The organism is Microvirga medicaginis (assembly GCF_052658925.1).
Genome location: NZ_JBQWEL010000008.1, coordinates 110,785 through 168,455, shown reverse-complemented (window position 1 = coordinate 168,455; position 57,671 = coordinate 110,785). Strand labels below are relative to the sequence as shown.

The following is a 57,671-nucleotide window of genomic DNA, read 5'->3' as shown; positions in this document are numbered from 1 at the left end:
TCGAAAGCGACCGGGCCGGGCGGGTCAAGGTCGGCCCCGATCTGACCGTACCAAGCCGGCCGGAGATCTTCGCCATCGGAGACACCGCGGCGGTGATTGATGCTGACGGAAAGATAGCGCCCGGCATTGCGCCTGCCGCCAAGCAGATGGGACGCTATGTGGCCGAGGTGATTGCAGCGCGGACCTCGGATAGGACTCCGCCCGGTGCGTTCCGCTATCGGCATCAGGGGGACCTCGCCACGATCGGGCGCAAGGCGGCGGTGGTGCGGCTCGATCACGTTCACCTCAAAGGCTTCCCCGGTTGGCTGTTCTGGGGCTTTGCACATATTTATTTCCTGATCGGACTGCGCAACCGGGCCGTGGTCGCGTTCAGCTGGTTCTGGAACTATCTGACCTACCAGCGCGGGGCGCGCCTCATCGTCGACAGCCCTGAGGCGCAGGAAGCCGCACAGGCGGAAAAGGTGCGGCCCCAGGCCTCTTCGATCGAAGTGAGCCGCGAATCTCGGCGTGACCAGGCAACTCCGTCAGGTGCGGACTGGCGCTAGGCGATCCCCGCCCAGTTGGAGGGTAGCCTGCTCCCTTCATTCATAATCCGTGCGGTAATCTCCGCGATGGAGCGCATCGAAGCCTTGATCGGTCAGCTCGATTGTCCCGGCGTCGGGTGTGGTCACGTATCCACTATGCTTCAACTCGGAAACAGCCACAGCGACAGCCGGATCCGTTCCGAAATGTGCATCCAAGGTTGCCATGGTCATGCGGGCACCGGGCTTCCGATGCGTCTCACGAAGGAAGTCAAGAATCTCGCAGGCCGTCTCGCTGAGCTGCATCCCTCGCCTCCTTTGACCTGTGCGTCATCAATCAATTGGTGTTCAGTCAGTCCAAAGACGAGGGGCAACCTCGCGATGGCGTGAATCCGCCATCGCCGACCTGTCACTGCGGCCTGATATAAGTGAGCGGCATCACCGATAGACCAATGGGCGCCGGCTTGAGGCTTAGAGCCACTGTTTCTGACGGAAGCGCCAGTACAGCCACCCGCACACGATCGCGATCATCAGCAGTACGAACGGATAACCGTATTTCCAGTGCAGCTCGGGCAGGATGTCGAAATTCATGCCATAGATTCCGGCGACTGCCGTCGGCACCGCCAGAATCGCCGCCCACGCCGCCAGCTTGCGGGTGATCTCGGTCTGCTGCGCCTGCCCTGTCATCAGGCTGGTCTCGAACGCAAACGCCAGCACCTCGCGCAAGGACTCGATCTCCTCCTGCACCCGTCGGATGTGGTCGGAGACATCACGGAAGTGCGGGTACATCGAAGCATCCACCCCCGGCAGACCCGGCTGTTCGAGGCGGCGGCAGACCTCCACCAGCGGGACGGCGGCGTTGCGCAGGCGCAGCAGATCGCGGCGGAGCTGGTAGATCCGGTTCATCTGATCCCGGGTTGGATTGGCGCTCAGAACGCTGTCTTCAATATCCTCCACTTCCGCCTGGATCGTCTCTATCACGGGCATGTAGTTGTCGACGATGAAGTCGAGAACGGCATAGAGGATGAAATCCTCGCCCTCTGAGAGCGCCTTGGGCGCCGCCTCACAGCGTTCGCGCACGGGAGTATAAGTCGTCGAGGCGCCGTGGCGGACGGAAACCACATAACCATGTCCAACGAACAGGTGGGTCTCGCCGAAGGCAATGCGCCCGTTCAGCATCTGGGCCGTGCGCGCGACAATGAAGAGAGCCTCGCCATATTGTTCGAGCTTGGGCCGCTGGTGTGCCTTGAGTGCGTCCTCGATGGCGAGATCATGCAGGCCGAATTCCTTTTGAACCTGCCGCAGAAGGTCCAGGCCGGGCTCGTGCAGGCCGATCCAGACGACGTGTCCGGGCTTGCGCGACCACTCGCCGGCGGCCTCGATCGGAATCTCCGCGACGCGTCGGCCGCCCGTATAGGCCGCTGAGGCGACGACGCCGGGAGTGGCCTTGGGCTGAGCCGAAACGAGCTTGAGGGAGTTCGTCATGATCAATCAACGCTCAGCAGCGCCATAGGATGCCGCCGTGGAGGCGCGTGCTCAAGTGCACGCTCCGGTCAGCGCAAGGAGTAGAGGTAAGCTGCCACATGCCTGGCCTCGGCTCGTGAGATGCCGGTGACCGGCATCGCTGTCTTGGGATCGATGGATTTGGGATTCTCGATCCACTGAATCAGGGTATCCGGCGAATTGATCGCCACGCCGCCGATGTAGACCCGGGCGGCAAATCCCTCGAGGGTCGGTCCGACCTTGCCCTGAGCACGAGGGACACCTGGGATGGTATGGCAGCCTGCGCAGCCGTAGCGCTGCGTCAGACGGCGCCCGAGATCCGGATCACCTCCCGTCAGGGCAATGGCGCGGGAGCGTGCTTCCTGTGTGAACTTGACCTGGTAACCCGCATAGACACCAGCCCCCACCAGCAGCACGAGAATGAGGGCGATGAAAACGGAGTGTCGTCGCAGCCAAATCGGCGCGGGTATGCGCATGTGGGCCAAATGTGCATTCGCATCGAAGGGAGGCTGTACCTTCCTTCCTCTCCGGCCCGGATGTGAGCCTCTTCCAAGGCCGAGAAGAGCTCCGGCCAACCCGGCGAGCAGCGTCACTGCAATGGGCGCAAAAGACCTAGCGCGCTGCATAGGCATGGCGTCCTCCCCTGGAGCGCGACGATCCGGAACGGGCAATCCATAATCCGGCAAGAATCAGAGCGGCGCCTGCATAGACGAGGCCTGCCGGAATCCACATGAACAGACCCGCGAGCTGCTGGTCTTCGAGCGGAGTGAGTCCCCATTCGGCTGCTCTCGATGTCTGTGCCGGATAGATGGTGTGCCGAATGAGAGAGAGCAGGATGCCGAGAAAGCCCGTGTGAAGGGATGTGACGAAGAGATAGAACACGGCCACGCCGTAACCCCGCTCCCGCTCGGGCCCCTGCAGCAGGGCGCGCCAGAACAGGAGAGCCGTGACGAAGAAGCTGAGATGCTGCAGCCAGTGGATCCATGGATCGGTCAGGGCCGGTTCATAGAGAGCCGGAACGTGCCATATCCAGATGGCCATTCCATGGAGCAAAGTGGCGGCAAGGGGATTGGTGAGCCAGGCCCAGGAGCGCGCGACCGGCATCATCCGCCCGATCCCGCCGATTCTGCGGCGCCAGTCTGCGGGCACCGCCCAAAGCATGGCGACAGGACTTCCGACGACGAGAAGCGGCGCAGCCGCCGCCATGAGGATCTCGTGCTCGATCATATGCGCGAAGAAGAGGCGTTCGCCGAGCCAGTGGAGTGGCGAGACGAGGGCGAACACGAGCAGCAGCCAACCGAGCCCGAAACACGCAGCCTGCCAGACACGCACACCGCGTCCGATCCCCGCCCGACGCCACAGGCGCAGCGTGCCGCCGAGGTAAAGTCCGCCGGACAACGCGAGCGGAAGCGTGACCTGCGGGTTCCATGTCCAGGTCGTGCTTCCCTCAAGCCAATGCACATGGCCCGCATGTGCCTGGGCCTTGCCGGCAGCGAGAAGCGTGAGGAGAAGAACCAGCGCCCTCATCGCTCACATCCATGAAAGACGAGTCCGGCTGCGCCGTGGAGCAAGATGACCACCGTAAAGAGTGCCGCTATCGCAATGCCCATCAGGGCCACGAAGCGATGCGGCCTTCCGGCTCCCGTCGAGTCGGGCAGAGGCGTCGGCGCTGCCGCCACGTAGCCTCGCCAGGAGAGGAAGCCTCCAAGGACGCTGACCACCGCCATGACGAGGGCGAAGATCGGAATGAGCGGAACCTGATGGGCGCACACCCACGGTACGGCCGCATAGTTGAACTGGGTGTTGATGAGCCAGGCTCCGGGCCCGGCATAGATGCCGGCGGACGGGAGACCTCGTGAAAACCATCCTGCCATGGCCTCACCACCATCTCGGGAACCAGTAGATGATCAGGTAGATCGGCAGCCATGAGGCAATGACGAAATACCAATAGAAGGCGTTGTCGCCCACATCGGAAAAGCGTTTGCCGTGGCCATGGCGCGTGAACATCAGCACCGTGAGGACGATGGTGTCGCCCAGATCCGTCAGGAGATGCAGGGTGTGCAGGCCGAGCAGCACCCACAGGATCGACCCGTAGGCGTTCTGGTCCCAGCGCACATGGAGCACGGTGAACTCCATGATGCGTATCACCAGAAGAACGAGGCCGACGAGGCTCATGATCACGAGGTTGCGGCGCGTCGAGGGAAGGTCCTCCCGCTCGCCATCCCGTTTGGCTCGGGCATTCGGCCAGGCGCTCACGAGCATGACGATTGTGAACAGGCTCGACCAGAGGAGATCCGGCGGCGGAGCGCTGAGCGGCCAGTTCCCGTTGATGAAAACGAGATAGAAATAAACCCCGATCGCAAGGGCAAATCCCATCCCCTCGGCGGCGGCAAAGCCGACCGTTCCCCACCAGATCGGACTGCGATGACTGTAGGCATAGCTCGGCATCGACCTTGCGTTGAGAACGATCCGATGAGGCAATGGTGCGCTTTCAATGCGTGGTCGAAGAGGAGCGTCCGTCATCTCTCGTCCTCCGTGCCCGCTTTGGGCCAGAACCAGCCCATCAACGCGAGAGCCAGCGGTGGGGTGCCCCACACGAAAGCCCATGGGGTGAACATCGAGCCGATGAATAGAATCGTGGTCGCCACCGCCGCCAGGAAGGGCCAGATCGAGGGTTCAGGCGTGCTTTCTCTGAGATCTGCGCGACCGGCCGTGACGGTGGAGACGATCTGCTCCCGGTTCTCCACGCTGAGTCCCGCCACGACCGGCAGTCGGTCGCGATTGGCCCAGAGCGGCTCGCGGTTGGTCACGACGGGAATGCGGTCGAAATTCTGCGGCAAGGGCGGGGATGCGGAGGCCCATTCGAGCGTGCCGCCATCCCAAGGGTTGGGACCGGCCAATGGGCCGCGACGCATGCTCGTGACGATATTGTAAAGGAAGAGAAGAAAGCTCCCGAAAAAGACAGCCGCGCCGATGGTCGAGATCATGTTGAGGTTCCCCCAACCCATTTCCGGCAAATAGGTGTAGACCCTTCGCGGCATGCCCATGAGGCCCGTGATGTGCATGGGGAAAAAGGCGATGTTGAAGCCGATGAAGGCGAGCCAGAAGTGCCACTTCCCCAAGCGTTCGCTCATCATCCGCCCGGTGAATTTCGGGAACCAGTAATAGATCGCGCCGATCAGCGGAAAGACGTTGCCGCCGATGAGCACGTAGTGGAAATGCGCGACGACGAAGAACGTGTCGTGGACCTGAGAATCGAGCGGCACGGAAGCCAGCATGATGCCGGACAGGCCGCCTGCCACGAAGATGAAGAAGAAGCCGATGACGAAGAGGAGCGGCGTGCGGAACACGGGCCGTCCGTCCCAGAGCGTCGCGATCCAGCAGAAGATCTGAATGCCGTTCGGGATGGCGATCAGCATGCTGGACGCGGTGAAGAAGCTCGCGCCGAGCTGCGGCAGGCCCGTGGTGAACATGTGATGCACCCAAAGCCCGAACGACAGGAAGCCTGTCGCAATGAGCGACAGCACGAGCGCGATGTAGCCGAAAGCCTGGCGTCGCGCGAAGGTGACGACGATGGCCGACACCCAGCCCGTCGCCGGCAGGAAGATGATGTAGACCTCCGGATGGCCGAAGAACCAGAACAGATGCTGATAGAGAAGCGCATCCCCGCCCTCCGCAGGATTGAAGATATGGGTGCCGATCAGGCGATCCATGATCAGCAGGGCGGAGGCCGTGACCACGGCCGGCAAAGCGAAGATGATCACGAAGGAATTGACCAGTTCGGCCCAGACGAACAACGGGATGCGGTCGAGGGTCATTCCCGGCGCGCGCAGCTTGAAGACGGTCGCGACAACCGAGATCGCCACCGCGATGCCCGACACTTCCGTGAAGGTGATCATCTGCGCCCAGATATCCGCCCGCTTGCCCGGCGAGAATTCCGGCCCCGAGAGAGGCACGTAGGCGAACCAGCCGATATCCGGCCCGATGTTCAGCATGAAGGCACCCCAGATCATGAGGCCGCCGAACAGATAGACGTAATAGGAGAAGGCGTTCAGACGCGGGAACGCGATATTGCGCGTGCCGACCATGAGCGGCACCAGATAGACGGCGAAGGCCTCGCCGATCGGCACGCCGAAGAGGAACATCATCGTCGTGCCGTGCATGGTGAAGAGCTGGTTGTAGAGATCCGGCCCGATCAGGTTGTTCTCGGGCCTCGCCAATTGCAGGCGCATGGCAACCGCAGACAGACCGCCGAGGAACAGAAAGATGATGGCGGTGGCGATGAAGCGACGTCCGATGATCTTGTGATCCACCGTGGAAAGGGTGCCGATCAGGCCCTTCTCCGTACCCCAGGTCTTGGCGAGCCGCACCGTGAGCTCAGGCCCATCCACCTGATCATCGCGCAGCTCTCGCGGGCTTGGCGGAAGGTCCGCCTCGCTCCTCGTGCCCGGAACGCCGCCCCGCTCACCGGTGACCAGGCGCGTGACTTCGGGAACCGCATCGACATCGTGAGGGGTGATGGCTTTCGTCACTTCAACCCCTCCAGATAGCTTGCAAGCGGCTGCACCTCATCGGGTTCGAGCTGGATGGTCGGCATGTTCACGCCCGGTTTGACACCGTGCGGATCGACGATCCAGGCGGCGATGTTGCCTCGTGTCGTCTCAAGAGTTCCGGCCCCGATGTAGCGGCGGCTTCCCACATGGGTCAGATCAGGCGCGACCTTGCCGCCCGCGTCCGTGCCGCGCACCTGATGGCACATGATGCATGGCTTCGAGAGAAAGATCTCCATGCCGCGCTGACGCTCGGGATCACCTGGCGGCATAGCCGACGAGATCTGATGATTGCGCCAACGCTCGAAATCCTCTTTCGGCTCCGCAATGACGAGCATGCCCATATGGGCATGCTGAAGGCCGCAGAACTCCGCGCATTGTCCATGATAGGTTCCGGGCCGATCCGCCTGGATCTGGAGCTGGTTCTGCCGCCCAGGGATCGCATCCATCTTGCCCGTGAGGTTCGGAACCCAGAACGAATGGATCACGTCGGACGCTTCGAGCTTGATCAGCACCGGCTCGCCGACAGGGATGTGAATTTCATTCGCGGTGGTGAAGACACGGCTCGGCTGCTCATCCTCGTAGGTGATTTTCCACCACCATTGCTGCCCGGTGACGCTCAGTGTCAGAGCGCCGTCCTTGTGCGAGAAAAGCACCTTCTGAGCCGCATAGCTCAGACCCGTGAGGGAGATCACGGTGACAAGCGTCAGAGCGACGGCGACGGAGACCGTGATGGTCATGCGCCGCTCTCGATGCGGATCCGTCGCCAGAGGATCCGCATCGGCGGCGCGCCTTCTGCGCAACGCCAGGAGAAGGGCCACCATGGTCAGGAGCCAGACGATGCTCAGCACGGCCAGAAAGATCCAGAACATGCTTGCGAGCGCCTGCGCCGGCGGCCCGTGCGCATCGAGAGCCGACTGCCATCCCTGGCATCCTGCGAGAGACAGGCACACGATGAGAAGGAGTGGCGAGACCCTTTTCATGGCCGCCTCATTGAGGCATCTCCTCGGAAGGAGAGGCCTGACCACCCTGGATCACCTCTCCCGGCGGGCGCCGCTGCTCGGCAGGTCCAGGGCTCATGTCGTCCTTGCGGCTGGGTGCAGCAGCCTTCGGCACATTGCGGCCCATGGAGCGGATATAGGCCGCGATTTCCCAGATCTGGTCGTCCGGGATCTTTCCACGAAAGGACGGCATGCCGTTGGGACGACCTTCACGGATCGTCTGCACGATGTTCTCGATCTGCCCGCCATAGATCCAGCGATCATCCATCAGTGCCGGCCCGGACCCGCCGCCGCCGTTGGAATGGCAGCCGTTGCAATTGAACCAGGTATAAAGCCGCTGGCCCTGCGAGATGTGAAAGGCGTTCTCTTCGTATTCCTTTCCGACGCCCGAACGCTGCTCGATGGGACTGCCCGGTCCTGGGGAGAGAGGCACCAGCGCGATCTTCTCCTCCGTCTCGTCCACCACCGGCTCCGACCGATACTCACGGTCCTCGCGTTCGCAGGCCACGAGCGCAAATGCGACGAGCGGCAGGATCAGAAGCCTTCTCATGGCGCGCGCCCCGCTTGCTTGAGGCCAACATCGAGACGCGGAACGCCGTATGCGGACAGGATGGCGTCGATATCGGTGCGACGGCGGGAGAGGACGGTGTCGATCTCCTGGCGCAGCGCCTCATCCTCCTTGCGCACGGCCATGGAGATGTCGAAGACCATGGGGAGCTGCGGCCCGTCGAAAGCCGGCTTCACTGGTGTCATTGTGAGCGGCGTTGGCTCATGAGCGGCGAAATAGCCCCCCAGCGGGCCCCATACCACCGCGACGTCGATCTCGCCCGCCGCCAGGGCATCGAGGATTCGCGCGGGCGGGTTCGGCTCGCTGTAATCGCCATAGATCATGTAACCGCGCACGTTCTCGACGATGCCGCGCCGCGCCAGAGCATGAGCAGGCGGTGGATTCGATCCGTCATCACCGATGAGATGAACGCCAATTTTGATGTGGCGCAGAACCGGATCGTTGAAGGATGAAACGTCGGGACCTCCGGCTCGCGTGACGAACACATAGGAAGACCGGTAGTAGGGTGCTGTCGTGCGCACGCCTTCAAGATTGGCTGGCAGCCCCGGAACGAGATCGCAAACCTCTGCCTTGAGAGTGTTGCGCAGGAATCCACGACGCTGCGCCCACCATGTATAGCGGACCTCCGCTCCAAGATCCTCTGCGATCAGGTTGACGATCTTGTTCTCGAAACCCTCCTCCGCCTCGTTGGAGAAAGGCAGATTGTTCGGATCCGCGCAAATGCGCAATTCACGGGCCTGAGCGCCTCCGCTCACGATGAGAAGCGCCGCCAGCACAAGGCTCTTAAGGGAGTTTGAACACATAGAGCGTTCCTCCCTTGGTGGTCACATTCTTCAACTCCCGCATGGCATTGACGAAACCGAGTGCGGCTGATCCATCGCGCGGGTCGAGATCACCGGATACGATGGCCCCTGACCAGCCGCCGACGCCGGAGAGAATCGCGACATATTGCTTGCCGTCGGGGCCACGGTACGTGGTCGGCTGGCCGATGATTCCGGATGATGTCTTGAACTGCCACAGCACCTCGCCGGTGCGCGCGTGGACGGCTTTGAACCATCCTTCCATCGTGCCGTAGAAGACCACATCGCCTGCCGTGGCGAGTGCGCCACTCCAGATGGGGAACCGCTCCTTGATCGTCCACAATTCCTTACCCGCGCGGATGTCCCAGGCGGTGAACTCGCCCATATGGCCACCGGGCCCCGGATACATGCGCACCTCCGCGCCGACATAGGGGGTGCCGGCGATGTAGTTCGGCTCCACGCTCTCCCAATCCATGCACAGGTTCATGTGCGGGATGTAGAGAAGGCCGGTCCTGTGCGAGAAGGCGCTGGGGTTCCAGTCCTTCGCGCCGGGCGCAGCCGGACAGATGTCACGCACCACGCGGTTGTTCACCGGCTCCTTCTCGGAATTGACCTGCATCCGCCCGGTCTTCATGTCGACGCCCGTCACAGCGGTCAGTGCGTGGAAGGGCGTTGCGGAGAGCACCTCGCCGGTCACACGGTCGATGACGTAGACGAAGCCCGTGCGCCCGGGATGCACGAGCACCTTGCGCGGTTTTCCCTCCCACTCCAGGTCGAGCAGGATCATCTCATTGATGGTGTCCCAGTCATGGAGGTCGTGCGGGGCAGTCTGGTAGAACCAGCGTGCCTCGCCCGTATCGGCGTCACGAGCGAAGATCCCCGCCGTCCATTTGTTGTCGCCGGGACGCTGGTTGGGATTCCATGGGCCTGGATTAGCGGTGCCGTGATAGAGAAGGTTCAGCTCGGGATCATAGGACAGCCAGCCCCAGACCGTGCCGCCGCCCTGCTGCCAGGCATCCGCCGGCCAAGTGGTGACGCCGAGATCCTTGCCCTTGTCGCCATCATAGAACGGCTTGAAATTCGGGCCGATCTTCACGTCCTGATCGGGTCCGGTGCTGTAGGCTTTCCAGACGCTTTGTCCCGTATTGGCATCGAGCGCCTGGATCCAACCACGAACACCGTATTCTCCGCCCGAGATCCCGACGACCACCTTGTCCTTCACCACCAGAGGCGCCATCGTCATGGTCTCGCCTCGGTTGATATCGCCGAGCTTGGTCTTCCAGACCTCCTCGCCTGTTTCCGCATTCACCGCCACCACATGGGCGTCGAGCGTCGTGAAGAAGATACGCCCGTTGGCGAAGGTGGGACCGCGATTGACTACGTCGCAGCACGCCACTCCCTGCGCGGCAGAAGCCGGTTTCGGATTGTACTGCCATTTCAGCGGCGCGCCCGGCTGCGCCAGGTCGAGGGCATAGAGAATATTCGGATAGGGGGCGAGCACGTACATCGTCGTGCCGACGACGAGCGGCGCGGATTCGTGCCCCCGGTTCACCCCGGTCGAGAAAGTGAATGCGGCCTGGAGGTTCTTCACGTTGTCCGTATTGATCTCCGACAGGTCGCTGTAGCGGGTATTGGCGTAATTCTTCTGCGGGATCGTCCATTGTCCGTCTTCGGGCGTGGCGGCGAACGATGGTGCCGAAGGCTGCGGCTGAGTTTGAGCGAGACTCAGGGAAGAATGCTGAACAAGCAGCAAAGCAGCCAGAACAAAGGCAAAGCGGGTGTGACCCACGATGTGTTCTCCGGAACGCGAAGACGCGCCGCCTCGCTGGCGGCTCGACTCCAACTGTTCCGCTTCAGGTAAGTTCCCGAAATTGTGATCACGATTCGAAATGCCATCACGCCGGCGATGAGGAACCTGCTAACGCCAGTATTCGCGGATGGGGATGCCGTACTTATTGGCGGCATAAATCAGGATAGAGGCACCCACGGCGCACAAAAGCCCGATGACGAGCAGGGTTACCAGGAAGCCCGGATCACGGAAGACCCGCAGGTCTTTCCTGAGCGAATCACTCTGGGGCATTGCCATGCCTTTCCCATCGGCCAAGTCTGTCGGCCAAGTCTGTTGCTCCGCAACAGCAACGATGAAGCGGAGCAGCCTGTTCCCTCGGCTTACTCGACAGCCCGGCGCGCCCAGAACCCGCGGCCAGGATCGTAGCCCCAGACTGCGAGCGTGAAGAAGACCGAAAGCGCCATGGTGCAGACGGCCAGGGCCACGGGCTCGAACCGGAGATAGAGTGCAAAGCGGATCAGCTCGACCGCATGGGAGAACGGGTTGACCCAGGCGATCCACCCAAGAACGGGACTGACCTCCTCCAGACGCCAGAGCGGATAGAGGGCTGTCGAGGCAAAGAAGACGGGAAAGATGACGAAGTTCATCACGCCTGCGAAATTTTCAAGCTGGCGGATGAGCGATGACAACGCGAGGCCGAACGCACCGAGCATCAAACCTGCGAGCACCAGCGCAGGCAACGCCGCCCCATAGCCGAGAGCCGGCGGGCGGACCTCCCAGAAGCGCGCGAGCAGCAGAAAGATATAGACGATGGGCAGCACCGTCATCGTGCTGGCGAGAAGGCGCGCGCCTAGGAGCCACCATCGCGGCAGCGGCGCCGTCAGGAGGACCCGCATGGATCCCATCTCCCGGTCATAGACCATGGAGAGGGAATTCTGCATGCCATGGAAAAGCAGCATCATCCCCACGAGCCCCGGGACGATATAGACCTCATAGAGGATGTAGGTCTGGTAAGGGGGAATGATCGAAAGGCCGAGCACGGAGCGAAAGCCCGCAGCGAAGATCCCGAGCCACACGAGAGGGCGCACGATCGCCGCGGCGAAGCGCCCCTGCTGCCCGACGAAGCGCAGCATCTCCCGGCGGATGATGCCGGAGAATGCGAGAGCGGCATGGCGCATCCCATGGCGCATCCTCATGCGGCCTCTCCCGTGAGGCGCAGGAACGCGGCTTCGAGCGTCCCGGACGAGGCGATCTCGCCCGCCGCGCCCATCCAGCGGACAGATCCTTGGTGCAGCACCGCGAGCCTGTCGGCAGACTCCACCTCGTCGAGCATGTGGGTGGCCCAGAGTACGCTGAGCCCCTCGCCGCACATGGACCGCACATGCTTGAGCAACAAGTGCCGACCGGCCACGTCGAGTCCGGCTGTCGCCTCGTCGACGATCAGGAGACGGGGATTGTGCAGGAGCGCGCGGGCAATCTCGACGCGCCGGCGCAGGCCCCCCGACAAGGAGCGTACCTTGTCATGGCTTCGTTCAGCGATGCCAAGCCGTTCCAATTCGAGAGTTGAACGCTTTGCCGCTTCGCGCCGGGAGAGGCCGTGCAGGGCTGCATGATAGGCGAGATTTTCCGTGACGGTGAGGTCGAGGTCGAGCGTCGGCATCTGAAACACGACGCCGAGGCCGGCGAGCGCCGGCAGAGGATCGCTGCGCATCGAATGACCGAAGATGCGGATGTCGCCCTGTTGTGCGTTGTAGAGCCCGGTGACGAGCGAGACGAGCGTGGTCTTGCCTGCTCCGTTCGGGCCGAGCAAAACCATGAAAGCGCCCGGCTCCACCGCAAGGCTCACATCTGAGAGAGCCTTGCGCACACCAAATCCATGACTGAGATTCTCGATCACAAGAGCCGTCATGGCGCGACCGCAATTCCCCAGGGCGAGCGGCCCACGCCGATGGTTTTTATGACCTCCTGGTTGGCGACATCGATGATGGAGACGTCACTCGAATTACCGTTCGCAGTGTAGAGGCGCTTGCCGCCGGGCGAGAGCGCGATGTGCCAGACCCGTTGCCCGACCAGATAGGTGCGCAGCACCTTGAAGGTTCTCGCATCGATTTCGGCCACGCGGTTGGCAGGGCCCAAAGCCACATAGGCGCGCGATCCGTCGGGCGCGAGCTGGATGCCGACGGCCTGCACGAGCTCCCGTGGAACGCCGGGAACGTCGAAGCCGATCTTCGCCAGCGGCTCGCGTGTTGCGGCGTCGAACACCTCCACCGTTCCGCGCAGTTCGGACGACACCCATATCTGCCGGCTGTCGGCGGAAACCTGCGCCACGCGTGGGCGGGTCCCCACCAGAACGTTGTCGATGAGTTCGAGACTCGCGGCGTCGATCACATGAAGCATGCTCGTGGTCTCGGATGTGTTCACCACGATGCGTCCGTCAGGACTTGCTCCCATGCCTTCAGGCTCCACGCCGACATCGACTTCGGCGACGATGCGCCGCTGAAAAATATCAACAACGGAAACGAGATTGTCGTTCTCGTTGGCGACGAACAGACGGCGCCCGTCCGGATGCAGCACGAACAGCTCCGGGTCCTCGCCGGACGGAAGCGAGCTCTCCACCTTGTGGGTTTTCAGATCCACGACATCGATGCGGTTGTCATCACCGACCGCCACATAAAGCTTCTGCCTGTCCGCACTCAGCCCAATGCCCCGCGGCCGTCGCCCAACCGGAATGGTAGCGGCAAGGCTCAAGGATGTTCCATCGATCACGGACACAGTGTTGTCCTGCTCGTTCGAAACATAGACGGTTTCGGCTGAGGCGACCCGCAGGGTCAGCACAAGTCCGAGGATGGCGGCGATCAGAAACGGCATCGGCTCTCCTCATGGTCGTATCCCAGCGTGTCGAGTTCAGAGCCCCGATGCAGATAGCCTGCCTGCGGCGAGACGGAGACGAGGAGCCTGGGGCCCGCTATCAGGATCGGCTGTCGCATCTGCCCGTCCCAGGCGCGGAAGCTCTGTCCTTGACCCTTGAAGCCGGAGAGGACGAAATCGGGCCCGCGCAGATAGGTCATGATCGCGTCAGGATCGCTGCTGCGGGCGCGGATGGCGGCTTCGCCGATGGAGCGGACCGCCGCCCAGGCAGCGTAATCGACGGCGGTCATTCTGCGGCCCGACAGTTTCTCAAACCGGGCCTGGAGCTGCGTCGCGCCCCATTGCTCGGACACGGCGTTCCAGCCTGTCGTAACGAGCCCGTGCGTCCCGGCTACGGGACGGGGTCTTGCCGTGCGATAGGGCAGATACTCGCCGAACTCATTCGCCTCGTCCGCGACGATGAGCACATCATGGTCGGCCACCTGGGTCAGAGCCGGGATCTCGCTCTGCAGGGTCACATGCCCCGTATCCGTGCGCGCATGGCCGGGCTTGAAGGTCCATTCCTTCTCACCCGCGATCTCGGCTCCGAAGCGCATGGCCGCGCGCCGGAAGGCTTCGGCCTGCAGCTTGTCGCCGGGGGCGCTGCCCGTCACCAGAAACCAGCGCCGCCAGCGCTTCGCCATCAGGTACTGCGCCAGGGCGTCGGCGAGCATGGCGCGGCTCGGAATGGTGTGGAGCATGTTGGCGCGGCAGGACTCGTTGCGAAGCGCGTCATCCGGCGCACGGGCATTGAGAAGGAGCATCTCGCGCGCTTCCGGAGCAGATGCCGCTTCCAGAAGATGCGGCGCATCGAGATCGGTGACGACGAACCGGATTCCCTCATGCGCCAACGCGCGGATGACATCCTCCGGCCTGGCATCGTTTCCAATCGTCCGCTCGACCAGCGTAAAGCGCTGTGCGGTGAACCGGCCTGTCGTGGCATTGTCGGCAATGCCGAGGCGGGCGCCTGCGACGCCCTCGTCCCGGATCTCACGATCAAGCGGAGAGACCGGTTGAACGGGATCGCGCGTTTGCGTGATGAGACCTATCGCAATGGCACCCTCCTGGGCCAGGGCAGGTCTCATCAGAAACAGCGCAAGCAGGATCAGGAGCAGCTTCATTCGGCCGCCCTCGCCGATCGAACAGGCCTGTCGTCCACGATCCGCGCCGGCGAACCGTCCAGCGTGATCACGCGATGGGCGAGCGCGGCAGCCTCGTGCCGGTGATGCGTCACCAGGAGCGTGGTCGGCCGCAGTCTTTTCACCTGTGTCGCCACAAGATCCTGCATGTCTTTTGCAGTCGCCTCGTCCAGGGCGGAAAAGGGCTCGTCCAGCAAAAGGAGCTTCGGCTCCACCGCCAAGGCACGCGCAAGCGACACGCGCCGTGCCATGCCGAGAGACAGGCGCTGGGGATAGACGTTCTCCGATCCTTCAAGGCCGACCTGTGCGAGCCACGCTTCCGCTCTCTCGGGATGATCGGGAATCACGAGCTCCAGATTCTCTCGGGCCGTGCGCCACGGCAACAGACGTGGCGCCTGGAACAGGTAGCCGATCTCTCGGGGGCGCCCCTCGACGGAGCCGTCAAAGTCTTGATCGAGACCGGCGACGATGTGGAGAAGGCTCGTCTTGCCGATGCCCGACGGACCGATGATGGCACAGACTTCTCCCCTTTCGAGATCGAGCGCGAATTGGTCGAAGACGACGCGTGCGGGAGCATCCGCCCTCGCAGGAAAAACCTTATGCCGAATGACAACGCGCATCGTCATCGCCGCCAGACATCCATGCGGCGTTCGAACGGCACGAAAATCAGAAACTCGGTCAACAGCACACAGGCGATGAATGCCACCGCATAGGCCATGACACGCGGCACGTCGAAGAGCTGGAAATAGCTCTGCAGCTGAAAGCCGACGCCGTTGGAGCGACCCAGCAATTCAACCACGAGAACGATCTTCCAGATCAGCGCAAGGCCGTTGCGTGCGGCAGCCAGGAGATAGGGCGCAAGCTGCGGAACGATCACCTCTCGCAAGGTCGTCCAAGGACCGAACCGGTAAACCTGCGCCACTTCCGCGTAATCCCGCTCGAGCGCCCGCGCGCCTTCGCGCAACGTGACGGCCACATTGGGAATCTTGTTGAGGGCAACCGCCACGAGAAGCGCCGTCTCCACGAGACCGAGCCAGATATAGGTGAGAATCACGACCACGAGCGCCGGCACGTTGAGCAGGATCATGAGCCAGGGATTAAGCCAACGGTCGAGCACGCGCGAAAGGCCGAGCGCAAGGCCGAGCGCGGCTCCGATCACCATGGCGACGATGAAGCTGACGCCGACGCGCGCGAGGGTGATGCCGAGATGATAAAACAAATCGCCGTTTTTCGCCTCGCCGATGAGGCTTTGCAGCACCGTGCCGGGACCTGGCAGGAGGCGGCTGTCGGCAAGCAGCGCTCCCATCTGCCACAGGCTCAGGAACAGCAGCACGGAGGCAATTCCCTGCCACCCTCCCCCGCTCCGGATGTCAGCAGCGCGCATCGGCAGCCTCAATAGGACACGGAGGGCCAGAACGTCATCGGATCCAGGGTCTTGGCCTTTCCGACGAGCTTCTCTCCTCCGATGTTGACGAGGATAGCATAAAGATCGGCCGATGCCTTGCGCTCGGCTTCTCCCCAATGCTCAGGAGTGCCGGCGCGAAAGCCGGCCTGAAGTGCGGTCAAGACAGCCGGATCATCGGTGCCGATGTGAGGCGCCAGACGAACCCATGCGTCCCTTGAGTCCGCGAGCAGCGTCTTGGCTTCCCGCGACGCTGCGACGAACTCCTGCAGAGCGGCGCTCTCGCGCCGGGCCCAATCTTCGCGAAACGCATAGCCGAGCATAGGCACATCGCCGTCTATCCCGAGACGGCGGATGATGTCGGCCACCGTCAGAAACGATTTGGCCCCGGCAGCCTCCAGGCGGGCGGCGTAGTGCCAGTAGGTCAGGACGGCATCGATCCGTCCGCGGGCCAGTTCCTCGTTCAGGAGCGGTGGAGCGCCAAAAACAGGCTCCGCCTCCTCCGCCAGATCGACACCGAGCTCTTTCCGCGCATAGGCCCTGAGAAGAAGCCAGCTCTTATCGAGAGGCCCTCCCGCAACTCCGATCCGCCTGCCCTTGAGATCCGCAAGGTTTCGGATGTTTGAATCGCGAGGGATCATCAGCGTCCCGACCGCCTTCGAATAGGGGATGAAGCTGAACGCAGCCCCCTCGCTCCTTTGGCGTACGACCCAAGGCCAATCGGTGACAATCATGTCCACCGCGCCCGCCTGGAGGGCCACTTTGGCTGCTTCGTTCGATGCGAACTCAACCGGGACAAGGTTTATGGCGCGCCTGCGGGCGAGGCCCTCATGACGAATTGTATCGATCTCCCAGGCTACGGTTCCAAACCTGAGTACGCCGACCCTGACAGTCTGGTCTTCCTGAGCAAGAGCCGGCCCAAGAGCGACCAGTGTGAGAATGAACCAGGCAATCCTGAGCAGCATGGCCGGCCTTGGCAAATAACGGCCCCCATCAACGGCCAAGCTCTGGTTTGGTTCCGAACCTGAGGCTCTGACCGAAAGCGAAGGATTCCGCCTTCCGGCCAGCAACCGAGGAGTAAGGGATTTGGAAGCAGATCCTGTACACCACCCGTGTGTACCACTCGGGCAGCCTGAAGTCGCTGATTTTGCGGGATTTCTTTATGCATCAACCCCTTAGAGAAGGGTTGGTGCCCAGGAGAGGACTGGCGATCCACGTCCCTAAGTGATGATAAACAAAGGCTTTTTTACCGGGCCAACCTGTGAATGTTGAACAGTTCTGTTGTGCTAAATCCGTTACTGCTCCGCAACTTTATATGACTGAGGAGCGACACATCAACATCCCCTTGGCCTACTGCAACGCTTGCGCTATCCATACAGGATAGGATCAACTTCCGATTAGAGTTCGACAGATGTCTCAAGGGGTTCTTCTCTTCGACCAACGCTTTTTGGGTCGATACGCTGGCTCCATCATGTCGGACCCTTCAACAGCGTTAATCGAACTTGTGGCCAATGCTTGGGACGCCTTCGCTACTGAGGTTCGTATCACATGGCCTGACCGAGAGCGCGGGCACGTATTCGCGATTAAGGACAATGGGTTTGGACTGACGCGCGAGGAGTTCGAGTACCGTTGGCGGACCCTCGATTATGATCGGACATCTAATCAGGGGAGTAAGGTTGCTCCGCCCCCTGAGCTTGCACACCTACAACAACGTACAGCGTATGGAAGGAATGGCAGAGGGAGACACGCGGCCTTCCTGTTCTCGTCTCCTTACGAAGTGCGAACGTGGAAGAACGGGCAGGAAAGCCTGTTTAGGGTGTCTCAGCAGATCGATGCGCCGCTCAATATTGAACTGCTGGCAACTAAGGATAACGTTGATGGACACGGCACTGAAATCAGAGGCACTGTCGCAGATCACGTAAACTTAACAGCAGACAAGGCCCGCGAAGTTCTGGGTAGCCGCTTTTTGACTGATCCGAACTTTGTAGTGACTGTGGACGGAGTGAGGGTCACCTTTGATGACATTCCTCCCGAGTTCCTTAGTGAGTTGCAGGTGCCAGTGGCCGGATTGGGTACGGCACGGGTACTTGTCATTGATGCTCAACGTTCAGATCGCTCTACTCGGCAACACGGCGTTGCTTGGCATGTAAATAACCGCCTTGTCGGCGAGTGCGGCTGGCGCGGGTCCGATTATGAGCGCATCCTTGATGGACGAACATCTGAGGCTAAACGCTATACGTTTATTGTTTTCGCGGATTTCTTATCTGATGCTGTGCTGCCGGACTGGTCTGATTTCGATGCATCCAACCCATCATGGCAGAAGACGAGAACGGTTGTTCAAGACCATATCAGAGATGCCCTTCAGGAGTTCAATGCGACGCGACGTGCTGAGATTAAAGCTGCTGTTCGGGAACGGCTAGAACCAGAAGTTAGCCGTCTTCCGGCACTCAGTCGGGAACGCTGGAACGCCTTCGTTGATCAGGTCGTGGACACTTGCCCAAATATTCGCAATCAAGAGCTGGAGCAGCTTGCCGGTATATTGGCTAATCTTGAGCAAGCCCGTTCGCGGTATGGTCTAATCGATCAACTTCACGGACTACCTCCCGGATCACTGGATATTCTCCATGACATACTTACAGCGTGGTCACTGAACCTCGCTAAGGAGGCTCTGGATGAGATTGGGACGCGCCTGAAACTCATTCATGAGTTGCAAGATAAGTTACGTGATAAGAACACCGATGAGGTTCAGGAACTGCAACCGCTGTTTGAGCGGGGTCTTTGGATATTCGGGCCTGAGTTCGAGACGATTGAGTTCACCTCTAATCGCGGCATGACTGAGGTGATCCGACATATCTTCCGTGGCAAAGTCTCGGGCAGCTTGAACCGGCCAGACTTCGTGGTTGTGCCTGATGGGAGCGTCGGCCTTTACTCTCGTCCCGCTTACGACGACGAGCACAATCCGAACGGCGTATCCTCACTGGTCATTGTCGAGTTGAAACGCCCCGGAATACCGATTGGCCATGAGCAGAAGCAACAAGCGTGGAAGTACGTGAAAGAGCTTCGAGACAAGGGCCAGATCAAGGCTCACACAAAGGTCAACTGCTTCGTAATGGGATCAGAGATTGATCCGCTCGAAGCTGATAGCACAATCACCGGCGTGGTGACGATTACACCGTTACTCTATGAAACCTTCATCTTGCGAGCTGAAAAGCGGATGCTCAATCTGTACCGCCTCTTGAAGGACGCTCCGTTCCTCCGGGCGAATGGAGTTGATGCAGAAGAGTTTGTACATCCGCCCCTGCCTGCACAGACTGCTCTCGGTGTATAACTAGGAGCTGGCGCATCGAAGCAGTCACCACCCTGTAGTCCCATCTGAACTCGTCTGTTGTCCAAACATTCACCCGAAAAATCGTGAGACGCCTTCTTCACACGTCAGTTAACGACGTTCCCCCCGTAGGGGAGGCGGTATCGGACACCCCGAAGTATCTTTATCACGGAACCGTATTCGCTCGGCTAAAAACGATCTACCGTGATGGTCTGATACCCGGCAAAGCGCCTGTGTGGCGCGACGATCCAGACTTATCTCGCCGTTGCTCCGAGGCTGTGTTCTTTGCAGACCAATGGCGCGGTGCTGCTTTCTTCGCAGACATCGCGCACTATCGCTCGCGCGGCCCAAGAGATGGGCTAGGGAGACGCCCTGTTATCATCCGCGTCAGTGCGGGTGATCTTGCGGCTGAACCAGATAGCCGTGCCACGGTTCGCGGGTGTTGGATGGTCCGTGGATTAGTGCCTGTCCGACAGGCTGACGTGTTTATCGTAGATCAGCGCAGATCACCCGCATGGCGGCCTATTGCCGAGGTCCTAGAGAGATAGGTTGTCACTTCGGGGTATACCCTAACGTGACGTAACACGGCCATGCTTAGAGGCGTAACATCAGGGTTGACATAGAGAAGATGTGACGCAAATGTACTCAGGTCTAAGACCCTGAGGTTACAGCTATGGCTCGTATCGGTTACGCTCGCGTCTCCACTTCTGACCAGGACCTTCAGACCCAAATCGAAAAGCTCAAGGCTGAAGGTTGTGAAGTCGTTCGCTCGGAGAAAGTCTCAGGTGCAAGCCGGGACGGACGGAATGAACTGGCGACCATCATTGAGTTCCTTCGCTCTGGCGATGAGCTTGTCGTCACCCGCCTCGACCGGCTCGGGCGCAACACCAGAGACGTTCTAAACATCGTTCATGAGGTTGAGCAGAAGGGCGCGTTCCTCACCGTCCTTGATCCGCATGTCAGCACACGCGGGGAGATGGGACACCTCGTCCTGACGGTCCTTGGCATGGTAGCCCAGATGGAGCGCCGGTTCATTAAGGAACGGCAAAGAGACGGGATCGAGAAGGCGAAGACCGAAGGCGTCTACAGGGGCGGAAAGCGGCGTCTCGACCATGACAAGGTGAAGGCGATGCACTCGGAAGGACATGGCCCTGCTGCAATCGCAAAGGCCCTCGGTTGCTCTCGTATGCAGGTTTACCGGGTTCTACAGACGTGACACCTGAGCGGTCCAAAAGTGCAGTCTCACTGCACCTACTCTAACGTGATTACCGCCCTCCTTCAGGATGGGAAGGCGATTACTCCTCACCTTCAGAGGAGAAGAGCATCTTCCCTCGCCACCAGAGGCAAAGCGATTAGGTGACACCTTTAGAGATAAGCGCCTGATCGCGAACGTCTCTAGCGTGTCCGTGAGCATCTGTTGTCACGGACCTTCTAAACCCCATCAGCACAACTCTTTCGGACAGATCAAGTCAACTCAGAGCCTTGGTCTGCCCGCCGTCATTTCAATGCAGAACATGAGAAGGAACAACCATCCATCTAATGAAGTCATCGGAGGGAAGCCCCTCGCTGACACCTACGTGGTGTACGCGGACGGCTCGTCGCTCCACAATCCAGGCCCCGCAGGTTGGGCCGTTCTCATCATCCGACCGGATGGTAGCCGTGAGACGCTCGTCGGCTCTGAAGCTCAGGCGACGAACAATGCAATGGAGCTAAGGGCCGCCATCGAGGCCCTAAATGCACTCCCTCAGGACGCCTCTGGAGCGATCTTCTGCGACAGCGAGTATGTCGTGAAGGGCGTGAACGAGTGGCGTCGAGGGTGGGAAGCACGGGGCTGGCGGAACTCAAAAGGTCAGCCCGTCGCCAATGCAAGTCTTTGGCGGACCCTCTTTCGGCTTGCTGACGAACATCCTCGGATCAGCTTTCAATGGGTACGAGGCCACGCAGGCGAAGAGGGCAATGACCTTGTAGATACCCTCGCCCGTGCAGAAGCGGAGAAGGTAAAGGCGGGGCTACCGCCTAGACCCTCATCAGTTTCCATCATCGGATGTGTCGGCGTAGATCAACCCGTCCTCGCTCCGCTGTCAGGACAACAGCAGTCAGTGAGGAACTAATGAACGCAGCGCGGACAATCCTCGTCAATGTTGAAGACCTTGTTCTTGACCATGAATATCAGTCCCGCTTCAGCTTAGACCGAGGTGCGGTCAAGAAATACGCCGAGGCAATGAAGGCAGGAGCGGAGTTCCCGCCGATTAAGATTGGTAAAGTAAACGGCACTCCGGTCGTTATCGACGGTTGGCATCGCGTCACAGCAGCAAGGAAGATCGGACGCACAACACTGCCAGCGATCCTTGTCGAGAACCCTGAGCATGAACTCGGCTGGCTCGCTGCCGAAGCAAACCTGAAGCATGGGGTTCCGCTCAAACGTGGTGAACTACGAAACGTGTTCCGGGCCTATGTTCGGGCTGGGCAGCACAAGACTGGCCGTCGGCGGATTAAGTCGTCTCGGGAAATCTCATCGGACCTCCACGGTCTCATCTCGCACACCTGCGTGATCAACTGGATGCGGGAGGACTTCCCGGCAATCTGGAAGCAGATGGCACGGCGGGATGAGGAACCCCGAGCCGAAGGCGGACTGCCTCAGACTGACCCTGAGGAGCGCCGCTTGGCAGCCGTAAGGCAGGCCACGGGGGAAATCATCGCAAATGCGCGGGGCATCACTGATCCGCTCAGGCGCGGTGAAATCATTGCCGATCTTCGACAGGCGCTCGACCTGATCGAGAAAGCCGCTCCATGGGAGCCAATCGACGAGGACGAGTTCTAACCCGTGTAAAGCGTTGACAGTGTAGGCAACAGAACCACTGTCAACGCCTTGTCTCTTAACTATTTTTTTGCACGGACCCCCTGTCCTGATCCAAGGCGCATATACGCTATGGAACGGGAGAACTCGGACTGGATTGAGAACTCCGCCTTGCTCCTATCAACCCCGAAGGACCACCATCTGCCTTATGAAGGTAAGCGCCATTCGGCACCGGGATTTTACTCATTGCCCGCAGCATGGTTTCAAGTTCGGCCCTGCCATACTTGGCACCGCTCCCCTTCGCGGCTCCCCGGCCCGTGATGCGGTCGGCAACCTGATCGCTCACCTCCGCTGCCCGCGCCTTGGTGTGGAAGCGGTGACGCCAAGCGTGGTTCGGGTCAATCCTTGCCTTCCTGCCAACGCCCTCAATGTTCAGGGACCGAACCCAGTCCGCAATCCGATTTGCCACGATCCGGTGAGGCGGACGCTTTGCATCCGGCTTGCGTCGGTTCGGGTTGTAGAACAGCGGCCCCTTACGGCCCTTAGCGAAATCCAGAAAGCCAGCCTGGATAGCTGACGGCGGCAAGGGGATTGTTCGCTCGGAGGGAACATTCTTCACGGACCCCGCTTCGGCAGTGATCCGTAGGACGACAATGCCATCGACCTCTTTGATGTCCTCTCCCCGGAGTTGGCACATCTCGCCGACCCGTGCCCCTGTTCCAGCACACAGCAGCGGCACCCAATAGATCGGAACCCGTTTTGATGCAGCGGCAGCAGTGAGGATGGCAGCGGCTTGAGCGTCCGAAAACCCGTCCATGTCCTCGCCAGGTTTCGGCTTCCGCCGGATGGTTACACCTTGAGCCGGGTTGTTGCTCAACAGGCCATTATCTACACCCCATGCAAGTACACGCCGGAGGGCAGCCAGCTTCGTATCGTTGATAGTCTTGGCACTGAGGCTCTTGGACAGTAGCTCCGCCTTCCACCCTGCGACCTCAGCCTTGGTGATCCGCGTCGCATCATCGTGCTTGATGTAGGCTATAAAGCCATCGACGGCTCGTTGCCATTCCGCCACTGTGCTTGCGGCAGGAGCCGCCTCTGCCTTCCATTGGTCGAAAAGCGAGCGAAGCGAAACACCGCCCGGCGCGATCTTCGGGGCTGCTTCTGGCTTCCATGACGGAAAACGCTCGGTCCGAGTGTCAGGCCCGTAATCTCCTAGAGCATTGAAGAAAAGCCCCTCGCCTGCTTCGCGCAATGCCAACCCGACCTGCTCAATCAGCCGGGCACGGCTATCCGCATCAACAACTAGCCCGTGCTTGGCCAATACCATGTCGGCAACCGGACCAAACCGTTCCGCTAAACTCTTGGCTCGTCGCTCGTCATCGGAGGCTATCAGGAGGGACGCGCGTCCGAACTCCCCGTGTAGAGCCTTCACATTAGCATGGGTGACTGATGCCCACAGCTCAGGACTGCCAGGATCATCCTCACAAGCCGCAGTGAACGTGCGATACACCTCTCCCGCCAAGGCCAAGATTTGCTTGTGGGTCAACCGGCGGGGTCCTTCCCGTACAGCCCGCCAGACGCCCTCAAGGTAAGCTACTACCGCCGCTTGCCTCGCCCGAGCTTCCTGAGGGTCCCGAGTACGAAGTGACACGCGGATGTCTTGGGCCTTCTCCGACACGGTGACGGGGACAAACACATCGCCAACCGGGATAGAGAGTTGCATTCCCCGAACCTTCGGCTTCACGTCGGCTGGAATGCGTTGGACGAACTGGTGGTGAGTGGAACCCGAGCGTTTCATGGGACGCGGCATCGCAAGCGGCATTGTTGAGCGGTCCTGTTGAACAGTCGGACCCGGCTCAAACCCTTGTCATCGCTTAACTTATTGCGGAAGCACATCTTCTGAGAAAGATGGTGCCCAGGAGAGGATTGTGCCCCCGGAGAGCAAAAATCAGCAAAATCAAAGACTTACTCTGCCCTTGAATTGCTCGTTTGTACCACTTCCCTGGACCACCGTCGAGCCCTTGCACGACCCTCCCAGGCACTCCTTGAGCTAGCGGCGCGGCGACGCTGGAGCAGTTAGGGTGGGCGCTGCCACCCACCCCTCCCGCTGGCCTTCAGCTGAGACCAAGTTCCATCTTGAACCGCTCGATGCGCTTCAACTTCTCGCGGCAGAGCTTACGTGCGTAAGCCCGTCCTCGACGATGCCAAAGCGTTTTATTGTCGAGAGCTTCCATCTCGTCGCGAGCATGCGCTTCAAGAATGGCAGCCGCATCAGTCCAATGCATCGACGTCAGCTTCTTCAAGGATGGCAGAGGCATTGCGATTTCCTTCCGGTAGGCCGAGCTGTTGGGCGTCGGCTCGAATGAACGTCGCGTTGCGTTGCGTTGAGGACGAGTACTACGTAGCAGCACCGCCCTAGCACGATCACGTGCCGGGTTGAGCTTCGCAGCAGTCTCGCAGTTGTCAAGATCTCCCGGGTCCACATACATCTATGCGAGCACAGCTCTCGCGCAGAGGCTGATGGTGTAGCCTAGTGCAGCCCTGAAAATGAAACTTCTGCGGCCTCCTCCTAGTCGGTTTCCAACTTCCAATTATGGAAGCAGAAAGTGCCGATAATGGAATTTGAAGCACGAATTCCGGAACGTTTGTTAATTCTTGCAAGGGGTTGCGAGATGATCACACAGATTTTTTGTTACTGGAGTTCTGGCCGCCTGAACGCGCCGAGCCCTCGGCCGGAGGAGTTATCTTGCGGCGGGCCGGCCGCCTTCCTGTCGGGCGCTGAGCCCTAGTCGTAGGCGTAGACTGTTGCATCGCACGGACAATCGGTTTCAGCCCGTGCGACAGCATCACGGACCGATGTGTCGTATTGCCAGGTCACCACAAAAACTTCTCCCTGGTGACCACGTGGTCGTAGTCAAAGTGCTCCTTCTGTTTAGGAGTGTGCCACCGCAGGTGAGATAAATCGCAGTACAACTGATCAAGCCGTGGAAAACTGGCGCCCGTCGCCTGTTGTACGAGATCGCCGCGCTATAGAGAATTATTTCCATAACGGCTGTGACGATTGAACAACGCTCGTCTAGCCACGATCAAGATAAGGCCGAAGGTCTGAGACCATCCTGGGGCAGCCCTGATGTGCGCATACCGCCTACGTTTGTTGGGAGCTGCGCCATGACAACCTGCCTGCGCTTGGTCGTAAGAAGGTGCGGGGCAAGCAAGTGACCTACGAAATCGGACAACATCCAGGCGCAACTTGGCGGCGGATCGACATCCAGTGTCATACACCCCGCGACCGCGACTGGCGCGGATCCTCCGACCTTCCAGGCGGAGACGAGGCACAAGAGGCGGCACGGCACGGCTGGGCTCAGGATTTCGTTCAAGCTGCGGTCGGCAAGGGTCTGACGCTGGTCGCGATCACCGATCACCATGACGTTGCGTTCATCCCCTATGTCTTGCGTGCCGCGCGGGCCCTGCCGGAAGGAGCGGAGCTCGTGGTCCTGCCAGGGATCGAAATCACCTGCCGGGACGCCGTCCAATGTCTTTGCCTTTTTGATCCTGACAGCGCGGAAGACCACTGGCACCGCCTTCTCTCCAAGCTGCCGAACGTGAGGGTTGCCCCTGCCGACGAGGCCAAGACCGCCGTTGTCCAGGAATGCGGGCTGACTGTGGACGCGCTTTTCAAGGCTGTTGGCGAAGACGCTGTGCTAAGCGAGACCGTGGTCCTGATCCCGCATTTCGGCAACGAGGCGGCACACAAGTCGTTGAATGACCCAGGCTTCGCCTCACGGGCAAAGGCCTTGCCGTGTGACGGCGTCTATATCGAATGCCACCACGCAGAACTCGACCAGATCACGCTGGACAAGATCCAAGGGCGCATTGAGCAGTGGGGCACCCGCCGCCGCGCGATCCTGGCAACCGGTGACAACAAACGGGAATCATGGGACCGCCTCGGCGCCCACGAATGTTGGATCAAGCTCGGGGAGACCACGGTTGAGGCGATCCGCCAGGCGTTCCTGGCAGATGAGGCGCGGATCACATATGCCGCTCCCGAAACCCCGTCCGAGCGGATCGTCGAGATTGAGGTCCAGTCGACGCTTACGGGGCAGCGTCCGCTCCGGGTAACATTCAATGACGGTTTCACAGCGCTGATCGGCGGGCGCGGTTCAGGCAAGAGCTCCGTCCTGGAGTACCTTCGTTTTGGCCTGGGCAAAGCTGAAGCGGATATCACGTCGGAGGAAACAACGGGCCGGCGCCGACGTGAGCGCGAAGCCAAGCTGATTGATGACACACTCAAGGGAGGATGGGTCAGGATCGTCTTAGAGCGCGAAGGCGTGCGGGAAACGTGGTTTCGAACCGGTGACAAGCCGGAGGAGATCATTGTCACGCTGCCGGACGAAACCGAGGAGAGGATCACAGTAGCGGCGGCCCAGCAGCGTTTTCCTGCCCGGGCCTTCCACCAGAAGGAGCTCTCGACCACAATGCTCGATCCCGAAGCAGCGGCCGATAATATTACCGGCATCGCGGCCGCGGAGGTGATCGAGGAGCGGCGGCGCATTGATCAGGAGATTGTCAACGCAAAGCGCGCCGTCACGACGGCGCTGCTAGAGATTGCCACCCACTGGCAAGCGGAGTTGGAGCTCTCGCAATCGAAAAGCACCGTCGAGGATCTGAAGCGGCGGCATGCCGCCCTATCTTCCCGGCTGCAGGAGGGTGGGGTACAGGCAGAGGACCTGGAGATCCTTGCCGATGCCCCGCGGTATGGGCGTGCACAGAATTTCCTGGGTGAGGTCGAGCGCCAGATTGCCGAAGACCGGCACCGCTTCAGCTCGGCCATCCCAGCCGCACTGCTGATCGATTCCGCTCGATATGCTGTTGCCATGACTTTCCCCGAAATTGAAGCGCTGAATGGCCAGGTCGCGGCAGCGCGGGAGAAGGTCGCCGACAGCATTCGTAGCGCTCTCGCGACCCTTGATGAGCTCGACCAGGCCCGTGCGGAAGCCTCCGCTGCCTTCTCAGAGGGCGCCCAGCAGTTTCAAGCCCGTTACGAACAGGCCAAGGAGCGTCAGGCTGCTCACAGCACGCTCATTGCCGACAGTGAGAGGCTTAGCACCCAACTCAAGCAAGCCACCGCCACCGAGGACCAGAGCGCAGCGGCAGCAGCCGCGAGCCGGCCCGCTGTTGAGCGGTTCTCAACGGCAAGACGCAAGCTCGCTGACCTGGTGGAGGAGCGGCACATTCTCCTGAGAAGAGCCGCTGACGAGGTGGAGGAGAAATCGAACGGAGCGCTCAAGGCTCGGGCCAAGCGCGACCGCAAGCCGACGGAATACATCGACGCGCTATGCGATCTCTTCGAGGGCAGCCGGTTCAGAGATGCGGAGCAGCATTGTGCCGAATGGGTTGCTGCCGCCCTTCAGGAGGACGGACCCGGCTGGGTGACAGTCTGCGACGCTCTCATCGCGATTTATCGCGCAAAGATCTTAGCCGGCAGCCCGACTGAGCCCGGCGCCGAAGCGGCGGACGCTGTACGGCGGGCCTTCTCCCATGGCGGGATTGCCCTGACCCCGAACCAGGTCGCCCGCATTTATGCCAATCTAACCGACCAAACACTTGGGGTGGTCTTATCCGCGACACCTAAGGACAGCATCGCGCTGACTTACGTCAGTGAGGGACAGCACATCCGTTTCGACGAAGCTTCGCCTGGGCAGCAAGCGTCGGCGCTGCTGCGCCTTCTACTGCGGCAAGTCGCCGGAACGCTGATCATCGACCAGCCGGAAGACGATCTCGACAACCGGGTTATGATGCAGATCGTCGAGCTGATCCGCACCTCGAAGACTCGTCGTCAGCTCATCTTCGCCACCCATAACCCCAACCTTGTTGTGAATGGCGATGCCGACAAGATCGTGACCATGGTGGCTACTGTCCCCGAGGACCGGGCCGGTACCGCCGCAGCCCGGATCCGGGTCGAGGTGGACGGTGCCATCGAGACGCCGAAGGTCCGAGAGGCCATCACCCGCATCATGGAAGGCGGTCTGCAAGCTTTCGACCTCCGGGCCCGCAAGTACGGTCTGGAGGCGACGGGGTAGAGCGCGAGTTAGTCCAGTCCGGCTCAAGATGTGAGGTCGGCAGACCCGAACGATCAGGCGGCGCGCAGCTCCGCCCTCTCCGGCGGGCCCAATGCAACAGCTGGCGGGCAAGGCTCACAGCGCGGGCCGCCATCACGCGGCGATGAAGCCATCGCCGAGCCGGCGAACCCAGGTGCCGCCATGATCTGTGCCGACGTCGTCGGGGACGGAAAGACGCGTGAGTGTCAAAGCCTTTTCCAGCTCTGGCCAGGTGCCCGAGACCGCTGCGCGTATTACACTGGGCTCAACCCCCACGAATGTGGCGCCCAAGTCGAGGCGGGCCAGCACCTCTTGATCCGCTACCGATAGATCGGCGCCACCACGGACAGGGCCTGCACGCGTGACGACCCCACCGATGAGACCATCCGCAAATCCGAGGTCTTGGCCGTCCCTCGTCAGGCGGCGCTTGGGCGCTTGATCTACGGCGGCCAGCGCGGTGGACTTGAGCTCATCCTCGTCCTCGCTATCCGACTCGTCTCCGGTCCGGAAACGGAGTCGGTCGATGCCGTCCGCGAGAGCGGAATGACCGAGGCGCCTGACCAAGTTCGCGACGTGGGCGCGCACCACCCCGAGGGCCGCAGCCTCCACGTCCTCCGGCACGGCATCCCCGACTTCATCGGGGTCGAAAACGGCGATAAGCGGTTCAGCAAGGGCGCTGTTCTCGACGCCCCAGCGGACGGCCACGGCGTAACGCTTGAGGGCAAGCCGCCCGGTCGCGGACACTAGATCGATGCGGTTTGCCTGCGCCCAGGCGCGCCCGAGCGCTGATTGCGGGCCAGCTGGATCGTGGCAGCCTTTCGCCTCAGCGACTCCGAGCCCGCGACCCGCCGGCTTGTAGACGACCCAGTCGGGAAGATCCCCCTTCTTCTTGCGGACTACCTTCGCCTGCTGACCTCCGTGCAGGGTCAACGTGGATGCGGTCAGGTGGTTGTAGAATTTATAGCCATGATGCTCCGTCAAGTAGGCTCGGGTAACGAAGCGTCCGAGGAGGCCCGACAAGGCTACCTTCACCTCGCGCGCTTGCCCAAGATGCTGTGTGAAGAGGAATTGGTCGCTACCTGGGCTGAGGAGCGAATCCAGCACCGCTCCTGAAGTCAGCATAGCGCCAGGTGCCTGCAGGATCTCCAAGAGCCCGGCCTGCTCGATCTGGGCGCAGGTTAGGGAAACCTCACCGCCGAGGGTGTTCAGGTGTACCGGCTCGAACTCATGCTTGAACTTCCGTGACATCTCCCCGGCCCCCGCCAAAACCGTCAGCCTCCTATCGCATCCCGCCCGGAGCACCAAATCAGGGCTGGTCAGCCTGTGGAATGTGGCGACTCGATCTGAGTAAGATCTTGGGTACGCAGGCCGATGTATCCCCCTCCTAAACCCCTGCTGCACAGGAAGTTTTATGTTTCGGGAAGGACCTGACGGAGCTGAGGGAATTCTAACCCAATCTCCGGCAGTCCCTTGCAAGTCCCAAAGGCTGCTCGGCAGAGATGAGGCACGTAGTAGAACTCGTGTCGATCCGACGGGAGTATGGCTCCGTCACAGAGGCTAACGGTGTGGTCTGCTCGTCCTTATCGGCTTCCGGTATTCAATTACGGAAGCGGAAGGCACCGGTTATGGATTTCGGAGCAAGGGTTCTGGAATGTTTGCTAGATCCTACAATGGCTTGCGAGAGGATCACGTAGCCCTTCTGTTACTGGAGTTCTGGCCGCTCGAACGCGCCGAGTTCGATAGGGCATTTTGCGCTGGGCTTCGCTCCGGCGAACGGTAGCAAACGCCACCATATCGTATCCAAACCCACTGATGCGGTTGCTGTTTTACAAGCCAAACGAGACCATCAAGGCCGCAAGAAGCGTTGTTGGTCTCGTTCCTTGGCGCTGGTGGCAGCTACGTTTGTAAGTACTCGTCCCGAGGGAGGCGCTAGAGGCGCAGGCTGGCAGATTCCCCAGCATGGGACGCTGAAAGGCTTGGACGGCTACTACCGTCGGCGCTTGGCGGCCGGCAGGGTAGCTTCAATGCAGCGGTTCATGGAGACCTCGTCGACGCAGTAGTCGTTCGGGGACTTGCGTCCGAGCGCCGGATGGCTGGCCTTCATGAATAATTCGAGATGCTGACCCTGATAGACCTTGGAGGCTGCTTTCCTGCACCCTTCCCGCGCCTGCGCGGCAGCTTGCGCCCTTCGCATCTCGGGACCATGCTGCCTCACCAAGCGTTTTAGTACCGCAAGGGCTGCGCCGAAACCTTCGTCGCTCTCGCAGGCGGCCTCGGAAGGTGACATTCCCCCCAAATCTTCCAGCTTCGTATGGACCCATTGGTCCGCATCCGCGCCAATGGCTGCCCACGCTTCCTGGAGTAACCTGTCCGCCCGATCGCGGGCTATGCGAAGAGGGCCTTCCCGTCGTTTGGTCTCACGGAGTTCCTCGTCTTGCCTCTGCCTTTCGACCGCCCTCTCAACACGGAGATCCTCTTCCCGCCTCTGCCTTTCGAGCGCCCTCTCGATAGGGAGTTCCTCTTCCTGCTTCTGAGTTTCGAGCGCCCTCTCGAGTTCTGCTTGAAGGGGCAGTCCCATGAAATCCGATTGTGGTGACGGTTCCAGACGGATCTTCCACAGTAGCGATGCCAGTTCGGATATGACGCTTGAATATGGCCCTATGTCGAACTCGATGGCCTGGGCCATGGAGTATCCCCTGCCCGGCAGGGGACGCGAGAACCAAGCGTCCAGATCGAAGGCCTTGGTTTCATTGTCTGGCAATTCCTTGATGATCTTGGTTGCCAGCTCCCTGATCTTTTCAGTCCGCAGCCTGGACGATTCCCTCTTGCGGTAGTCTCCCAAGGCCATGCGGGTGGCATTTAGGGCAGCCGCATTTTCCCTGAAGATAGGGTTGTGGAGCCATTTCCTCCGGCAGGTATCGAGAATGCCTTTCTCGATTTCCTCCTTCGAGGCGTCCGCCGTCAGATCCGAGAGGTAGATTTCGACGGCCGCGACGTCCAATTCCTGGATCTTGGCGATCTTCTCGGGTCCGCATTCGTGCGTGACGACGAACTCCACGATGAGATCCTGACCTTCCCTTGTCACAACGACATCCGGGATGATGCCCCCCAGCTTGTGCTCGAGGATCGCACTATCGAATGTGTAATTGTCGCCGGAGAACTTCGACCACGTCTGGCCGCCGTCATCGACTTGCACGGGCGGGAGGGTCAGTCTCAGTTCACGGGCAAGAAGCTCCTTGGCGAACATGTGAAGTGCCGTCTCGGGGCCAGTCGTGCAAGGCATGCCGTCCGAGGTGCCGAGATGCCCGAAATGGTGATCGCGCACTTGCCCCTGCCTGGCCACGAGCGCGCTTCCGCATCTCGGGCAGACGCATCCGCATTCCTTTCCGCGAGGAACCTCGGATATATGGGCGATTGACCCGTCAGGTCTCTGACCAAACACGAGGCTTGGTTGTCCATCGCGGCAAGCGAAACCGCTCAAAGGAGACGCTTCGGTCTCAGAAGATATGCTGCGTTCCCTTGTCGTCATGCCATACCGGGGAGCTTTCGAGGCGGGGACATTGAGCCCTTCCCACTCGAAAGGCAATATTCGTTGCTTGCCCGGGTTTGTCCTTCTCGACCCCAGATAGGAAGCTGGAAATTACCGGATGGTTTCGCTGAAGTCTCGTGGCGTTTGCTACCGAATGCGCTTCACTCCCTATCCTGCCGGGGCTGAGCCCTGGTCGTAGGCATAGACTGTCACCTCGAACGGCCACTCGGTTTCAGCGCGTATGACAGCATTACGGATCGATGTGTCATATTGCCAGGTTACCGCGAAATATTCCCCACTGGCGACTGTACGGTCATAGTCAAAGTGCTTAACACCGTCCCCTCGTCGACCGTCGTCATTGATGGAGGGCTCGAAGACAGCGTCAATGTTCGGGTTTGTTGGGTCAGTACGATGGTCGATGATGTTGCCCAGCATAGGTGTACCTAGTGAAGACGACAGGGCGGACGAAGTGTCTGTGTCATGAAGTGGAGGATAAGTGCGCGCTCATCTGCGCTTATCCTTTCTAACTTCTCACGCAGGGTGGCACAGAGTCTATCAAGGAGCTCTAGGTCAGATCCGGTCGGATCGCCGTCTCCACCATGACGATAGCGGCGCCGCTCGAAGAATAAGGCGCACCACAGCTCAAGGGCGGTGCCGCGCCAGTGGCCTGTCTGTTCAGCCTCCTCACGCCGCTCGTTCGCCCAGATCCGCAACAACGGCCAGCCCATGTCCTCGGAAACAAAATATCCGTTGATCAAGTGAGCGAAGTACAGGGTGTCCTTGTAGTGCAATGGATTCGGGAGGGCCGAGAAGTCACCGTTACGAATACGAGCGAGCTCGGGCTCATTCAGTGGAGAGGAGATATTCATGCCTGCACCCGACTGGTGGTCTGTGCCTCAGCGGCGTAGGCGGATAGTGGTTTGTTGGCTCTGAAGCGCCGATCCTGTTCGACGGGCAAGCCAAATGGTCCACGAATCCTCGCGAGCTCTATCAGACTCACGTAACCGAGTTCAGGGCAACCCAGACCGAGATCGCAAAGGCCAAAGGCCCGGTCTTGATCGGTTGGATCGAGTTCGCTGAGAAGCCACGTGCAGTTGGCGTCAGGGGTGAAGAGCTTCACGACCGGCGTTGGATCGAAATGATCGTCCCAGTTGGAACGAAGGCCATTGGCAACAAGCGTTAGACGCTGGTTTTCGGTAAACAAGGATGATGACATAGGGGAGTTCCCGCGCCTTGCGCCTCCCCTTTCGGGAGAGACACAAGAACGCATTGAGGTTGCTTTGAAGGTTGCGCGATCAGCTACTTACGAAGCGGCAAGGGAGCTGTCTGGACCATCGCCGGGCTCGCTCTCGCATTCCGGCGGTGAGACGTGCTCTGGCGTGTGGCTGCTTGCCCGAAGCCGCTGTTGCTCTTCGGCTTGAGCCAACTCGATCTCACCGTCGACCAAGTTGAAGTCAGTGTAGCGGCGATGAAGAGTGCGGGCATGGTGCTGTTCCCCTGCCGCCGCAATGGCCTCGATCAGCTGCTCAAGCGTGATGGCGACGAATGGGACGCGACCTGGCCCATGTTCGTCGAGCTTCGTCTGATAGAGCTCGGCAGCGCCCTGGGCGAGGTGGTTCAGTCGAGGGGCAACGAAAAGGTAAACCCCAACATCGGCCACGTCACGGATTAGCATGCATTGAGAGAGGCAATGCTGTCGAAAGAGTTGCCCAAGCGGGTTCGTCCGGAGTGCTGGATCGTCGGGATCGTTGTACAGGCCGTAGATCTTAGCGAGCTCGTCGTAGCGGGCGTTCGGCGCGCGATTAGGTTCATTCAGAGCCTCCGCATATTTAATTTCAACGGAAACGAAGGCCCGCTGTCCTGTGGCTGTCCGTCCCCGAATGAGAAGATCGAAGGCAGTATGGTCGCCAGTGAAGGCAGGATGCGATCTACCTGGGCTGTGCTCAAAGAGAATTTCCGTAACGTCGGCAATGAAGCCCGGCAGGAGTTCCGAGAAAACTCGCGTGGCGAGGTCGAGGTCCAGCTTCATGGGCGCGAACGCATTGAAGGTTAAGGGTTGGGACGAGAGCAGATTCATGCGGAGCCGGTCGACGTCGTAGACAGCCCCGATCTCACGGTGAACGACCTCACGCCAGGCGACGTCGGCGATGGCCTGGGTGAGGAAATTGCTGCCGACCTGGCCGGCCATGAACGTCAGCTTCGATCCAAGGCGGCGGCGGTGGCCGTCAGAGGCGATGAAGGTGCCAGCGGGCAGGCCTTTGTCCTCGCGCCAGAGGCTTTGGAGGAGACGAGCGGCGGTCTTGAACCGATGGTCGCTGGGCCAGTGGCAGTGGTGGCGACGAAGGATGGCTGCAGGAACGAGTGGGACCTGGGCGATGAAGCCGAAGCCGGCGGGCTGTGTAATGCTGGTTGGGAATGGGGCCATGGGCCTGTTTGTCCTCTGCCGCGGAGTGCGGTGGAGAGGGTTCACAGGGGCTGTGACGGAGTTAACAGTATTCCGGCTGGCGTATGCAGAGTGTGGAGGGGTAAAGGGGATCGGGTGGCAGTAAGTGGAAGTGGGTGGTGAGGTTAGGGTGGAGGTCTATGCCGGTGCAGAGGCACCGGTGGAGGTAGGGAGAGTTGAAGGGTCTTACGTGAACATAGTGTCGAAGACAGCTCGTCTACAGGAGGTCAGAGCGTCAGTCCCTGAGCGTTTCTAGGAACATAATCAGCGGCGTCTGTTGCTCCAAGTTGATGACGGCAGGCATCCTGCCCTGGAGACCGGCCTAGAGGAAGCTATGCGACAGCTGAATAAGAATTCCAGAAAAATGCCAAATGAGCCGATTTGTATGCCCGTAGAGCAAAGCTGAGGGCGAGTGTCCAAGTTTTTTTCGCTGAGGCGTGTGGGGAGCACCCCCTTTCTCTCTATATGTATAGGCAGAAGAGCTTTCAGCCTCTTCAGCCTCGTCGAGGCGGCTCCTCTGCATCAAGAGGACCATACGATGAAGCTTTTTATTCCTAATCTACTCACGTCCACCGCTACCACCCTTTTTGTACGCCAGCGGCCAACGCAGGCTGCAGGACTGATGCGCGCGCCGCTCGAAGCATCTCCTGTCAACCCTGGTACCCCTGCAGAGGGTACCGCCCTCGATGAGAACCTGAATTCGAGCATGGCAAGGGCCTGCTCTGTTTCCATGGGGCAGCCCGTTGAACTCACTAACGACGGCCCTGCACCTGAACGTGGCTCGCTGGAAAAGTTGGCCCAGCTGTCCAATGAAGACCTCGCTTACGAACTCTGGTGCCGGATCGAGAGCTTTGATCTAACCTGCCCTCAGGTTCATGATCTGATCCGGCGGACAAGCGGGTCCAGCATCTACGCCGCCGAACTCCAGAAGTGGCTTCCCGAGGTGATCGCGGCAAAAGGCAATCGTCGCAAGCGCCGGCCGGCACGCGGCACCGCATCTGCTCTGACCGCGGATAGTGCGGCCGTCTGACAGGGCTCTACTCGTCGCCCTCCGCACGATCAAGCCAGCGCATGCGTCGCGCTGGCCCAACTTTCTCCTGTCTGGACCCATCCATGAACGCTTCTGAAAACAGCAATGCAGCTCCTGTGTGCTCTACCCGGCCGCAGACTAACGACAATCTCGCTCAAGCCGTTGCGTGGCTGTCGTTCGAGCGCCAGCACGAATTCTGGCCTCACGTCTTCGGACCGATCCTGCCTCAACCAAAATGCCCGTCATCTCAGAATAGTGTCGACAGGTGGTGCAATCCGTTCAGATCGCAAGTGCCGGTGCAGTTACGTCCCGCGACGCTTCTGTACGAGGCTGGCAGGATCTATGATGCGATCTCGTTTGCCATGCGCCATTATGGGATTGTGCTGAATGCGCATCTTACGATCGCATGGGAATTGTTAGACATACATGACCACGCTCATGCTGCGCGGCTGCTCACTCGGTTTAACCATGAAGCTGGGAAGTGGCTTGCCGTTGGCACCCCTTCAGACGACAGGCGGCGAATGACCCAACGGGCGTGGAACGGCGGCTCCCCTCACGCCTACATCTACGTGCATGAGAACGGGCGAGAGCAGGGCTTTCACACACACGAACTTGCGCTCGTTCCACTCGAAAAGAGGGATCCCTTTGAACAATGGGCGCTCAACTGCCTGGCACGGCTATCCGGGCGAACGCGAGTACACCCTGATGCGCTCTGCCTTCGTGTTTACAAGCCGCGCAACGAAGCCGATGCTGTGGCCCGCTTGTGGGACTGGTTTCGGTATATCACGAAGAGCCTGAGCCCTTGCGTTCTCGTAGAGGCACGCAACGGCGAGTGGGTGCAGGCCCGAGCAGTCTTCAAGCCGCGACCGTTCATCGAGGCAGAGCCGGTCTCATGTAGTCAGCTCGCGTCTGGATCTCGCAAGATCTGGACGGAAGAGCAGCGCAGGGCAGGTTTCAGGTCTCGCTACCGGACGGGTGAATGGGGTCAGCTTTATGACGGTTCGGAACTTGAGGCTTGGCGTCAGGAACGTTTTGAGGAAGCCGAACAGCGCCGCGTCGAGCAGATGCTCGCTACTCTCAATCTTTGACTGGGAAGAGGGGCACTTGGCTTTTTAGCTCAAGTGCTCCGCTGCTCCCTAAGCGGGTTTGGCTAAGGTCTCTGTTCCTAACCTGCTCTCGAACCTTGGTGGATGCTTGAGGGAGGCTGTTCCTTGCCGGAGGCAAGGCTTCGCCTAGCGGCGGCGAAGCCTGCTTACCACTGCTGCTCTCGAGCCTCGGAGCCATGCCATCGGTAAGCTGCTGGATCGAATGCAACCCTACTACGGGAAGGCCAGGGTCAGGCTGTTGGCCTTTACACACGCTTCTGGTGTCTGACGCGGAGCGAACCATGCCGTTCGATCCGTCGACGACATGGTTGTCTGTGGGTCGAAGCTACTCGGAGCCCACTCCTGCGGCTTTGGTGCCGCTTTTGCCGATGCCCTTCGGCTTGCGTTCCGGCTGTCCCCGATTTCGCCTGGCTAGCGTCGAGGACCGGAGCCCATAGGGGGCTGGCATTCTCGACACGGCGTGAGATTAGTTGTTTCGCCCGTTCGGGGTAGGTCGCAGAGGATTTTATCTAAATTTGCGCCTTAGTTCTCTAGCGTGTTGTGCAAGGGAATGGCCCATCCCCTTGCGAGAGTCCAAACGTTGAGCTTCTAGGCCGCTGCTTGTCCTACAATGCCCATCAGCTCGCCGTAGCTTGTGACGACATCGTACTTCACGCGATCTTGCGAGATGTGCTGGCTAATTTCCTCGAAGAACTTCTTGGCACACTCGATCTTAGTCTTTTCGATTTCCCGCAATTTCAGCGATGACATCGAGCCTTTCGTCTCCGCAACGAAATAGATGTGCCTGACGCTACCGGATTTGAATGAAATCGCCCAATCCGGATTGTAGTCTCCGACAGGTGTTGGAATCAGGAACCCTCGTGGCAACTTGGCATAAACCACGACTTCGGTGCTGGTATCGAGCTCCTGAATGAACTTCCGCTCAATGTCAGAATCTGTGATGGCGTAGTCGTAGACATGGTTTTTCAGCTTCGCGGTTGCGCGCGAGAAATCCTGCCCGGCCTGGTTGGCTGTGAAGATGTTGGCATCGTAACGCTCTTCAACCTCATCGTAGGTCAAACGCTCAATAACCATTGCAGCCTTCTGCTCGGCAATGATGCGGGATGCTTCGGAAATGAAGTGCTCGGGGTTCTGCTTGAATTGACTGAAGATGGCAGACTCAATCTGTCCTAGAATACCGGCAGTGGTTTCTCGGGTCAGCTGAGCGTTCTCTGCCACTTTCCCGACCAAGTCGTACTTCACGAGCGAATGGACGGAGCCCTTAGTCTCCGTGGTGGTGTTCATGACACTAAAGCCTTCGCCGTTCCGAAGCTGGCCATCGGTCAAGCCGTCGTTCTGAACGCCGATCTGTACCGTGTATTGGAGTGGTGTAACGCGCAGATGACTATTGAGCGCGCCGGTACATTTTTTGATCAGCTCCTGGGCGTCGAACTCGACCCGATAGACCGCCTTCCGATTGATTCGCGCCCAAAGCTCCTGGAATTCCTTTTTCTGAAAATTCGAATTCAGCGGGTTGGTCTTGGGCTTCCTACCATCCTCGACCTTAGGCAGCTGCGCGTCGCTGAAGACGCTGTCAATCAGTTGGAACACCTGATCGGCATAGGGCTTCAGCTCCTCGGGCAGTGCAGCCAGCGTCCCTGCTGCCTTCGCCTCGTGGTAAGCATCAGCGATTTGGTCAGCATCGTCGGTGTAGTCGTTCTTCACCAGATAGCGATAGATCTGCTTCGCCATCGCGCCGGTTACTTCAATCGCTCCTTGCTCGGTGGTAATCGTCTTGCCGGTGAAATAGCTTTCCGTCGCCTGCCGAGGACGTGAGGACAAAGTTTCGGCAATTTCCTTTTGGAGTCCAGCAACAAAGTCTTTGTAGCTCTCACTCGCAACCACCGTCAGCACGTTGATGTCGTGGACTACGGCAGGGTTGTCCATCCTGTCGCCATGCTGATCGACGGATAGTCGGAGGCCACGACCAACCTCCTGTCGCCGGGAAATGGTGTTATCACTATGCTTAAGCATACACATGACGAAGACGTTAGGATTGTCCCAGCCTTCGCGTAGAGCTGAGTGCGAGAAGATGAAGCGAACCATCCGCTTCCCGCGTGTCTCAGCGTCATCAGTGGGCTTATGGAAGGCCAGTAGGCTTTCCTTGTCCTTTAAGATGAGATCATATGCGTCGACGTCATCCGATTCGACTGCCTTTGCTCCCACGGCCGGGTCTTTAAGTCGATTGGTCTTCTTGTCGATTGAGAAGTAGCCTGCGTGGGTTTTGGCCGGGTCGATCTCACCCAAGTACTTGCGGTACGGCTCGTTATCGATAGCGAGCTCCGACAGGTATTCTGTCTTAAGTAGCTCGTACTCTTCCTCAAAGATCCGAGCGTACTCGCCCTTTTCATCAGCCTGGCCATAGTCGCGATACTTCACCACCTCGTCAATGAAGAAGAGGGACAGCACCTTAATGCCCTGCGCAAATAGTTGTTTCTCTTTATCGAGATGGGCCTTGATCGTCTCACGGATCTGGATGCGCCGGATATCGCGTTCTGATACATCGCCATTGGCCTCGCCGGCCTTCAGCACCACCCCGTTGGTGAATTCAACGGTCTCGGTGTTGTAGTCGATCTGCGAGATTGTAAAGCCGTTGCGATACTCGTCCAACTCGCCCGACTCCATAAACAGGTCGTCGCGGAACTCCAGGCGTCGCAGTTGTCGTTTGATCTCGCCCGACTTAAGCTTCACCTCCAGCTCGACTCGCGCCACTGGCGCGCTTTTTGAAGTATCGATCCCTTCGAGATAGAGGTACGCGTTCGTCCCGGCGAGGCCGCGCGGCTGGATTCCCCGCACAGCGATCTTCTTTACAAGCCTCTGGTTGTAAGCATCCAGCGCGTCGAGGCGGTGGACACGATTGTGCTGCGTCCGGTGGGTCGCCGAATAGCGCAGGATCATCAAAGGCTTGAACTTTGGCAGCGCTTCCATGGTAGCCGAGCCTTCCATTTTCTGCGGCTCGTCCAAGATCAAAATCGGCCGGTTCGAAGCGATCACGTCAATAGGCTTACGTGACTGGAAGTCGTCCAACTCCTCATAGATACGGCGGTTGTCGGCACCACGGGCGTTGAACGCCTGAATGTTAATCACCATCACGTTAATGCCGGCGTCCGACGAAAAGCTCTCCAGCTCGTGTAGGTGCTTCGAGTTGTAGATGAAGAAGCGCGCTTTCTTGCCGTAATTCTCCGTGAAATGGTCAGCCGTGATCTGCAGTGACTTGTAGACACCTTCACGGATGGCGATCGAAGGCACCATGATGATGAACTTCGACCAGCCATAGCGCTTGTTCATCTCGAAGATGGTTTTGATATAGCAGTAGGTCTTGCCCGTGCCGGTCTCCATCTCGACGTCGAGGTGAATCCGCGTGGCTGCCAGCGCGTCGCGCCGGTAGGCTGCCGGGACTGGGGAGCGTTGGTTGTTGCGGTCGAGTATGGTGAAGTCGTCGAGCTGCTGCGAAACTGGCAGATTTTGGCGGCGCTGGACCTTCCGGATGTTCTCCAGAACCTGCAGCTCGCTCAACACCAAGTCAGCGTTCTTGAAACCCTCCTCGAAAGCGCTGGATTGCGCCTTGCGGCCCGGGTCGATGCGATAAGTCAGACCTTCAGTCCTCGGCTGGCCGGCGAAGCAATCCACGACGGACTCGACAGCATTGGTCTGGTAGGGCTGGACCTTGAATTTCAGCTTCATGGCCGTTCTCAGATTGACTTGACTTCGGTGGAGGGCGAGAGCTGGCGGAAGATCTGTTCGACGTTAATCTTCACTGCGTCGGAAACGAAGCCGTTGTCGCGGAAGACAACACGCAGCGGCTCGCGGCGAGCGAGCTCTTTAACGAGGTCTTCAGTCACGCCCTTATCAAAGCAAGCGACAAGGGCGTTTTCGTCTACGAAGAAGATGGTCTTCCCATGTACGGCTTCGCGCTGGACAGGTAGTGTCAGGTCCACGCCCCAATCGACTAGTACTTGGAACAGCAGGTCTTCGGGCGCACGGTCCTCTTTCACATTATTCACCATGTCGAGCAGATCGGACTGCTTCACCTCGTCAGGGCGGTAGTACACGTCCTTCATGTTCGATGTGTCTACCTTCAGCACACGGAAGCCGACATCCCGGTTCCAGTCGGGATGACATTCGCCTTCAAGAATCTTTGCTCCGGCGCGGCGAATGCGTTCCTTTGCAATTTCGGCAATCGTTTCTGGCCGGCCACGCGCCTTGAGGAAACTGATCGCATTGTTTGTGATCTTTTTGGCAGCTCCTGTCGCAAGCTTGAGGGCCTCGTTCAGGTCCTCTGGTATCTGGACAAGAATGGATGCGCAGTGGCTACCCTGCTGGCGATTCAGTTCAAAAACAGCATGAGCTGTGGAGCCAGAGCCAGCAAAAAAGTCTAGAACAACATCGTTATCCTTCAACTTCATTGCTTTGAATAAGTCCGCAAGAAGAAACTCATCCTTTGGATTTGTGAAGACCTTTTCTCCAAATAGCTCGCGCAGTCTATTCGAAGCGGCACGCCCGTCGACGAAGCGCATACTCGTAAGACTTATATTCTCAGTATTCTTCAGGTATGTCTTCAGGCAAGGAACAGTTGTTTCGTCCTTCCCGAAATGCACTCGATTGTCAGCAATTAGATCGAGCAACTTGTCTTTTGGACAGAACCAGCCGCGAGATGGCTCTTTTACAGGACGCCCTGTCTTCGGATGATCAATAGAATAAACATATTGTCCATCATTCGGACCCGAAATGTTGTCCGGGAAATACACTCCGCGCTCATCCATCCAGCTATAGTGCTTGCTATCGTAGATTGGGTTTGAAGGCGGGAACTGCTTATACCATTCGAGCGCAGCTTGGTGTATGGCACCCCAGTTATTACCATGCTCACTGCGGAAGCCATCAAAGGCTTTGTATATCTCGTTCAGACCAGGTTTCTTTTCCGACCAATCCCCTGGGTTAGCGCTCTTGTCCCTGACATAAACTACCAAATATTCGTGTTGTATCGAGATATACGCTTGGTCGTTCTTGCTGCTATTTTTCCAAACAATTTCCCCACAGAAGTTATCGGGGCCAAACACCTCGTCGCACAACTTCTTGAGGTTCGCATGCTCATTTTCATCAATCGAGATGACTACGACGCCATCGCGGCGGAGCAGATTTCTGGCGATGACCAGTCTGCTATACAGCATACTCAGCCACTCTGAATGGAAGCGCCCTGCAGTCTCTCTATTCGCGACAAGTCGATGCCCCCCCTCATTGACCTGCATCGAACGCTTCAAGAATTCTTCTGATCCTTGAGCAAAGTCGTCTTGATATACGAAGTCCTTTCCCGTGTTGTACGGTGGGTCGATGTAAATCAGCTTGATTGCGCCGAGATAGCTTTCCTGGAGCAGTTTAAGGGCTTCGAGATTGTCTCCCTCGATAAACAGATTGCGCGTTTTATTGAAGTCAACGCTTTCCTCGTATGCCGGACGCAGCGCCTTCGCAATTGGCGCATTTGCAACAACCAGAGCCTCCCGTTTCCCCGGCCAGTCCAGCCGATACCGCTCCTGCGGCCCTTCCACGATGCGGTCGCATAGCTCCTGCCGCAGCTGGTCGAAATCGACAGCTAAGCGCGGCTGCCCCGTTGCCTCGTCACGTGCCTCAGTGACGCAACTTGGGAACAACTCGCGAATCTTCGCGATGTTAACCTGGCTGAGGTCCGGGCTGTGCATCTTCAATCTGTCCATTGCGTCCTCTTAATTGCTCGTGGAAGCGGCGCCCAGGCTTACCGCTTTCAACCGCTCCAATTCGTTTTTAGCCGCGCGCAGCTCAGCATTGATCGCTACACGCTTATTGAATTGTTTCTCGCGCGTCAGCCGCGCCCTAATCCGCTCGACCTCCCGCACCTTGGCTTGGATCGCTTCAGCTTGTGTGATCCGCGTCTCTAGCGGAACAACCGGAGCATCGGGCGCGGGAGTAAAGGGGGCCTGCAGCGACTCGCCCGTGCCCCGCTCATGAGATGGCTGCAGGGGAGTGGTAAGACGCGTTGTCTGTTCTATCACAAGGGGACTGAGCAGCCGCTCGTAGAGTGCATCCATGTCCAGCACCACAGGCAGAGTCCTGCGGGGGGTATCCTCGGCTATCCAGCCGCTCTCGAAGTACTCGCCCACCACCCAGCGAGTGTTGTCGGCATCGCTCGGGCGCTTGTAGGCGGCAGCGACCTTCACCTTGCCGCCATGCATCAACTCAAAGATCAGGGGAAAGGGGATCGCTCTGTCGATTGCGCGCAATATGTCGGGATCCAACGCCAGTGTCCGGAGCATGATGCGGAAGATCTGGATCTCGGCGACGGTTTTGGTGGCGGTCAGGTTAATCGTTTCGGGCGCTAGCTTATAAGCCCAGATGATTTGATCCACCTCACGCACGAAGCTATCCTTGAGCGCACTTCCGGCGTCTGCGTGTTCGTAGATTTTGTTCTTGGGGATAACGCGCCCGAAGGCAGCGGCCCTCGGCCAGTCGTAGAGGGCAGTCATGAAGCGCCCCCTTCGACAACCAGGAAGGCGATGAGCTCGAAGTCGTCCAGCCCTTTGATGGTATGGGTCAGCGCCGTCGTCCGGCCGCCGCTGAACAAGCTGTCGATGTCCTTTTCTTCCTTCACCTCGATCATGGATCGGATTGCGCTGCTGAGGAGCTCCGAGTAGCGCTCCATCCGGCGACCGTCATCGGTTCGTTCATTGAAGATGCGGCAGGCGTCGCGGATCGGCTCAACGCGCCCCTTGCAGCTGGTGCGGATCAGGTCGAGCAGGCGCTTGACCTCGGTGTGGTCGACGACGATCTCGCTGTCGTCGCCAATATAGACCAGATAGTACGGGTGTAGCCGGTTCTGCTGGTTGATGTTCACGCTGTCGTGGATGTTCTTTAAGGCAAAGATGGCGCCGGGCTGGAGACCCAATTCGGGCTGCGCGGGTACGACCGCGTGCATGCCGGAGGGGAGATCATCTAGCTCACCGTTTTCTTTGACGTAGTTGAGAAGATCCATCCGGAAGTCGTTCAAACCGAGGTCAGTGATCGAGATACCGGCTTTCACGTCTTCCAGCTCAACGACCTCATCCTGAAGGCGTTTAAGCTGTTCCTTGCGGTAGGCGATGTCGCTCGACTTTGAGGTTAAGACATTGTCGTCGCCTGTCGCGGTGATGTCAGTGATCACCATCCGGTTTTCGACGCGCTCCTTGAGGTTAATGTACTCGTCCAGCGAAATATCGGGCCAGTAGTTCACCAGCTGGATCTGGCTATTGGATGAGCCGATGCGGTCAATCCGTCCGAAGCGCTGGATAATGCGTACCGGGTTCCAGTGGATGTCGTAGTTAATCAGGAAGTCGCAGTCTTGAAGGTTCTGGCCTTCGGAGATGCAATCTGTGCCGATCAGGATATCGAGTTCATCGGGCTCATTTGGCAGGACGACGCTCTTCTCCTTGGAACGGGGCGAGAACAGCGTCAACACGCTTTGGAAGTCGTATGATTTCTTGAGAGTTGTTTTTGGGGCATCCGACCCTGTGACTTTCCCGACGTGCAAGCCGAGTTGCTGCGCGAACGGAGCAAGGTTTTCATATAGGTAGTTCGCGGTGTCAGCGAAGGCCGTGAAGACCAGGACCTTCCGGTTACCGGAGTTGAGAGGCTCCTCGACCTTCTGCCGGATAACTGAGAGAACGTGCTGGAGCTTCGCGTCGTCAGCCGGCGCAACCTTGTCCATCGACGCAATGAGCTCCCCAATGAGGGCCTGATCCGCTTCCAGGTCGTGTTTCCACGAGGGTAGGTCCATATCGGCAAGGCTGATCTGCACCTTCTTCCCGACCGTGAATTCCTCAAGGCCGGAGAGATCATCGTCTTCCGGGTCGAAAGCGCTTCCTTCCGCAAGGTAGTCGGTGACGTTCTCTGAGCGTCCGGTCCTCTCGGATCCACGAATGGCGTCCAACGTGCGGGAGATGTTGCCGCTCAACGAACGCAGGGTCAGCCGAAATGCCGCTACCGAACTTTCGAGGCGTTTCAGCAGGTTGGTCGTCATTAATGCCTGAAGGCTGCGTTCCCGGTCCGCCTGACGCAGCTTTCCACGGCCACCTTCGACCTGTGTGTCGTAGATCTCCTCGTACTTCCGAAGGCGGCTTGGCAGGATGTAGCTGATCGGCGCATAGACTGCGAGCTTGAGCACAGAGAGCTGGGTGAAAATCTCATTTAGTCCCATCACATCAGCCCGCGAAGTGATCGGGCAATGGAATGAAAGCGGTTTGAGGCGCTGAGGGAACTTTCCAATATCGCGCGTGTCGTAGAAGGTCTCGATGTGCTTGCGCGAGCGCGCTATCGTGACTGCATCGAGCAGTTCGAAAAAGTCAAAATCCAGGGCCTTGAGGATGGACGCTGCGGTTCGCTCTTCTGGGGGAAGCGTCGACCACTCGTTGAAAGCCTTCTGCGCTCGCCGAAAGATTTCCTCAACGCTTGTTTCGGTCTTCAGATTGCGAACGAGGTTTTCGGATTGCCCCTCGTAGGCCAATGCGAGCTGGTTTCTAAGATCCGTAAAGCGGTTGTTCACCGGAGTTGCAGACAGCATCAGAACCTTGGTCTTCACGCCGGCGCGGATGACCTTGTTCATTAGTTTCTGATAGCGTGTCTCGCGGTCTTTGTAGATGTCGTTGTTTCGGAAGTTATGGGACTCGTCGATCACAACGAGATCGTAGTTCCCCCAATTCACCCGATTGAGAGGAATGCCGAAGGACTCGCCGGATGTCCGCGACAGATCCGTGTGGCAGAGGACGTCGTAGTTGAAACGGTCCTTTGCAAAAATATTGGTCGTTAGGTTGGTGTTATAATTCCGCCAGTTGTCGGCAAGCTTTTTCGGGCACAGAACCAGGACGGACCTGTTCCTGAGCTCGTAGTATTTGATGACGGCGAGCGCTGTGAACGTTTTACCCAGACCAACACTGTCTGCCAGAATGCAACCGTTGTAGGTTTCCAGCTTATTGATGATTCCCGTTGCCGCGTCCTTCTGATAATTGAAAAGCTTGTTCCAGATTAGACTGTCGCGGTATCCGGTTAAATCATTGGGGAGAACATCTTCGTCAATATCCTCAAGGAAGTCTTGGAAGATATTGTAGAGCATGAAGAGGTAAATGCGCTCTGGCGAGTTCTCTTGATAGACGGACTCGATATACTCACAAATTGCATCGGTAACATCCTTCACCTTCTCTGGATCTGCCCAGATCTGATTAAAAAGCTGAAGGTACATTTGAGCGTGTGACGGATTATCGAACCTTGTCACAAAGTTCGAAACGGCATTGCCCTTCTGATAGCCGAGATCGACGGCTGTAAAGCCGCTGATGGGCATGTAAGCAACACCCTCTGCATCTCTGGCGACATGCATGAACTGCTGCATAGGGGCTTTGGTCGTGTTTGACCGAAACGTTGCCTTCTTACGAATCCATTCAGCACATTCGCGGGCGACGGCTCTCTGGGTTAGCTTGTTCCGAAGTTGGATTTCGAATTCAGTCCCGTAGAGGCCACTTTCGCGACGAGCCTTCGGAATAAAATACTCCCGTCGCTCCTTGCGCAGACGGTCAGTAACCTCCGTAGGCACGAATGTCGGAGCAGTGAAAATGAATTGAAGGCTCTCCACTTTGGAGAGCTCGGCTTTTAGGGTTTCAAACGCATAGATTGAAAAGCAGGATGCCGCGATCTTCAGCCGTGACCCGCGTTCGATCGTTGCTCTTAGATCGTCGCCGAGAAGGTGCGAGGTGTTGTCGATGATCTTCATCGAGATCCTCGCTGCTTAGGATTGCAATTTGTTGATACTGTGGAGCTCTCGAAACGGGTTCCGTGTCAAGGTGTAGATTTCAGGAAGTAAAGTTAAATAATTCTTAAATTCTGCCTCTGGCTTCACAGGCATCTTAAGCCTATTCAGCAACTTTTCGCTCTTCACTTGCCCCTCCAAGACAGGCTTGATCCTAAATTAAACGCCGCTCGACGCTTTAACCAAGGTCTGCCTTTTGCACTCCGCCATGCATTCTCTGCGACATGGCTTTGTCCATCACTCGACATCCGCAGTTGCTGAGCCTTAGATTGAGTAACTGAGGAACGCCGCGTTTTCAATAAAAACTGGGCCGTACCGGGCCTAGTCCGGCGTCGCAGGAGCCAATGAGTCTATGAGGGATGCAGCTTTCTGAGCCCCTATGGGTTTTCGGATGCTGACAGCAGTTTGGAAGCCCGCTTCGCACGTTTTGGTGGTGGCGAGATTGCAGTCCTGGCGTGGTCTTTATCGGAGACGTTTAGACTGACGGCGGGAATTTTCACCAATTCTCGATAGAGCGCCTCCATTGGAAACTCGCCATAGGTGTCCGCAACTGTCTTACGTCCATGGCCGGTAATCGCGTCGACAATATCGGGTGCCAGCCCATGTCTGCGTCCGAGAGTTTTGAGGCGGTGTCGCCATGAATGATTCGGTGCCAGCCGGGCGTCTGTCAGCCCGAGGGCGCGCACCCACCGCCCCAGGATTTTGGTCCCATTGCCGCCGCGACTGCCGAAGCGATTGGGTGGGAGGCTAGCGAACAGGGGTCCAGACTTAACCGTCGCTACAAACTTCAGGAAGCCGCTTTCGATCAAAGCAGGATGGAGCGGAACTGCCCTCTCGGAACTACGGGTTTTCAGAGGACCAGCCTCTGGGTCGATCTTGAGGCAGGAATAACCGTCAATCTGGACGATATCTTCAGCCCGAAGCTGACAGATTTCCGCCACCCGTGCCCCAGAATACGCACATAACCAGGGCACCCACCGGCGGACTGGGTCTGTCTCCGCGAGAGCGGCTTTAAGGACAATTGCCGCCTCCACATCTGTAAAGCTGCGTCGCGCCTCGGACGGCTTCGTTTTGACGTCGATGACGACGCGCTCCGCGGGGTTACTTGCCAGCCGACGGTTGTCAACCGCCCACTGGAGAATGGCCCGGATGGGCGCCAGCTTGGCATCTCGGATCGTTTTTGCCTGAGACCCACTCTCAACGAGAGCTCCTTTCCAGGCGATTAGATCGTGGGGGGTAAGACGCGCAGCATCATCATGGCCCAGAAAGGTCGTGAACTGCCGAACAACCCGCTGCCACTCATACGCCGTCTTCGCGGAAGGGCGCTTCTCTGCCGCCCAGGCTTTGACGAGTTCATCGAAGCCGATGCGGCGTGCTGGGGCTGAGCTGGCGGGCGGCAAGCCAGGATTGCGAAGTGGGTGAGCCCCTTCGATAGAGAGATGATTGAACTCGCCCCGTGCGTAACGGGCGAGGGTCAGACTGGCCCGCTGGACGGCCACGGCAACCGCCTTGGCAAGTCTCAAGCGGCCTGCCTCGTCAACCCGCAGTCCTCGGAAGGCCAGATGCTCGTCCGCTTGGCGCAGACACCAGGCCTCAAGTTCCTGGCGCTTGAGATCTTCGAAATCAAGAGTGGTCAGGCTGAGGTCTGTGCCTGTCGAAGCCCAGATCGAGGGCGTGGGCGGGAAGAGCTTGTCGCCTAGATCGACCGGCCAGAACGCCTGATCGCTTGGGTTGTCTTTGTGAAGGGCTAGCCAGTGATCATGGACGGAGGCCGCCAGCTCGTGGGCGTCTCGTTCCGACAGTGTCTGAGGTCCAGCCCGCAGGTTCGCCCATTGGGCCTCAAGCTGAGTCAAAGCCTCCAGGTGCAGGCGCTTCGCCTCGGTGGGGTCCCGGGTCTTGAGGCTGCGCTTCTCCTCACGCTTACCGACAAGAGATCGCAGGTCTTCGGGGACAGCCTTCCGAAGCCAGTAAATACCTGTTTTGGGATGTTTCCAGGGACGTGCCATTGCCAGGGCCATTTGTACCACCCGTTTGTACCACTCGGGCAGTCTGAAGCCACTGATCTTGCTGGAATTCTTTTTGCATCAACCCCTTAGAAAAGGGTTGGTGCCCAGGAGAGGACCGGATAGGACCGGCTCCTAAGCCTTGATAATAAAAGGTTTTTTCGATCAGTCAGACTGTGTTGTTGAACAGTCTCGTTTATCGCTTCAACGGGCGCAACGTGCAAGAGCCGAACTCAGCAATTGCGGCAGTCCCCGCCTTGCCGGGATTTTCACCGTCAGATCAAGAAACAAGGGTTTGCCCGTGGTGACTTCTTATGGAACACTCGCGTGACCTCGGACGCTGTGCTATGGGCTGCTGCAAAGCTTGAGGTACAAGATGGAAGCAGCACGGCAAGAGTTCAGAAAAAGGGTGGCTGAGTACGTTCGCGACCACTACAAGAAGGAAAACTCACGCCCTTTGCTGCTGGCAGAACTTGGTTCTATCATCACCAATAATCAGTGGTGGCCGGAGGATCGAGGAAGCCAGAGCCTCGCTGAACTGCTTTCAGAACCTTCATCTGAGCTTCAGATCATTCGAGACCCAGACACCCCCGCATACGTGGCCGTCGCTGTCCCTGAAACAAGGGATTTGGTCGAGAAGGCTATTGAGGCGCGTCATGCTGCTACATTGCTGTCAGGTCTTGCGAAACCGGTTCTCGTCGCTTTCTGTGTCGCCAATCCTTCAGGAACAAAGGTTTACCTAAGGACAAAGCCTCCGTTTCGCTACTCCACGAAGCTGCCCCGCCCACATGAGTTAGACGATTACTTTGTTATCGAGGATGAGTTTCGTCGTCCAGGACTACAGGCGGAGCGTATCGAGCGAATGGCACCCGCCGACCAAGTCGACCTCGCCCGCAAAATCAAGGATTGGGCTACGTCAAAGGGTGTCGTGGTCCAGAGCCTCATGCGGGCAGAAAAGACAGAGGACCAAGCTGTAACAGTCGAACAAGACAATGCGGGTTCTGAAGAGGGCCGAGAGGCACCTTCCGCTCTCCCAGAGCCACGTAATGCACTTGAGCGTCTTTATGCGGCTCAGGAACCCGAAGTCGCTGCTACTATAGTCATCCCTCTTGATCTTGCGGTTGCTTTAAGCCGTCGTCCCTGATGTCTTCCCGCTCGCGACAGCGGCAGCGACTAGCACCAGCTAGTCCAGTACCGCTTTATGTTATTGCTGGTCTTCCAAGCCCCCTCAACGACAAAGCCGAGGCTATCGTCCGTGGTATCGTTGGTGGTCAGCCTCGCGTGATCGCTCACCGGGCAACATCCAATGATGGTGCCTTGTACCCCGATCAGCAAATTGAGACGTTCCTGCGAAGCGTCGGTGGCTTTGCAGTACGACGGCGGCTGAAGAGTGATCCTCCCCAGCCTTTGGCACCATCTCAAATCTTTCTGTGTTACGTACCCGCGCCAGATCAAGAGCGACTGCTGAAGCTGTTCGACTTCGCCGTCTATCCAGTACCCTTGCTTGGTCTAGGGGATTTTGACGGCCGCGGGCGTCAATTTCGCCACAGCGAACAAGCTGTAGTCGATGCCCTGAGGCAAGCCTTGGTTGGCGACAATTCACCTGGCAGAACCTTCGGTCCTTTGAAGCAGCGTTTGTCGAGTGTTAGCGACCGAGAGCCATTGCTCTTGCCACCTAATAACTTCTTTCTTTCACACGAAAGGAGATTATCCGACATTTTTCGGCAGCTCAGGAGTTGGCAGCTTCAGTGGAATGAGGCCGCAGGCGAGTTGCACAGCGAGATGTTTGATGCAGATAAGCTTCCGAAGGGGCTGCGTGGACAGGAGAAGAAGGAGCTTTACCTAGACTTCCGTTCTGTTGTGTTTTTGGGGGCACGCCCCAGGGAGTTCCATGGAGCAAACAGAGAAGTCAACAGTGATGCCGGTTTACCTGAACTCATGCAATTGCTGCGTAGCCTGTACCGCTTTGGCGTCCCGCTGCCGGAGGGGTATCACCATGACCTGCAACTGGAGGGTGGCAAGGAATTTGCAGGCTTAGATTTTGATTGTTGTGTTGAAGGCCAAGTCGAGGCTCATGGTTCACATGTCAATGTGTACCCCAACGACTATGTCCGCGCTGAAAGGAAGATAGGCAAAAAATAATGCCGCGGTCTAACAGGGTTAGAAGCCGCGGCCCGTAGGCAATCAGTTGCTAGAAACTCTCCTTACCTCCCAGCCGGTCGATTGGCCTCCCTCGGTCAATCGCGACGATCCAGCCGTAGCGGGATCGAAGAACCATAACGGTTGTCGGGTCCCAGAGCCACCTGTTGGCAGCTCCGGCGTTTTTCCCACATACAAGATGCGGGTCCACGCGGATTGCGATCAAGTTTCACATCTGATCGGTTCTTAAAATGCCTCTTCTAACGCGTATGTCAACCTCTAAGTTTCCTTTCCGCGTTATTTTAGAACAGTTTTATCAGGTGTTGGACGACTAGGCGTTACCCCTCAGCCACCAATGGCTTCGTCCGGGTTCTAGAAACCATTTAATTTCAAAGCTTATAACTTAGCCGGAGTTTCAGGTGCAAATTTTTGAAAGCCTTACCTGAAGCCCATGCGCGAGGTGTTCCCCCCGTAGAGGGAGTGCCGCGTGTGAGCAAGCGGCGATCCTTACCGTGTACTGAACTATAGCGCACGAGTGTTTCGATGCGCTCCCCTTAATCGACTGTCCGCAAAGGTAAGCTCATGCGGACATCCCGAAACACGCTCAATCTAGCGTCCGTAAAGGTTGACTTCGCCTTACGGACACGCTTATCTACGGACGTTACTTCAACGGACATTCTGGTATCGCTATGGCGACATTCCTCTATGCTCGTGTTTCGACCGCAGATCAGACGCTCGACCATCAACGCACCCAGGCAGAGGCCGCAGGCTTCACCTTCGATCACGTCATTGCTGATCATGGCGTCTCAGGTGTTAGCACCCGCTTAGCTGAAAGACCGCAAGGCCGCAGGCTCTATGACATGCTCAGAGCCGGAGATGTGCTAGTGGTCAGATGGGTGGACCGCCTTGGCAGGAACTACCAAGACGTTTGCGACACCATAAGGGAGTTCATGCGTCGTGGCGTCGTCATCAAGACGATCATCAACAGCATGACCTTCGATGGGGCGACCAAGGACCCCATGCAGCAAGCCGTAAGGGACGCTCTGATTGCCTTCATGGCAGCGACCGCGCAGGCCCAAGCTGAGGCGACGAAGGCGGCACAGACCGCTGGCATTGAACATGCGAAAGCTCAGGGCGACCGCTATAGGGGACGCAAGCCATCCTACACGCGGGATCAACTCCGAGCCGTCCAGAACTTGCTCGGACAAGAGGCGGGGATCAGCGTCATTGCCAAGACGACAGGATTGAGCCGACAGGCCATCTACAGGATCAAGGATGATCCGATGGGGGCTGAGGCTGTCCTGACGAGTTGGGGAATGTAGCCTGTCAGGATCGGTGCAGTGGACTGCACTTTTGATCGCCGCTTCCACCCCTCACCCTCAGAGGGACGTGCGACGTTCCTCAAACATCTTTTTTGTCCCTGCCTGTCAGGGGATGGCTACTAATCAACTACTGACTACGAAGAACCATGAAACGAACCTGCCGTGTACCTGGATGCACAGCGGAAGCGTCATCTCGGTACAATCCCTACTGCTCTAATCACAAGGCCCGCCTCCGTCGCCATGGTGCGGTGGACCAAGAGGGCATAACCTCAACAGACCTCAAGCCGTACCTTGCGAGGGTCCGAGCGCGTGTCGAGAAGAACCGCGACAACCCGGCATGGGGCCAACTTGATGGCCGATGGCTGAGTGTCGTGGACCATGCACGAGCCGTCATTGCCTCCTACGAGCGAGGTAAGGCCAGCATCAGGCACGAGGTGAAAGCGGCTCATGAGGTCGTAAAGGTCGCGCAGACCGTCTCACCTCGGGAGGCCGTCGAGGTCGTCCTTGCCATGTTCATGATGCAGGAGCTTGAGCCGAGGCGGTTCCGTAATGACGAGGCTTTCCGGTTTCAGCTTACCCGGCGAGCGCGGGCACTGGTGAACGTCAATGCTGGTGAGTTCTACGACCACCGGACCAACAAGACACGGCGGGTTTACCGGGAGCTCCCACCCAAAGCAGTTGCGGTGATCGGACATTGGCTCGTGCAAGCATTTGGAGCCGCAGGGGTCCGCATTGCCCGTCTGGAACGTGAGGACGAGGAAAGAGAAAGAAACGAGCGACTGGAACTCTATAAGGCGCTGGAGAACCTAACGTGAGCGAACAGAAACCTATCATGGTCCAAGTGGCGGACCTCGTTCTCAATGATGCCTACCAAGTGCGAAACGAGGTCGATCAAGGGGCCGTCCGTCGATACGCAGATGCGATGAAAACAGGCCATGAGTTCCCACCGATCACGGTTGCGATGGTCAATAGAGCGCCTATCGTAGTGGACGGATGGCATCGAACTAATGCGGCAAGGCTCATCGGACGTGCTACCTTACCGGCGATCCTCATTGAAGCCGACGAGCGCGAGTTGGCGTGGATAGGAGCGGAAGCAAACAGCAGGCATGGCGTTCCGCTGAAACGGAGTGAGGCTCGTAACGTATTCAGGGCCTACGTTCGGGCAGGCCGCCACCGGAACTCCAATGGACGGATCAAATCTTCTCGGGAGATGGCTCAGGACTTACGGGGCATGAAGTCTCACGCAACTATCCTCGAATGGATGAGGCAGGACTTCCCGTCTGTCTACCGGGACATGCGTCGAACTGAGGAAGAACCCCGCTTCGAGGGCGGCCTTCATGCGGTGAACCCTGAAGAGCATTTCTATGGAGCCACCTTGGGCGCTCTTGAGAGCCTTGTTGCCAACGCAAGAGGGATCAAGGACCCGACCAGACGCGGGCAGATCATTGCGACCCTTGAGGCAACCCTTGAGGCGATCAAACAGGACAAGCCTTGGGAGCCTGTCTCCACAGATGACGATGATGACTTCTAGGTTTGTAAAGTTTTAACACCTCATAGCAACAGAACCCACGTCAAACGCTTGTAGTACAAGGGTTACTTGGACATCACCTCTTACTGCGAGGGGCGTGAAGCCTCTCGCGGCAATACCGTCTGCCAGACTGTTGAGGTCAAACCTTGTAATCCGAAGCGCAATCCACACCCTGTCGAGGAAACTTGGCGAGTGCGGACGCCATAGCCTTGATCGTTACGTCTCCATACTCGTCCCCGACTGTCCGTGCAGCATGTCCCTGTATTTGGTCCATGATGCGGGGGTCCAGACCAACCTCCCGCCACAACGTCTTGAAGCGGTGTCTCCAACCGTGGTTTGGTGCGACATTGCGATCCGGGACGAACTTGCGGGCAAACTCTTGCAACCTGTTTTTCACCCCCTGCAATGGGCCAAGGACCCTCTTTTCCGGGTCAGGCTCTGCGTCGTTCGGATTGAGAAACAAATGACCATCCGGAGCTGACATCACGAAAGTCGGGAAGCCGAGTTCGACTAAGTGAGGGTGTAGAGGTATTTCCCGAGCCTGCCCACCCTTTACGGTTCCCGCCTCGGGCGTAACCGTCAGAACCCAAATGCCGCTCTGCTGTCGAAGGTCTTGCTTTCTTAGCTGCGCCATCTCGCCCACGCGAGAACCGGTATAGGCACATAGCCAAGGGACCCACCGCTTGGCGGCGAATGTCTTGAGGGTCTCTTTACCTCGCTGAAGCTCCGAAGCCGCCTTAAGGATCGCCTGCGCTTCTGCATCAGTGAACCCCTTGGATCGGACGCGCTTGGGCTTACCGAGCTTGATAGTGATACCCTCGGCAGGGTTGGACGGCAGAAGGCGGTTCGACACGGCCCAACCGAATACAGCCTTAAGGCCAGCCAAGTCGCTGTCCTTAACTGTCTTGGGCGACACTGGTTTGCCGGTCTTTGGGTTCACCTCGGAAAGTCGGTAGTCCTTGAACCGAACTATGTCCTCAGGGGTGACCCGTCGTGCATCATTGTGTCCGAGGAACTTCGCCAGCTTATCGACAGTGGTGCTGTAGGACTGGTGGGTACTTATCGACCGGCCTGTTGCTTTAGCTTCGCGCCACCAGCCTTCGACAAGGCTTGTGAGTGTAACCTTCTTTCCGACTGAAGCGGAGTTCAGCCCCTCTCGATCATGCCCATTAAGACGTGGAGGCTCCCATTCAGGGAACCGAGCGGCATCTGGATCAGGCCGGTAGTCTCCCTTCGTCTTGCGGGCGTTAATCTTGGTTGCCTGCTGCATAGCCTCGGCGACCTGCATGAGCAGCCGGGAGCGGCTGTCCTCATCTACGACCAACCCCTCGCGTCCAAGCACAACATCCACGACAGGCCCGAAGCGCCGCTCCAAGGCCGCCAGAAGGCGCATCCGCTTTTCCTCAGGGGTTGCAGGCGTAAGTCTCAGACGGTCTCGGTGGGGAAGCCCCTGAATGACTTCTTCGTTAGCGGCAACAGCCCGGTCCCAAAGACCGGGAGGTCCGGGATCATCGTCGAAGGCATCTACCCAAATCCGGTAAGCAATCCCGGCGAGAGCCACCGTCTCTTTCGGCGAGAGCCTGCGAGGTCCCTGCCTAGCGGCAGCATAGTGTTTCGCTAGAGCCGCACTGACCTGAGCGTGACGCTCCTTGACGACCTTTGGATCGGACGTGGAAAGAGACAGACGAATGTCCTGAGCCGTCGAGCCGATCTTCTTCGTGACGATCCGGTCACCGACAGGGATCAGTAACTTTGTTCCCCTGATGCGGTCGATGATGTCGGACGGGATACGTTGGATGAATTGTTCGTTACGAGTACCAGGGCGTCTCATGGGACGAGCTGTACGTAGGGGCATGTTGATCAGGCATGTTGTACAGTCGCCTGACCCTAAACCCTTACCACCCCTTAAGTTCTTAGTCTTGTTCGACTAAGGAAAGGGATGGTGCCCAGGAGAGGACTAGCGTCAGGGTAGACTAAACGCCTGTCGTATAAGGGACTTCAGCATCAACCTGTGGGCCATGTGTACCTGCGTTGTGTACCCTTTTCAAGATCTCCCGCGGAGTTGGCATGAGGGAGGCGCGTTGCTTTTCCTCCTATCAGTAGCGATAGGTGAGCATCTGTCTGGCATGGGGTCCAACGACAAAATTCCTATGGCTTTCGGTGGCTAATCCGGGAAGTTTAGGGTCAGTAGAGCAACACCCAAGAGTCGAAGTTTCGGGGCTAGTGGTTAAAATCTGATACTTGGTACCCTGATTGTGCCTGTTAGCGATGTACCAGGATTTTGACCAAGCGACCGAATGGACCCGGGACGAAGAAGCGCTGCACGTCCAACGGCTCGGTCGCCGGACCATCCTCAATCTAGAAACCTGCGACCTGCATCTTCCGATGAACGTCGGACGGATTGTCCATGTCTATGGAGAGGTCGGGCACGGGCGTTCGGGACCCGCCCCGGTCATCACGCAGATCTGTGGTGTTATGCTGCCATCAGCAGCAAAGGTCATGATCCACCCGAGGTCCATAGCGACGACCATCCCGAGCACGTCGCCATAGAAAGCCGTTGCGGCGTTGAGCTGGTTGACTGCTCGGTTTGCATGATGCGCTTCACTGGCATGGATTGTCTCCTCGTTGAGCCCTCCGGGTGGGTACCAAGCTTCAGATTATGGCCACTAGAGGGTCGGCCAGAAGAACGTTGCGGGGCTATAGCGCACTGTTTGACGAGGGTGACTGTAGCTTCGTTGCTGTGTCCTCTCGGTTGGAGGATGTAAGCCGTTGACGTGGGCGATTGGTAGATTTTAGGGCAAGTTTCTTAGATCCAGCAGGTTTCGGTTTGCAGGTCGTCGCCGTTGTTGCACGCAGCGAGCTAGGGCAGAAGGTAATATGACGCTCTAAATGTTATCTCTCGGCTACGCTTATGTTATTTAATCTATAGGAATATTGACCTGTACGATAGTCGGGTGTTTGCTTTAGGCAGCTCTGGTGATGAAGCCGCTCTGTTCGGGAGGCGGCAGGTTCGTTCGTGAGCTTCGGCGTTAGATAATGCGCAGGTAACAAGGCTGTTTCTTTCTCGCGGAAGTGCCTCCTCTCGTTTGCCGAGTTCCTGTTGGGTCGTTTCGGTTAGTGGCCTGCCTCTGGAGGACGGTAGCGTTGCTGCTATTACCGCTGCTCCATACGCTATTTATTTGCGGCGAGTGGCAAGTCCGCACCTGTCGGCCGCGGCAGCGCCTCAGCAAGGTTACCTAAGGGAACCCGAGTAGGAATACTCGACTTCAGCTCGCCTTCGTCAGCAAAGATTAACGCTCGCGATATGATGTAGAGTATCATTTACTTCCCACGAACCGTATGGCGATACCATACTCCGCCTCGATTTTCTCTTGAAGTTCCTCATCATCAAGGAACAACTCTCCTAGTCGATCTATCAATGCCTTAGCTTCTTCAAGGGGCTCCATTGACCCCTCGCCTATTCCTGGCAGGGCCATTTGCTGGCTGGCACCATTCGTCGACGTACTGCCCGCGAGCAACCCTCTCAGATCGAATTCCAGAACTCCGTCGTCATCGAATTCTGCCTTCATGCGGGTGTTTTCCGCTGAAACGTCGATATCCTGGGGTATTCCCAGCTTCAACGCAGGCAAGGTGCTCTGCCAAGTCGATTTCCGCGGCACGATGACCGAGCGGAGCCCGCCCGGGTCGAGCGGCGAAAATGATATTCTGATGACCGGAAACACCGAGTGGTACACAACATAGCGGTCAGATTCGGCGAGATAGTTTGAACTCCCCCCGATAACGCGCGTCCCTCGCTTGGTGGCGATCATATAAATGTAATCTCGCCCATGTACCGGTCTGGTGCTCCCAATCTCTTGGCTCGACAATGTCACTGATTCCTCCTTCGACTAGCTTGCCTTCGATAGTTATGTGAAAGTGCATCGAATAATCCAGGTCTAAGTTTGTTTTTTCGACGCGTAATCACCGATAAGTCGCTGAATAAGCTCTCACTTCCAAAAATTCAGGAAAGTGCGTTGTACTTTGGGAAAATTCGCTCATATTTACTCCCATCAGCGCATCGGCGCTGCAACATAGAGGTGAACAAATGGCCGTTAACGAGCAGAAAGTCACAGTCGCTAAGGCGCTGTCCAACGAGGAGGTAATTGCTAAGGTTTTGGAGGCTATGCAGCAGAATACGCAGAGCCCCAAGGCTCTCGCTGACTGGATCATTCATGTGGGTGTGACGAACCCATTCCAGCTTCAGGAAGTCCGGAAGGGTCTTAAGGCTCACCTCATGGAGGGCGGAAGTCACTTCCACCTTACCAAGAGCGGTCGCTGGCTCCGTACGACCGAG

The 57,671-nt window shown here is 58.5% G+C and carries 47 protein-coding genes and 3 pseudogenes (2 of these 50 only partly in view); 16 read left to right on the top strand and 34 right to left on the bottom strand.

Annotated elements, in window-relative coordinates; all coding sequences use genetic code 11:
- Window positions 1-545 carry the final stretch of an NAD(P)/FAD-dependent oxidoreductase gene (locus ACUXUR_RS12755; protein ID WP_445502723.1) on the top strand. Its footprint begins 817 nt before the window's first position, so the window shows 545 of its 1,362 coding nt (coding positions 818-1,362); the start codon falls outside the window, past its left edge; the stop codon is at window positions 543-545.
- Between the two features lie 36 nt (window positions 546-581).
- On the opposite strand, the gene ACUXUR_RS12750 is transcribed toward ACUXUR_RS12755, so the two are convergent.
- The 19 genes from ACUXUR_RS12750 to ACUXUR_RS12660 all read right to left on the bottom strand — a co-directional run bounded on the left by ACUXUR_RS12750 (window position 582) and on the right by ACUXUR_RS12660 (window position 17,145).
- Window positions 582-827 carry a hypothetical protein gene (locus tag ACUXUR_RS12750; protein ID WP_445502722.1) on the bottom strand — a complete coding sequence of 82 codons (246 nt, stop codon included), beginning with the start codon at window positions 825-827 and terminating at the stop codon, window positions 582-584.
- A 165-nt stretch (window positions 828-992) separates the two neighbouring features.
- Entirely contained in the window at window positions 993-2,006 is a 1,014-nt protein-coding gene (gene corA / locus ACUXUR_RS12745) for a magnesium/cobalt transporter CorA (RefSeq protein ID WP_445502721.1), read from the bottom strand.
- Between the two features lie 68 nt (window positions 2,007-2,074).
- A complete protein-coding gene (locus ACUXUR_RS12740; protein ID WP_445502720.1) occupies window positions 2,075-2,656 on the bottom strand; it encodes a c-type cytochrome in 582 nt (193 codons plus the stop codon).
- Window positions 2,637-3,551, bottom strand: a complete 915-nt coding sequence (locus ACUXUR_RS12735; protein WP_445502719.1) for a cytochrome c oxidase assembly protein — start codon at window positions 3,549-3,551, stop codon at window positions 2,637-2,639. Before ACUXUR_RS12735 ends, ACUXUR_RS12740 begins: the two co-directional genes overlap by 20 nt.
- Window positions 3,548-3,898 carry a hypothetical protein gene (locus tag ACUXUR_RS12730; protein ID WP_445502718.1) on the bottom strand — a complete coding sequence of 117 codons (351 nt, stop codon included), beginning with the start codon at window positions 3,896-3,898 and terminating at the stop codon, window positions 3,548-3,550. Before ACUXUR_RS12730 ends, ACUXUR_RS12735 begins: the two co-directional genes overlap by 4 nt.
- Window positions 3,899-3,902: 4 nt before the next feature.
- Window positions 3,903-4,547, bottom strand: coding sequence for a cytochrome c oxidase subunit 3 (locus ACUXUR_RS12725; protein ID WP_445502717.1), 645 nt, complete (start codon window positions 4,545-4,547; stop codon window positions 3,903-3,905).
- The gene (gene ctaD, locus ACUXUR_RS12720; protein ID WP_445502778.1) at window positions 4,544-6,430 is read right to left on the bottom strand and encodes a cytochrome c oxidase subunit I; all 1,887 of its coding nucleotides are present in this window, start codon (window positions 6,428-6,430) and stop codon (window positions 4,544-4,546) included. Before ctaD ends, ACUXUR_RS12725 begins: the two co-directional genes overlap by 4 nt.
- 122 nt (window positions 6,431-6,552) lie before the next feature.
- Window positions 6,553-7,557, bottom strand: a complete 1,005-nt coding sequence (coxB, locus tag ACUXUR_RS12715) for a cytochrome c oxidase subunit II (protein ID WP_445502716.1) — start codon at window positions 7,555-7,557, stop codon at window positions 6,553-6,555.
- Window positions 7,558-7,564: 7 nt separating this feature from the next.
- Complete coding sequence (locus ACUXUR_RS12710; RefSeq protein ID WP_445502715.1) at window positions 7,565-8,125, bottom strand: c-type cytochrome; 561 nt, start codon at window positions 8,123-8,125, stop codon at window positions 7,565-7,567.
- Window positions 8,122-8,946, bottom strand: a complete 825-nt coding sequence (locus ACUXUR_RS12705; protein WP_445502714.1) for a substrate-binding domain-containing protein — start codon at window positions 8,944-8,946, stop codon at window positions 8,122-8,124. The genes ACUXUR_RS12710 and ACUXUR_RS12705 overlap by 4 nt, the downstream gene beginning before the upstream one ends.
- A complete protein-coding gene (locus ACUXUR_RS12700) occupies window positions 8,927-10,732 on the bottom strand; it encodes a methanol/ethanol family PQQ-dependent dehydrogenase (RefSeq protein WP_445502713.1) in 1,806 nt (601 codons plus the stop codon). The genes ACUXUR_RS12705 and ACUXUR_RS12700 overlap by 20 nt, the downstream gene beginning before the upstream one ends.
- Before the next feature lie 129 nt (window positions 10,733-10,861).
- Window positions 10,862-11,023, bottom strand: a complete 162-nt coding sequence (locus ACUXUR_RS12695) for a hypothetical protein (protein ID WP_445502712.1) — start codon at window positions 11,021-11,023, stop codon at window positions 10,862-10,864.
- 89 nt (window positions 11,024-11,112) lie between these two features.
- Window positions 11,113-11,928, bottom strand: coding sequence for an ABC transporter permease (locus ACUXUR_RS12690; protein ID WP_445502711.1), 816 nt, complete (start codon window positions 11,926-11,928; stop codon window positions 11,113-11,115).
- Window positions 11,925-12,641, bottom strand: coding sequence for an ABC transporter ATP-binding protein (locus ACUXUR_RS12685; RefSeq protein ID WP_445502710.1), 717 nt, complete (start codon window positions 12,639-12,641; stop codon window positions 11,925-11,927). Before ACUXUR_RS12685 ends, ACUXUR_RS12690 begins: the two co-directional genes overlap by 4 nt.
- Window positions 12,638-13,600, bottom strand: a complete 963-nt coding sequence (locus ACUXUR_RS12680) for a PQQ-dependent catabolism-associated beta-propeller protein (protein WP_445502709.1) — start codon at window positions 13,598-13,600, stop codon at window positions 12,638-12,640. Before ACUXUR_RS12680 ends, ACUXUR_RS12685 begins: the two co-directional genes overlap by 4 nt.
- On the bottom strand, window positions 13,588-14,760 hold the full coding sequence (locus ACUXUR_RS12675; RefSeq protein WP_445502708.1) for an ABC transporter substrate-binding protein: 1,173 nt from the start codon (window positions 14,758-14,760) through the stop codon (window positions 13,588-13,590). Before ACUXUR_RS12675 ends, ACUXUR_RS12680 begins: the two co-directional genes overlap by 13 nt.
- Entirely contained in the window at window positions 14,757-15,404 is a 648-nt protein-coding gene (locus ACUXUR_RS12670; protein ID WP_445502707.1) for an ABC transporter ATP-binding protein, read from the bottom strand. The genes ACUXUR_RS12675 and ACUXUR_RS12670 overlap by 4 nt, the downstream gene beginning before the upstream one ends.
- Window positions 15,401-16,162, bottom strand: coding sequence for an ABC transporter permease (locus ACUXUR_RS12665; RefSeq protein ID WP_445502706.1), 762 nt, complete (start codon window positions 16,160-16,162; stop codon window positions 15,401-15,403). Before ACUXUR_RS12665 ends, ACUXUR_RS12670 begins: the two co-directional genes overlap by 4 nt.
- Window positions 16,163-16,170: 8 nt before the next feature.
- A complete protein-coding gene (locus ACUXUR_RS12660) occupies window positions 16,171-17,145 on the bottom strand; it encodes an ABC transporter substrate-binding protein (protein ID WP_445502705.1) in 975 nt (324 codons plus the stop codon).
- Between the two features lie 446 nt (window positions 17,146-17,591).
- Between ACUXUR_RS12660 and ACUXUR_RS12655 the strand changes: the two are divergent.
- From ACUXUR_RS12655 to ACUXUR_RS12635, 5 genes and pseudogenes are all read left to right on the top strand, one after another.
- Window positions 17,592-17,990 (top strand): annotated as a pseudogene (locus tag ACUXUR_RS12655) (ATP-binding protein); the annotation flags it as partial.
- A gap of 6 nt (window positions 17,991-17,996) precedes the next feature.
- A complete protein-coding gene (locus ACUXUR_RS12650; protein ID WP_445502781.1) occupies window positions 17,997-19,508 on the top strand; it encodes an ATP-binding protein in 1,512 nt (503 codons plus the stop codon).
- Between the two features lie 670 nt (window positions 19,509-20,178).
- On the top strand, window positions 20,179-20,721 hold the full coding sequence (locus ACUXUR_RS12645; protein WP_445502704.1) for a recombinase family protein: 543 nt from the start codon (window positions 20,179-20,181) through the stop codon (window positions 20,719-20,721).
- Window positions 20,722-20,788: 67 nt separating this feature from the next.
- A complete protein-coding gene (locus tag ACUXUR_RS12640) occupies window positions 20,789-21,616 on the top strand; it encodes a ribonuclease H family protein (RefSeq protein ID WP_445502703.1) in 828 nt (275 codons plus the stop codon).
- Complete coding sequence (locus ACUXUR_RS12635) at window positions 21,616-22,326, top strand: ParB/RepB/Spo0J family partition protein (protein ID WP_445502702.1); 711 nt, start codon at window positions 21,616-21,618, stop codon at window positions 22,324-22,326. The genes ACUXUR_RS12640 and ACUXUR_RS12635 overlap by 1 nt, the downstream gene beginning before the upstream one ends.
- Window positions 22,327-22,432: 106 nt before the next feature.
- Here the strand turns inward: ACUXUR_RS12635 and ACUXUR_RS12630 are convergent, their stop codons facing one another.
- The 3 genes and pseudogenes from ACUXUR_RS12630 to ACUXUR_RS12620 all read right to left on the bottom strand — a co-directional run bounded on the left by ACUXUR_RS12630 (window position 22,433) and on the right by ACUXUR_RS12620 (window position 24,620).
- Entirely contained in the window at window positions 22,433-23,629 is a 1,197-nt protein-coding gene (locus tag ACUXUR_RS12630; protein WP_445502777.1) for a site-specific integrase, read from the bottom strand.
- 246 nt (window positions 23,630-23,875) lie between these two features.
- Window positions 23,876-24,025 (bottom strand): annotated as a pseudogene (locus ACUXUR_RS12625) (DUF6538 domain-containing protein); the annotation flags it as partial.
- A 391-nt stretch (window positions 24,026-24,416) separates the two neighbouring features.
- Window positions 24,417-24,620 carry a hypothetical protein gene (locus tag ACUXUR_RS12620; RefSeq protein ID WP_445502701.1) on the bottom strand — a complete coding sequence of 68 codons (204 nt, stop codon included), beginning with the start codon at window positions 24,618-24,620 and terminating at the stop codon, window positions 24,417-24,419.
- An 897-nt stretch (window positions 24,621-25,517) separates the two neighbouring features.
- Here ACUXUR_RS12620 and ACUXUR_RS12615 point away from each other — a divergent pair.
- Window positions 25,518-28,382 (top strand): TrlF family AAA-like ATPase, encoded by a 2,865-nt coding sequence (locus tag ACUXUR_RS12615; protein ID WP_445502700.1) that lies wholly within the window; start codon window positions 25,518-25,520, stop codon window positions 28,380-28,382.
- Window positions 28,383-28,514: 132 nt separating this feature from the next.
- Here the strand turns inward: ACUXUR_RS12615 and ACUXUR_RS12610 are convergent, their stop codons facing one another.
- The 5 genes from ACUXUR_RS12610 to ACUXUR_RS12590 form a co-directional block, all read right to left on the bottom strand.
- Window positions 28,515-29,648, bottom strand: coding sequence for a hypothetical protein (locus tag ACUXUR_RS12610; protein ID WP_445502699.1), 1,134 nt, complete (start codon window positions 29,646-29,648; stop codon window positions 28,515-28,517).
- 739 nt (window positions 29,649-30,387) lie between these two features.
- Window positions 30,388-31,725, bottom strand: a complete 1,338-nt coding sequence (locus ACUXUR_RS12605) for a hypothetical protein (RefSeq protein ID WP_445502698.1) — start codon at window positions 31,723-31,725, stop codon at window positions 30,388-30,390.
- A 647-nt stretch (window positions 31,726-32,372) separates the two neighbouring features.
- A complete protein-coding gene (locus ACUXUR_RS12600; RefSeq protein WP_445502697.1) occupies window positions 32,373-32,798 on the bottom strand; it encodes a hypothetical protein in 426 nt (141 codons plus the stop codon).
- Window positions 32,795-33,145 carry a DUF2958 domain-containing protein gene (locus ACUXUR_RS12595; protein ID WP_445502696.1) on the bottom strand — a complete coding sequence of 117 codons (351 nt, stop codon included), beginning with the start codon at window positions 33,143-33,145 and terminating at the stop codon, window positions 32,795-32,797. The genes ACUXUR_RS12600 and ACUXUR_RS12595 overlap by 4 nt, the downstream gene beginning before the upstream one ends.
- Before the next feature lie 87 nt (window positions 33,146-33,232).
- The gene (locus ACUXUR_RS12590; RefSeq protein WP_445502695.1) at window positions 33,233-34,354 is read right to left on the bottom strand and encodes a PGN_0703 family putative restriction endonuclease; all 1,122 of its coding nucleotides are present in this window, start codon (window positions 34,352-34,354) and stop codon (window positions 33,233-33,235) included.
- Window positions 34,355-34,910: 556 nt separating this feature from the next.
- Here ACUXUR_RS12590 and ACUXUR_RS12585 point away from each other — a divergent pair.
- The gene (locus ACUXUR_RS12585; RefSeq protein WP_445502694.1) at window positions 34,911-35,402 is read left to right on the top strand and encodes a hypothetical protein; all 492 of its coding nucleotides are present in this window, start codon (window positions 34,911-34,913) and stop codon (window positions 35,400-35,402) included.
- Between the two features lie 521 nt (window positions 35,403-35,923).
- Window positions 35,924-36,490: a hypothetical protein gene (locus tag ACUXUR_RS12580; RefSeq protein WP_445502693.1), complete on the top strand. Its 567-nt coding sequence runs from the start codon at window positions 35,924-35,926 to the stop codon at window positions 36,488-36,490.
- A gap of 606 nt (window positions 36,491-37,096) precedes the next feature.
- On the opposite strand, the gene ACUXUR_RS12575 is transcribed toward ACUXUR_RS12580, so the two are convergent.
- From ACUXUR_RS12575 to ACUXUR_RS12555, 5 genes are all read right to left on the bottom strand, one after another.
- Window positions 37,097-40,231 carry a type III restriction-modification system endonuclease gene (locus ACUXUR_RS12575; protein WP_445502692.1) on the bottom strand — a complete coding sequence of 1,045 codons (3,135 nt, stop codon included), beginning with the start codon at window positions 40,229-40,231 and terminating at the stop codon, window positions 37,097-37,099.
- 8 nt (window positions 40,232-40,239) lie between these two features.
- Window positions 40,240-42,255 carry a site-specific DNA-methyltransferase gene (locus tag ACUXUR_RS12570; RefSeq protein ID WP_445502691.1) on the bottom strand — a complete coding sequence of 672 codons (2,016 nt, stop codon included), beginning with the start codon at window positions 42,253-42,255 and terminating at the stop codon, window positions 40,240-40,242.
- A 9-nt stretch (window positions 42,256-42,264) separates the two neighbouring features.
- Window positions 42,265-43,041, bottom strand: coding sequence for a DUF4391 domain-containing protein (locus tag ACUXUR_RS12565; RefSeq protein ID WP_445502690.1), 777 nt, complete (start codon window positions 43,039-43,041; stop codon window positions 42,265-42,267).
- Window positions 43,038-46,310 (bottom strand): helicase-related protein, encoded by a 3,273-nt coding sequence (locus ACUXUR_RS12560; RefSeq protein WP_445502689.1) that lies wholly within the window; start codon window positions 46,308-46,310, stop codon window positions 43,038-43,040. Before ACUXUR_RS12560 ends, ACUXUR_RS12565 begins: the two co-directional genes overlap by 4 nt.
- A gap of 413 nt (window positions 46,311-46,723) precedes the next feature.
- Window positions 46,724-48,364 carry a DUF6538 domain-containing protein gene (locus ACUXUR_RS12555; RefSeq protein ID WP_445502688.1) on the bottom strand — a complete coding sequence of 547 codons (1,641 nt, stop codon included), beginning with the start codon at window positions 48,362-48,364 and terminating at the stop codon, window positions 46,724-46,726.
- 361 nt (window positions 48,365-48,725) lie between these two features.
- Here ACUXUR_RS12555 and ACUXUR_RS12550 point away from each other — a divergent pair, with 361 nt between their 5' ends.
- The 6 genes and pseudogenes from ACUXUR_RS12550 (at window position 48,726) to ACUXUR_RS12530 (ending at window position 53,341) form a co-directional block, all read left to right on the top strand.
- Window positions 48,726-49,493 carry an RNA-binding protein gene (locus tag ACUXUR_RS12550; RefSeq protein ID WP_445502687.1) on the top strand — a complete coding sequence of 256 codons (768 nt, stop codon included), beginning with the start codon at window positions 48,726-48,728 and terminating at the stop codon, window positions 49,491-49,493.
- A 173-nt stretch (window positions 49,494-49,666) separates the two neighbouring features.
- Window positions 49,667-50,491, top strand: a complete 825-nt coding sequence (locus ACUXUR_RS12545) for a hypothetical protein (protein ID WP_445502686.1) — start codon at window positions 49,667-49,669, stop codon at window positions 50,489-50,491.
- 686 nt (window positions 50,492-51,177) lie between these two features.
- Window positions 51,178-51,810 carry a recombinase family protein gene (locus ACUXUR_RS12540; RefSeq protein WP_445502685.1) on the top strand — a complete coding sequence of 211 codons (633 nt, stop codon included), beginning with the start codon at window positions 51,178-51,180 and terminating at the stop codon, window positions 51,808-51,810.
- 371 nt (window positions 51,811-52,181) lie between these two features.
- Window positions 52,182-52,625, top strand: coding sequence for a hypothetical protein (locus ACUXUR_RS12535; RefSeq protein ID WP_445502684.1), 444 nt, complete (start codon window positions 52,182-52,184; stop codon window positions 52,623-52,625).
- 17 nt (window positions 52,626-52,642) lie between these two features.
- A pseudogene (locus tag ACUXUR_RS26880) lies at window positions 52,643-52,876 on the top strand (ParB N-terminal domain-containing protein); the annotation flags it as partial.
- Window positions 52,877-53,041: 165 nt separating this feature from the next.
- Window positions 53,042-53,341, top strand: coding sequence for a hypothetical protein (locus ACUXUR_RS12530; RefSeq protein WP_445502683.1), 300 nt, complete (start codon window positions 53,042-53,044; stop codon window positions 53,339-53,341).
- A 136-nt stretch (window positions 53,342-53,477) separates the two neighbouring features.
- Here ACUXUR_RS12530 and ACUXUR_RS12525 read toward each other — a convergent pair whose 3' ends face one another.
- Window positions 53,478-54,731 carry a tyrosine-type recombinase/integrase gene (locus ACUXUR_RS12525; protein ID WP_445502682.1) on the bottom strand — a complete coding sequence of 418 codons (1,254 nt, stop codon included), beginning with the start codon at window positions 54,729-54,731 and terminating at the stop codon, window positions 53,478-53,480.
- Window positions 54,732-56,655: 1,924 nt separating this feature from the next.
- Window positions 56,656-57,147 carry a hypothetical protein gene (locus tag ACUXUR_RS12520; RefSeq protein WP_445502681.1) on the bottom strand — a complete coding sequence of 164 codons (492 nt, stop codon included), beginning with the start codon at window positions 57,145-57,147 and terminating at the stop codon, window positions 56,656-56,658.
- 275 nt (window positions 57,148-57,422) lie between these two features.
- Between ACUXUR_RS12520 and ACUXUR_RS12515 the strand changes: the two genes are divergently transcribed.
- Window positions 57,423-57,671, top strand: the 5' end (the start) of a protein-coding gene (locus tag ACUXUR_RS12515; RefSeq protein ID WP_445502680.1) for a hypothetical protein. 387 nt of this gene lie beyond the right edge of the window; only the first 249 of its 636 coding nucleotides appear in the window; its start codon is at window positions 57,423-57,425; the stop codon falls past the right edge of the window.

What these genes read in the sequence shown, in the direction of transcription:
- ACUXUR_RS12670 (WP_445502707.1), bottom strand. Translation starts at nt 15,404, where the DNA reads ATGACGATGCGCGTTGTCATTCGGCATAAGGTTTTTCCTGCGAGGGCG.
- ACUXUR_RS12665 (WP_445502706.1), bottom strand. Translation starts at nt 16,162, where the DNA reads ATGCGCGCTGCTGACATCCGGAGCGGGGGAGGGTGGCAGGGAATTGCC.
- ACUXUR_RS12595 (WP_445502696.1), bottom strand. Translation starts at nt 33,145, where the DNA reads ATGTCATCATCCTTGTTTACCGAAAACCAGCGTCTAACGCTTGTTGCC.
- ACUXUR_RS12555 (WP_445502688.1), bottom strand. Translation starts at nt 48,364, where the DNA reads ATGGCCCTGGCAATGGCACGTCCCTGGAAACATCCCAAAACAGGTATT.
- ACUXUR_RS12610 (WP_445502699.1), bottom strand. Translation starts at nt 29,648, where the DNA reads ATGTCACGGAAGTTCAAGCATGAGTTCGAGCCGGTACACCTGAACACC.
- ACUXUR_RS12675 (WP_445502708.1), bottom strand. Translation starts at nt 14,760, where the DNA reads ATGAAGCTGCTCCTGATCCTGCTTGCGCTGTTTCTGATGAGACCTGCC.
- ACUXUR_RS12600 (WP_445502697.1), bottom strand. Translation starts at nt 32,798, where the DNA reads ATGAATATCTCCTCTCCACTGAATGAGCCCGAGCTCGCTCGTATTCGT.
- ACUXUR_RS12525 (WP_445502682.1), bottom strand. Translation starts at nt 54,731, where the DNA reads ATGCGCCTTCTGGCGGCCTTGGAGCGGCGCTTCGGGCCTGTCGTGGAT.
- ACUXUR_RS12620 (WP_445502701.1), bottom strand. Translation starts at nt 24,620, where the DNA reads ATGCCTCTGCCATCCTTGAAGAAGCTGACGTCGATGCATTGGACTGAT.
- ACUXUR_RS12635 (WP_445502702.1), top strand. Translation starts at nt 21,616, where the DNA reads ATGAACGCAGCGCGGACAATCCTCGTCAATGTTGAAGACCTTGTTCTT.
- ACUXUR_RS12550 (WP_445502687.1), top strand. Translation starts at nt 48,726, where the DNA reads ATGGAAGCAGCACGGCAAGAGTTCAGAAAAAGGGTGGCTGAGTACGTT.
- ACUXUR_RS12710 (WP_445502715.1), bottom strand. Translation starts at nt 8,125, where the DNA reads ATGAGAAGGCTTCTGATCCTGCCGCTCGTCGCATTTGCGCTCGTGGCC.
- ACUXUR_RS12530 (WP_445502683.1), top strand. Translation starts at nt 53,042, where the DNA reads ATGAAGTCTCACGCAACTATCCTCGAATGGATGAGGCAGGACTTCCCG.
- corA (WP_445502721.1), bottom strand. Translation starts at nt 2,006, where the DNA reads ATGACGAACTCCCTCAAGCTCGTTTCGGCTCAGCCCAAGGCCACTCCC.
- ACUXUR_RS12690 (WP_445502711.1), bottom strand. Translation starts at nt 11,928, where the DNA reads ATGAGGATGCGCCATGGGATGCGCCATGCCGCTCTCGCATTCTCCGGC.
- coxB (WP_445502716.1), bottom strand. Translation starts at nt 7,557, where the DNA reads ATGAAAAGGGTCTCGCCACTCCTTCTCATCGTGTGCCTGTCTCTCGCA.
- ACUXUR_RS12705 (WP_445502714.1), bottom strand. Translation starts at nt 8,946, where the DNA reads ATGTGTTCAAACTCCCTTAAGAGCCTTGTGCTGGCGGCGCTTCTCATC.
- ACUXUR_RS12680 (WP_445502709.1), bottom strand. Translation starts at nt 13,600, where the DNA reads ATGCCGTTTCTGATCGCCGCCATCCTCGGACTTGTGCTGACCCTGCGG.
- ACUXUR_RS12565 (WP_445502690.1), bottom strand. Translation starts at nt 43,041, where the DNA reads ATGACTGCCCTCTACGACTGGCCGAGGGCCGCTGCCTTCGGGCGCGTT.
- ACUXUR_RS12580 (WP_445502693.1), top strand. Translation starts at nt 35,924, where the DNA reads ATGACCCAACGGGCGTGGAACGGCGGCTCCCCTCACGCCTACATCTAC.
- ACUXUR_RS12725 (WP_445502717.1), bottom strand. Translation starts at nt 4,547, where the DNA reads ATGACGGACGCTCCTCTTCGACCACGCATTGAAAGCGCACCATTGCCT.
- ACUXUR_RS12640 (WP_445502703.1), top strand. Translation starts at nt 20,789, where the DNA reads ATGGGAAGGCGATTACTCCTCACCTTCAGAGGAGAAGAGCATCTTCCC.
- ACUXUR_RS12750 (WP_445502722.1), bottom strand. Translation starts at nt 827, where the DNA reads ATGCAGCTCAGCGAGACGGCCTGCGAGATTCTTGACTTCCTTCGTGAG.
- ACUXUR_RS12685 (WP_445502710.1), bottom strand. Translation starts at nt 12,641, where the DNA reads ATGACGGCTCTTGTGATCGAGAATCTCAGTCATGGATTTGGTGTGCGC.
- ACUXUR_RS12540 (WP_445502685.1), top strand. Translation starts at nt 51,178, where the DNA reads ATGGCGACATTCCTCTATGCTCGTGTTTCGACCGCAGATCAGACGCTC.
- ACUXUR_RS12590 (WP_445502695.1), bottom strand. Translation starts at nt 34,354, where the DNA reads ATGGCCCCATTCCCAACCAGCATTACACAGCCCGCCGGCTTCGGCTTC.
- ACUXUR_RS12585 (WP_445502694.1), top strand. Translation starts at nt 34,911, where the DNA reads ATGAAGCTTTTTATTCCTAATCTACTCACGTCCACCGCTACCACCCTT.
- ACUXUR_RS12520 (WP_445502681.1), bottom strand. Translation starts at nt 57,147, where the DNA reads ATGATCGCCACCAAGCGAGGGACGCGCGTTATCGGGGGGAGTTCAAAC.
- ACUXUR_RS12575 (WP_445502692.1), bottom strand. Translation starts at nt 40,231, where the DNA reads ATGAAGCTGAAATTCAAGGTCCAGCCCTACCAGACCAATGCTGTCGAG.
- ACUXUR_RS12645 (WP_445502704.1), top strand. Translation starts at nt 20,179, where the DNA reads ATGGCTCGTATCGGTTACGCTCGCGTCTCCACTTCTGACCAGGACCTT.
- ACUXUR_RS12570 (WP_445502691.1), bottom strand. Translation starts at nt 42,255, where the DNA reads ATGGACAGATTGAAGATGCACAGCCCGGACCTCAGCCAGGTTAACATC.
- ACUXUR_RS12735 (WP_445502719.1), bottom strand. Translation starts at nt 3,551, where the DNA reads ATGAGGGCGCTGGTTCTTCTCCTCACGCTTCTCGCTGCCGGCAAGGCC.
- ACUXUR_RS12730 (WP_445502718.1), bottom strand. Translation starts at nt 3,898, where the DNA reads ATGGCAGGATGGTTTTCACGAGGTCTCCCGTCCGCCGGCATCTATGCC.
- ACUXUR_RS12630 (WP_445502777.1), bottom strand. Translation starts at nt 23,629, where the DNA reads ATGGTATTGGCCAAGCACGGGCTAGTTGTTGATGCGGATAGCCGTGCC.
- ACUXUR_RS12740 (WP_445502720.1), bottom strand. Translation starts at nt 2,656, where the DNA reads ATGCCTATGCAGCGCGCTAGGTCTTTTGCGCCCATTGCAGTGACGCTG.
- ACUXUR_RS12560 (WP_445502689.1), bottom strand. Translation starts at nt 46,310, where the DNA reads ATGAAGATCATCGACAACACCTCGCACCTTCTCGGCGACGATCTAAGA.
- ACUXUR_RS12695 (WP_445502712.1), bottom strand. Translation starts at nt 11,023, where the DNA reads ATGCCCCAGAGTGATTCGCTCAGGAAAGACCTGCGGGTCTTCCGTGAT.
- ACUXUR_RS12660 (WP_445502705.1), bottom strand. Translation starts at nt 17,145, where the DNA reads ATGCTGCTCAGGATTGCCTGGTTCATTCTCACACTGGTCGCTCTTGGG.